The 57671-nt window shown below is 64.9% G+C and carries 48 protein-coding genes and 1 pseudogene (1 of these 49 running past the window's edge); 11 read left to right on the top strand and 38 right to left on the bottom strand.

Annotated features, from left to right (window positions below):
* A protein-coding gene (locus AB7G19_RS00245) for a DUF2336 domain-containing protein (protein WP_071908931.1) crosses the window boundary here: on the top strand, nt 1-709 show its 3' portion. The gene continues 374 nt to the left of window position 1, outside the view; 709 of the gene's 1083 nt are visible here — the last part of the coding sequence; the start codon falls outside the window, past its left edge; it ends in the stop codon at nt 707-709.
* Here the strand turns inward: AB7G19_RS00245 and trmB are convergent.
* From trmB to tsaB, 12 genes are all read right to left on the bottom strand, one after another.
* Nucleotides 706-1416 (bottom strand): tRNA (guanosine(46)-N7)-methyltransferase TrmB, encoded by a 711-nt coding sequence (gene trmB / locus AB7G19_RS00240; protein ID WP_354115260.1) that lies wholly within the window; start codon nt 1414-1416, stop codon nt 706-708. The genes AB7G19_RS00245 and trmB overlap by 4 nt on opposite strands.
* Nucleotides 1413-2570, bottom strand: coding sequence for a M20 family metallopeptidase (locus AB7G19_RS00235; protein ID WP_085405050.1), 1158 nt, complete (start codon nt 2568-2570; stop codon nt 1413-1415). Before AB7G19_RS00235 ends, trmB begins: the two co-directional genes overlap by 4 nt.
* 86 nt (nt 2571-2656) lie before the next feature.
* Nucleotides 2657-3070: a helix-turn-helix domain-containing protein gene (locus tag AB7G19_RS00230; RefSeq protein ID WP_008131807.1), complete on the bottom strand. Its 414-nt coding sequence runs from the start codon at nt 3068-3070 to the stop codon at nt 2657-2659.
* A 219-nt stretch (nt 3071-3289) separates the two neighbouring features.
* A complete protein-coding gene (gene lnt / locus AB7G19_RS00225; protein ID WP_085405051.1) occupies nt 3290-4903 on the bottom strand; it encodes an apolipoprotein N-acyltransferase in 1614 nt (537 codons plus the stop codon).
* A complete protein-coding gene (locus AB7G19_RS00220) occupies nt 4900-6018 on the bottom strand; it encodes a hemolysin family protein (RefSeq protein ID WP_085405052.1) in 1119 nt (372 codons plus the stop codon). The genes lnt and AB7G19_RS00220 overlap by 4 nt, the downstream gene beginning before the upstream one ends.
* 1 nt (nt 6019) lies before the next feature.
* The gene (gene ybeY, locus AB7G19_RS00215) at nt 6020-6508 is read right to left on the bottom strand and encodes an rRNA maturation RNase YbeY (RefSeq protein WP_223153827.1); all 489 of its coding nucleotides are present in this window, start codon (nt 6506-6508) and stop codon (nt 6020-6022) included.
* An 82-nt stretch (nt 6509-6590) separates the two neighbouring features.
* The gene (locus AB7G19_RS00210; RefSeq protein WP_071908935.1) at nt 6591-7586 is read right to left on the bottom strand and encodes a PhoH family protein; all 996 of its coding nucleotides are present in this window, start codon (nt 7584-7586) and stop codon (nt 6591-6593) included.
* 64 nt (nt 7587-7650) lie between these two features.
* Nucleotides 7651-9045: a tRNA (N6-isopentenyl adenosine(37)-C2)-methylthiotransferase MiaB gene (gene miaB, locus AB7G19_RS00205; RefSeq protein WP_028150587.1), complete on the bottom strand. Its 1395-nt coding sequence runs from the start codon at nt 9043-9045 to the stop codon at nt 7651-7653.
* A 189-nt stretch (nt 9046-9234) separates the two neighbouring features.
* Nucleotides 9235-9915 (bottom strand): HAD family hydrolase, encoded by a 681-nt coding sequence (locus tag AB7G19_RS00200; protein ID WP_085405053.1) that lies wholly within the window; start codon nt 9913-9915, stop codon nt 9235-9237.
* A 52-nt stretch (nt 9916-9967) separates the two neighbouring features.
* Nucleotides 9968-10423 carry a Fur family transcriptional regulator gene (locus AB7G19_RS00195; protein ID WP_028150589.1) on the bottom strand — a complete coding sequence of 152 codons (456 nt, stop codon included), beginning with the start codon at nt 10421-10423 and terminating at the stop codon, nt 9968-9970.
* A gap of 39 nt (nt 10424-10462) precedes the next feature.
* On the bottom strand, nt 10463-10948 hold the full coding sequence (gene rimI / locus AB7G19_RS00190) for a ribosomal protein S18-alanine N-acetyltransferase (RefSeq protein WP_063980127.1): 486 nt from the start codon (nt 10946-10948) through the stop codon (nt 10463-10465).
* A complete protein-coding gene (tsaB, locus tag AB7G19_RS00185) occupies nt 10945-11640 on the bottom strand; it encodes a tRNA (adenosine(37)-N6)-threonylcarbamoyltransferase complex dimerization subunit type 1 TsaB (RefSeq protein WP_135214076.1) in 696 nt (231 codons plus the stop codon). Before tsaB ends, rimI begins: the two co-directional genes overlap by 4 nt.
* Nucleotides 11641-11946: 306 nt before the next feature.
* On the opposite strand from tsaB, the gene AB7G19_RS00180 reads away from it, so the two are divergent.
* Nucleotides 11947-13632, top strand: coding sequence for a methyl-accepting chemotaxis protein (locus AB7G19_RS00180; protein ID WP_167767946.1), 1686 nt, complete (start codon nt 11947-11949; stop codon nt 13630-13632).
* Nucleotides 13633-13742: 110 nt separating this feature from the next.
* Here AB7G19_RS00180 and AB7G19_RS00175 read toward each other — a convergent pair whose 3' ends face one another.
* The 4 genes from AB7G19_RS00175 to murJ all read right to left on the bottom strand — a co-directional run bounded on the left by AB7G19_RS00175 (nt 13743) and on the right by murJ (nt 17857).
* A complete protein-coding gene (locus AB7G19_RS00175; protein ID WP_085405056.1) occupies nt 13743-14312 on the bottom strand; it encodes a NifU family protein in 570 nt (189 codons plus the stop codon).
* Between the two features lie 261 nt (nt 14313-14573).
* A complete protein-coding gene (locus tag AB7G19_RS00170; RefSeq protein WP_063980124.1) occupies nt 14574-15068 on the bottom strand; it encodes a universal stress protein in 495 nt (164 codons plus the stop codon).
* Between the two features lie 110 nt (nt 15069-15178).
* Nucleotides 15179-16231 (bottom strand): tryptophan--tRNA ligase, encoded by a 1053-nt coding sequence (trpS, locus tag AB7G19_RS00165; RefSeq protein WP_085405057.1) that lies wholly within the window; start codon nt 16229-16231, stop codon nt 15179-15181.
* Nucleotides 16232-16306: 75 nt separating this feature from the next.
* Entirely contained in the window at nt 16307-17857 is a 1551-nt protein-coding gene (gene murJ / locus AB7G19_RS00160; RefSeq protein WP_085405058.1) for a murein biosynthesis integral membrane protein MurJ, read from the bottom strand.
* Between the two features lie 125 nt (nt 17858-17982).
* Here murJ and AB7G19_RS00155 point away from each other — a divergent pair, with 125 nt between their 5' ends.
* Nucleotides 17983-18984 carry an adenosine kinase gene (locus AB7G19_RS00155; RefSeq protein WP_085405059.1) on the top strand — a complete coding sequence of 334 codons (1002 nt, stop codon included), beginning with the start codon at nt 17983-17985 and terminating at the stop codon, nt 18982-18984.
* A gap of 107 nt (nt 18985-19091) precedes the next feature.
* Here AB7G19_RS00155 and AB7G19_RS00150 read toward each other — a convergent pair whose 3' ends face one another.
* Together AB7G19_RS00150 and AB7G19_RS00145 are read right to left on the bottom strand one after the other, a co-directional pair.
* Complete coding sequence (locus AB7G19_RS00150) at nt 19092-20786, bottom strand: AMP-binding protein (RefSeq protein WP_085405112.1); 1695 nt, start codon at nt 20784-20786, stop codon at nt 19092-19094.
* 118 nt (nt 20787-20904) lie between these two features.
* Complete coding sequence (locus AB7G19_RS00145; RefSeq protein WP_441267658.1) at nt 20905-22098, bottom strand: serine hydrolase domain-containing protein; 1194 nt, start codon at nt 22096-22098, stop codon at nt 20905-20907.
* A 347-nt stretch (nt 22099-22445) separates the two neighbouring features.
* Between AB7G19_RS00145 and AB7G19_RS00140 the strand changes: the two genes are divergently transcribed.
* On the top strand, nt 22446-22766 hold the full coding sequence (locus tag AB7G19_RS00140) for a hypothetical protein (RefSeq protein ID WP_028150598.1): 321 nt from the start codon (nt 22446-22448) through the stop codon (nt 22764-22766).
* Nucleotides 22767-22878: 112 nt separating this feature from the next.
* The gene (locus AB7G19_RS00135) at nt 22879-24372 is read left to right on the top strand and encodes an NAD-dependent succinate-semialdehyde dehydrogenase (RefSeq protein ID WP_071908943.1); all 1494 of its coding nucleotides are present in this window, start codon (nt 22879-22881) and stop codon (nt 24370-24372) included.
* A gap of 13 nt (nt 24373-24385) precedes the next feature.
* Here AB7G19_RS00135 and AB7G19_RS00130 read toward each other — a convergent pair whose 3' ends face one another.
* Nucleotides 24386-25009: a helix-turn-helix domain-containing protein gene (locus tag AB7G19_RS00130; protein WP_161495935.1), complete on the bottom strand. Its 624-nt coding sequence runs from the start codon at nt 25007-25009 to the stop codon at nt 24386-24388.
* Nucleotides 25010-25315: 306 nt separating this feature from the next.
* Here AB7G19_RS00130 and AB7G19_RS00125 point away from each other — a divergent pair, with 306 nt between their 5' ends.
* Both AB7G19_RS00125 and AB7G19_RS00120 read left to right on the top strand, forming a co-directional pair.
* A complete protein-coding gene (locus AB7G19_RS00125; protein WP_085405061.1) occupies nt 25316-26236 on the top strand; it encodes an NAD(P)H-binding protein in 921 nt (306 codons plus the stop codon).
* Nucleotides 26233-26598, top strand: a complete 366-nt coding sequence (locus AB7G19_RS00120) for a nuclear transport factor 2 family protein (RefSeq protein ID WP_085405062.1) — start codon at nt 26233-26235, stop codon at nt 26596-26598. The genes AB7G19_RS00125 and AB7G19_RS00120 overlap by 4 nt, the downstream gene beginning before the upstream one ends.
* Nucleotides 26599-26643: 45 nt before the next feature.
* Here the strand turns inward: AB7G19_RS00120 and AB7G19_RS00115 are convergent, their stop codons facing one another.
* The 3 genes from AB7G19_RS00115 to AB7G19_RS00105 all read right to left on the bottom strand — a co-directional run bounded on the left by AB7G19_RS00115 (nt 26644) and on the right by AB7G19_RS00105 (nt 31150).
* Entirely contained in the window at nt 26644-28860 is a 2217-nt protein-coding gene (locus tag AB7G19_RS00115) for an SLC26A/SulP transporter family protein (protein ID WP_085405063.1), read from the bottom strand.
* Between the two features lie 379 nt (nt 28861-29239).
* Nucleotides 29240-30154 carry a phosphoribosylaminoimidazolesuccinocarboxamide synthase gene (locus tag AB7G19_RS00110; protein WP_085405113.1) on the bottom strand — a complete coding sequence of 305 codons (915 nt, stop codon included), beginning with the start codon at nt 30152-30154 and terminating at the stop codon, nt 29240-29242.
* 78 nt (nt 30155-30232) lie between these two features.
* Entirely contained in the window at nt 30233-31150 is a 918-nt protein-coding gene (locus AB7G19_RS00105; RefSeq protein ID WP_085405114.1) for a pirin family protein, read from the bottom strand.
* A gap of 64 nt (nt 31151-31214) precedes the next feature.
* Between AB7G19_RS00105 and AB7G19_RS00100 the strand changes: the two genes are divergently transcribed.
* The 3 genes from AB7G19_RS00100 (at nt 31215) to AB7G19_RS00090 (ending at nt 34555) form a co-directional block, all read left to right on the top strand.
* A complete protein-coding gene (locus tag AB7G19_RS00100) occupies nt 31215-31787 on the top strand; it encodes a GNAT family N-acetyltransferase (protein ID WP_135214078.1) in 573 nt (190 codons plus the stop codon).
* 62 nt (nt 31788-31849) lie between these two features.
* The gene (locus AB7G19_RS00095) at nt 31850-32914 is read left to right on the top strand and encodes a helix-turn-helix domain-containing protein (RefSeq protein WP_085405115.1); all 1065 of its coding nucleotides are present in this window, start codon (nt 31850-31852) and stop codon (nt 32912-32914) included.
* Between the two features lie 213 nt (nt 32915-33127).
* Complete coding sequence (locus AB7G19_RS00090) at nt 33128-34555, top strand: serine hydrolase domain-containing protein (RefSeq protein WP_085405065.1); 1428 nt, start codon at nt 33128-33130, stop codon at nt 34553-34555.
* 200 nt (nt 34556-34755) lie between these two features.
* On the opposite strand, the gene AB7G19_RS00085 is transcribed toward AB7G19_RS00090, so the two are convergent.
* Nucleotides 34756-36123 carry an MmgE/PrpD family protein gene (locus tag AB7G19_RS00085; RefSeq protein WP_085405066.1) on the bottom strand — a complete coding sequence of 456 codons (1368 nt, stop codon included), beginning with the start codon at nt 36121-36123 and terminating at the stop codon, nt 34756-34758.
* 120 nt (nt 36124-36243) lie between these two features.
* Here AB7G19_RS00085 and AB7G19_RS00080 point away from each other — a divergent pair, with 120 nt between their 5' ends.
* Nucleotides 36244-37359: an FUSC family protein gene (locus AB7G19_RS00080; protein ID WP_085405067.1), complete on the top strand. Its 1116-nt coding sequence runs from the start codon at nt 36244-36246 to the stop codon at nt 37357-37359.
* A gap of 6 nt (nt 37360-37365) precedes the next feature.
* On the opposite strand, the gene AB7G19_RS00075 is transcribed toward AB7G19_RS00080, so the two are convergent.
* The 15 genes and pseudogenes from AB7G19_RS00075 to dnaA form a co-directional block, all read right to left on the bottom strand.
* Nucleotides 37366-38679, bottom strand: coding sequence for an SMI1/KNR4 family protein (locus AB7G19_RS00075; RefSeq protein ID WP_135214080.1), 1314 nt, complete (start codon nt 38677-38679; stop codon nt 37366-37368).
* Nucleotides 38680-38822: 143 nt separating this feature from the next.
* Entirely contained in the window at nt 38823-39473 is a 651-nt protein-coding gene (locus AB7G19_RS00070; protein ID WP_441267657.1) for a 2-hydroxychromene-2-carboxylate isomerase, read from the bottom strand.
* 22 nt (nt 39474-39495) lie between these two features.
* The gene (locus AB7G19_RS00065; protein WP_085405070.1) at nt 39496-40890 is read right to left on the bottom strand and encodes an MATE family efflux transporter; all 1395 of its coding nucleotides are present in this window, start codon (nt 40888-40890) and stop codon (nt 39496-39498) included.
* A gap of 223 nt (nt 40891-41113) precedes the next feature.
* Nucleotides 41114-42409, bottom strand: coding sequence for a UDP-N-acetylglucosamine 1-carboxyvinyltransferase (gene murA, locus AB7G19_RS00060; protein WP_014491005.1), 1296 nt, complete (start codon nt 42407-42409; stop codon nt 41114-41116).
* A 248-nt stretch (nt 42410-42657) separates the two neighbouring features.
* Nucleotides 42658-43125 (bottom strand): hypothetical protein, encoded by a 468-nt coding sequence (locus tag AB7G19_RS00055; RefSeq protein ID WP_441267656.1) that lies wholly within the window; start codon nt 43123-43125, stop codon nt 42658-42660.
* 241 nt (nt 43126-43366) lie between these two features.
* A complete protein-coding gene (gene gyrB / locus AB7G19_RS00050; RefSeq protein ID WP_085405072.1) occupies nt 43367-45802 on the bottom strand; it encodes a DNA topoisomerase (ATP-hydrolyzing) subunit B in 2436 nt (811 codons plus the stop codon).
* 282 nt (nt 45803-46084) lie between these two features.
* A complete protein-coding gene (locus tag AB7G19_RS00045; protein WP_135214081.1) occupies nt 46085-46828 on the bottom strand; it encodes a hypothetical protein in 744 nt (247 codons plus the stop codon).
* 139 nt (nt 46829-46967) lie between these two features.
* Nucleotides 46968-47153 (bottom strand): annotated as a pseudogene (locus tag AB7G19_RS00040) (hypothetical protein); the annotation flags it as partial.
* Between the two features lie 164 nt (nt 47154-47317).
* Complete coding sequence (locus AB7G19_RS00035) at nt 47318-49858, bottom strand: arylsulfatase (protein WP_441267655.1); 2541 nt, start codon at nt 49856-49858, stop codon at nt 47318-47320.
* A gap of 143 nt (nt 49859-50001) precedes the next feature.
* On the bottom strand, nt 50002-52170 hold the full coding sequence (locus tag AB7G19_RS00030) for a hypothetical protein (RefSeq protein WP_135214082.1): 2169 nt from the start codon (nt 52168-52170) through the stop codon (nt 50002-50004).
* 106 nt (nt 52171-52276) lie between these two features.
* Nucleotides 52277-53020: a hypothetical protein gene (locus AB7G19_RS00025; protein WP_085405117.1), complete on the bottom strand. Its 744-nt coding sequence runs from the start codon at nt 53018-53020 to the stop codon at nt 52277-52279.
* Nucleotides 53021-53139: 119 nt separating this feature from the next.
* Nucleotides 53140-54276, bottom strand: coding sequence for a DNA replication/repair protein RecF (recF, locus tag AB7G19_RS00020; protein WP_085405075.1), 1137 nt, complete (start codon nt 54274-54276; stop codon nt 53140-53142).
* A 90-nt stretch (nt 54277-54366) separates the two neighbouring features.
* Nucleotides 54367-54732, bottom strand: coding sequence for an endonuclease domain-containing protein (locus AB7G19_RS00015; RefSeq protein WP_085405118.1), 366 nt, complete (start codon nt 54730-54732; stop codon nt 54367-54369).
* A gap of 127 nt (nt 54733-54859) precedes the next feature.
* Complete coding sequence (dnaN, locus tag AB7G19_RS00010; protein WP_014491013.1) at nt 54860-55978, bottom strand: DNA polymerase III subunit beta; 1119 nt, start codon at nt 55976-55978, stop codon at nt 54860-54862.
* Nucleotides 55979-56258: 280 nt separating this feature from the next.
* Nucleotides 56259-57671 (bottom strand): chromosomal replication initiator protein DnaA (gene dnaA / locus AB7G19_RS00005; protein ID WP_063980098.1); only part of this gene is annotated, 1413 nt, incomplete at its 5' end.

Raw genomic sequence — 57671 nt, 5'->3', positions numbered from 1 at the left:
GACCGAGCGCCCCGCACTGTCGGCGGTCATCACCGACGTACTGGTCGAGCGCGGCGATCGCGACGTGGTGCGTCGCGCCGCGGGCAATGCCGGTGCGGTGTTCTCGCAAGGCAGCTATTCCGAGCTGATCAAACGTGCGTCGCAGGACGGCGTGCTGACGCTCAAGATCGGCCAGCGCAACGATCTCTCGGGCGAGCACCTGAAACAGCTGCTCGACGGCACGCTCGACGTCATCCGCCGCCGCCTCTCGAGCGTGGTCAATCCCGTGCGTCAGGTCGAGATCAAGCGCGCCATGGCGGCGATCGAGGAGGCCGCGCTGCCGCCGGGGCCGCGCCGCGATTTTTCGGATGCACAGCGCACGGTGTTGACCTTGCATCGCGAGGGGCATCTCGGCGAGAGCGCGCTGCTCGGCTTCGCCAAGGCGCTCAAATATGAGGAATCGATCGCCTCGCTCGCGGCGATGTCCGGTGTCCGCCTCTCGATCCTCGATCGCCTGGTCGCGGGCGACCGCTACGATCCGATTCTGATTCTGGGGCGCGTGCTCAATCTCGGCTGGCCCACGGTGCGCGCGCTGATCCTGATGTGGTACGGCCCGCATCGCACGCCGGCCGATGCCGATCTCGAGCAGGCGCGCGTGAACTTCACGCGCCTGATGCCGTCGACGGCCGAGCGCGTCGTGAAATTCTGGCGCAACCGCCAGACGATCTAGCGCCGCCTGAACCGCAGATATGTGGTCTTGCGCCCTTCGCGCGTGGCCTTCCGGCCGTAGCGCGTCATGGTGTAGCCCGCCCATGGCTGCCGGAAATCATCGGCGCATTCGGCGAGCCACTGAAAATCCGTCGACCGCGACAGATGCATCAGCGTCCACGCGCAGTAATCGTCGATGTCGCAGACGAAACGGAATTCGCCGCCCGCCTTCAGCACGCGTGCCATCGCGGCGATGGTGCGGTCCTGGACGAAGCGCCGCTTCCAGTGCCGCCGCTTCGGCCAGGGATCGGGATGGATCAGGTCGATCCGCGACAGCGATGCCTGCGGCAGCCAGGCCAGCAGCTCGGCGGCATCGCCCGCGAACAGGCGGATGTTGCTGATGTTGGCGGCCTCGATCTGCGCGAGGATCTTTGCCATGCCGTTGACATAGGGCTCGCAGCCGATGAAGCCGGTCGTGGCGAAGGTCTGTGCCTCGGCCGCAAGATGCTCGCCGCCGCCGAAGCCGATCTCGAGCCGCACATCGTCGGCCGCGGGATCGAAGAGCTCGTTGGCATTCGCCGGCTTCTCGCCCTCGATGTCGAGTGAAAGATGCGGCAGCAGATGATCGATCAGCTCGGCCTGGTGCTGCCTGAGCTTGTGGCCCTTGCGGCGACCGAAGAAGGCGCGCTCGCTGTCATCGCGATCGGGATCTGATTTTCGTTCGCTCATCGCAGCGTCTGGTACAGGCGATGGAGCAGCCGCGCGCGGGGTTCGAGCGACGAGACGTAGATCTGCTCATAATGGGTGTGTGCGCCCTTGCCGTCGACGCCGAGTCCGTCGAGCGTTGCGGTGTGGGCGGCGGTGAAATTTCCATCCGAGCCGCCGCCGGTGTGGGTGTCGATCAGCTCGAAGCCGATCTCGGTGGCAAGCGACTTCGCATGCTCGTACAGCGAGGCGCCTGCATTGCTCTTCTCGTAGGGCGGACGGTTGAGCCCGCCCCTGACCTTGACGGTGACGCCATCCGTCTTCGATGTCAGCCCGAGGATCTTGCCGACGAACTCTTCCGCGTCGGCAAAGCTTGGCACGCGCAGGTCGACTTCGGCAAAGGCCTCTTCCGGCGTGACGTTGGGGCGCGTGCCGCCGCGCGCCACGCCGACATTCACCGTAACGCCGCGTGCCAGATCATTCATCGCTTCCAGCGCCAGGATGACGTTGGCAAGCTCGCGGATCGCGCTGCGGCCATCCTGGGGCCTCGTGCCGGCATGTGCGGGCACACCCTTGATGAATACTTCGAATCGTCCGACGCCCTTGCGTCCGGTGACGATCTTGCCGCCGTCGCGCGCGGGCTCCGTCACCAGCACGTATTTGGCCTTGCGCCCTTCCGCCTCGATCAGCGCGCGCGAGGTCGGGCTGCCGATCTCCTCGTCGGAGGTGAACAAATGGGTGATGCCGAGCGGCGAGCGATCGCCGGCGGCGCAGAGCGCGCGAAAGGCGTGATGGGCGATATAGGCGCCGCCCTTCATGTCGTAGATGCCGGGACCGAACGCGCTGTCGCCTTCGACCTTGAACGGCAGGCGCTCGATGAATCCCATCGGGTGAACGGTATCGAGGTGGCTCAGCACCAAAATGCCCGGCCGGTCCTGGCCCCAGGTCGAGCGTGCAGCGAGATGATCGCCGCAGCCATCGACGCCGGCGACGCGCTCGAGCGTAACCGGCAGATCGCGGTATTGCTCCGCGACCACGGAGATCAGCTTGTTGACCTGTTCAGGTGTGTCCGTCGGCGTCTCGATCTCCACCCAGCGGCGGATGCCATCGAGAATAGTTTGTGAATCGAACCAATTGGACTTGGTCATGAACGCATCTGTGCCTTTGAACCGCATCATCGAACAGGGCGCGCACCAAAAACGCGTCCGCAAATGACGACATAGGCCAGATTTGACGCAGTCTCAAATCGGATTGAGCCGTCGCGTCAGCGTTTGTCGGGACCTTCGCGGGCGGCGATCTGCTCGACGAGATCGACGATCGAGCGGCGCATCTTCGAATCAGTGATTCGGGTGAACGCCTTGGTCAGAGCGAGACCTTCGGAGGTCGCGAGGAAGTCCGAGACATAGGACGGCGAGGCGCCTTCGGCGAAGCCGTCCGGGCCGGCCACGCCGCTCGGTCCGCCCTCGAACAGGAACGACACCGGCACCTGCAAAATCTCGGCGATCTGCTGGATCCGGCTCGCGCCGACGCGATTCGTGCCCTTCTCGTACTTCTGGATCTGCTGGAAAGTCAGGCCCAAAGCTTCACCGAGCTTTTCCTGGCTCATGCCCAACATGATGCGGCGCATACGCACGCGGCTGCCGACATATTTGTCAACAGGGTTGGGCGCTTTCGACATTTCCTCAGCCTCCAAACATCACCTTCGGCGCAATCACAAGAATGCCTCCGGTGCCAGCAGCGTCAAAATCAAACCCTGTTATTGGGAAACATTGCGGAGAAATTTAGCAACGCCCACTGTCTTTTGCAGCCGGTGCAGAATGAGGAGGGCGCGTGCAGTCTGTCAACCGTGGGACTACGGTTGTCAAAGGATTCCGGTCGCGGCGGCCGCGAGGCGTGATCAGGGGTGCCGTTTGGCAACACGTCGGCGGACCGCCAGAAACACGGCCAGCGCAACGAGCATGGCTGCGGGCACGTCGCCCACCCGCGCATAGACGGTCGGCGGAATTGCGGCGGGCAGGTTTGCATCCAAAATGCCTTCGACGCCGAGGCCGAGGCTGGCAACGGTTCGTCCCACCGGATCGATCACCGCTGACACGCCGGTATTGGCGGACCGGACCAGCGGCAATCCGAGCTCGATTGCGCGCATCCGGGCCTGCTCGAGATGCTGATAGGGACCGGTCGATATGCCGAACCAGCCGTCATTGGTGAGATTCACGATCCAGCCCGGACGCTCATTGCGGCCGGCGACCTCGCCTGGAAAAATTGCTTCGTAACAGATCAGCGGCAGCGCGGGCGGCGCGCCGGGCACCGATAGCGCATGTCGCACGCTGCCCGGAATGAATCCGCCGCGCACGCGCGTGAGTTGCTCGAAGCCGAGCTTCTCCATCAAGTCCTGGTAGGGCAGGAATTCGCCGAACGGCACGAGGTGCAGCTTGTCGTAGACCGAGAGCACGCTGCCGTCGTGATCGATCACGTAGATCGAGTTATAGGCGCGCGTGATCGGCGTGCCCCGCGGCAGGTCGGGGGCGCGGACCGAGCCCGTGATCAGCACTGTGCCCTTCGGCAGCAATTCGGCGATCTGCGCCATCGCGTCGGCTTCGCGGGTCAGGAAGAACGGAAAGGCGGATTCCGGCCAGATCAGGATGGTGGCATCGCGCACGCCAGTGGATTGCGGCCCCGAGGCGCGGTCCGACAGCGCCAGGTATTTCTTCATCACCTCCGCCTTGGCGGCGTAGTTGAATTTCGCATCCTGCTGGAGGTCCGGCTGCATCAGGCGCAGCTTCGCGCCCGCGACCATCGTGGTCGGATGCAGCGACAGGCGGATCGCGCCGAAGACGCTCATGACAATCAGAAGTGCAATCGCAGCCGCCGGCGCGCGCCATGCCGGGCGGCGATCGGGCGTACGGTCGATCAGCGCCGCCGGGCTTGCGAAGATCGCGACGCTAAGGAACGTCATGCCCCACAGGCCGATCAGCGACGCCGTCTGCGCCAGCGGCAGCGGCTCCGACAGGGCATAGCCGAACGCGTTCCAGGGGAAACCGGTCAATGCGTGACCACGCAGCCATTCGGCGATGGTGAGACTTGCGGCGAGCGCGAGGATGCGCGTGGCATCCTTGGTCCAGAGCAGGCGGGCCAGCGCGAATCCGATCGCGGTGAAGATGGAGAGATAGGCCGGCAGGCCAAGCACGGCGAACGGCGTCAGCCACGCGAACACGTCGGCGTCGACGAAGAAGGCGTAGCCGATCCAGTAGAGGCCGGGGACGAAATAGCCGAGCCCGAACCAATAGCCCGTCAGTGCCGCGGCAGGGACGCCGCGATATCGTCCGGCGCCCGCGCCGTCGATCAGCCAGACCAGCACCGGGAAGGTGATGAACAGCACCGGAAAGACATTGAATGGCGCCAGCGCCAGCACCGACAGCGCACCGCATCCCATCGCGATGAGCGCACGCTTCCATCCCCAGGTGAGGATGATGGCAAGCGCAATCTGCCGAAACCGCTGGAACGGGCTCACTGCGAACCGGTCCCGTCGCTTGGCGGCGGGACGGGCGTGTCGCTGGAAGGCGGTTGACCGCTCTCCGGCGTGGCTTCGCGGCGGCGGCTCTCGCGCTGGGTACGCGGCGCGGGACGCTCCTTCCGTGTCGAGATGCGCAACCGCTTGACGCGGCGCGGATCGGCATCGAGCACCTCGATCTCGTAATTGCCGGGGCCGGAGATCACCTCGCCGCGCACCGGCAGGCGCCCGACGAAGCTGACGAGATAGCCGCCGAGCGTCTCGACTTCCTCACCCGCCTCGCCAGTGACAAAATCCTCGCCGATCACCGTGCGGACGTCGTCGAGGCTAGCGCGGGCGTCTGCAATGAAGGCGTTGTCGGGCAGGCGCACGATCGAGGGCGGCTCGTCGCTGTCATGCTCGTCGTCGATCTCGCCGACGATCTGCTCGACGATGTCCTCGAGCGAGACCAGTCCGTCGCTGCCGCCATATTCGTCGACCACCAGCGCCAGATGAATGCGCGTGGCCTGCATCTGCGCCAGCAAGTCGATCGCCCGCATCGACGGCGGCACGTAGAGCAGCTTGCGGATGATGCGCGCATCCTGCAGCGGTAACGCCAGGTCGACCGTACGCAGGTCGAGGCCGGCCGGCAGCGGCTTCTTGCGCTTGGTTTTCGTGGCCTCGGACACGCGTGCGCGCGCGGTCATGAAGGCGAGCAGATCGCGGATGTGGACGATGCCGATGGGGTCGTCCAGCGTCTCGTTGTAGACGACGAGGCGCGAATGGCCGGCGCTCTCGAAGCGGTCCATCAATTCGCCGAGCGGGATGTCGCGCTTCACCGCGATGATGTCGGCACGATGCACCATGACGTCGGCGATGCGGCGCTCGTGCAGGCCGAGGATGTTGCGCAACATGGTGCGCTCGACGGTCGAGAAGCCGGTGTCGTCCGGCGTCGTGGCATCGAGCACGACCTGGAGATCGTCGCGCACCGATCCCGCCTTCCAGCCGAACAGGGTGCGAATGGCACGCAGCAGCCAGCCTTCCGCGGTCGGCCGCATCACCTCGCCTGATGTCACCACGACCGGCAAATTGGCGGTATTGCGCGGATTGTCGTGAATAGGGTCGGAATCGGGCATCTCAATGCGTCCCCGGGCGGTCTGCATAGGGATCGGGTATGCCGAGATGAGACAGGATCTCTCGTTCGAGCGCTTCCATCTCCTCCGCGTCGCCATCGTTCTCGTGGTCGTAGCCGACCAGGTGCAGGAAACCATGCACGGCGAGATGGCTCAAATGATGATCGAACGGCTTCTGTTCCTCGTCCGCCTCGCGCCGCATGGTCTCGTAGGCGATCGCGATGTCGCCGAGCATACGCGGCGCATCGCCTTCCTTCCACTCACCCTCCGGCTGGAGCGCGGGGAACGACAGCACGTTGGTCGGCTTGTCGATGCCGCGCCAGTTGCTGTTGAGCGTGCGGATGCCGGCATCATCGGTCAGCATCACGGCCACTTCGGCGTCGGCAACGTCCTCGTCGACACTTTCGGCGGCGGCCGCCACCGCACGCTGGATCACCGCTTCGGAATCGGGCTCGCGCTGCCAGCAATCGGCAACGACGAGGACCTCGGTCATGGGAAGGTTTGGATGTGACATCTTGTCTGTTCGGAACCAAAGGACGCCCTGTCCGCGCCCGTATGGTCCGGTTGTTGTCTCGCTAGGATTTACCGGTGGCCGGCCGCTGCGGCTGCCCCTCATAGGCAGAGACGATTCGTGCCACGAGCTCGTGGCGGATCACGTCCTCGGCTTTGAAATGAACTTGTGCAATACCTTCGACGCCGCCCAGCAGGCGCGTCGCTTCCGCAAGGCCCGAAGTCTGGCCGTTCGGCAGGTCGATCTGCGAGGGATCGCCGGTCACGATCATGCGGCTGTTCTCGCCGAGACGGGTCAAGAACATCTTCATCTGCATCGACGTGGTGTTCTGCGCCTCGTCCAGGATGATCGCAGCGTTGGTCAGCGTGCGGCCGCGCATGAAGGCGAGCGGCGCGATCTCGATCTCGCCGGTCTGGAGCGCCCGCTCGACGATGCGCGCGTCCATGAGGTCGTAAAGCGCGTCGTAGATCGGACGGAGATACGGATCGACCTTCTCGCGGAGATCGCCGGGCAAAAAGCCGAGCCGCTCGCCGGCCTCGACCGCCGGACGCGACAGTATGATCTTGTCGACTTCCTTGCGCTCGAACAGCTGCGCGGCATGCGCGACCGCGAGCCAGGTCTTGCCGGTGCCGGCGGGGCCGATGCCGAAGACCAGCTCGTGGCGCTTCAGCGCGCGGATGTAGGAATCCTGCGCGGCAGTGCGCGCGCGCACCGGCCGCTTGCGCAAATTGATGCTGTCGAAGGTGGATTTGGCCGATTTGGCGTCGAATTCGAACAGCGAGCCCTGCGCGATCACGGCGCGGATCGCGCCTTCGACTTCGCCCTGGTCGAGATCCTGCCCCTTCACGGCCTGCGCGTAGAGTGTCTCCAGCACGCGGCGCGCGGCGTCGCAGCCGTCGCGCGTGCCGCCGATGGTGATGTGGTTGCCCTTGGAGTCGACCACGACGCCGAGCCGCCGCTCGATCTGGGCGAGATGCTGGCCGTAGGGGCCGACCAGCGCGGAAGCGGCGCGATTGTCGTCGAAGTCGATGACGACCTGCGTCTCGGGCGGAACTTGCATGTCGCGGTCAAATTTGCGGCTGGGAGCGAACGAAGACGAATCCGATGCGCTTTTTGGCAAGGGTTCAGGCTCCAATGGCTTGCGATAAAGCGGGCTCGCGCGCGTTACGCGGCGTCACGAGCTCACCGAGGAAACTATAGCGTTCGAGGCTGTCGATCCGGACCGGCAGGATCTGTCCGATGATGTCGGGCGAGGCCATCACATGCGCAGGTTGAAGGAAGGCAGTGCGGCCGACGATCTGGCCCTCCTTGCGGGCCGGACGCTCGAACAGCACATCGACCGTTGAGCCAATCGCGGCCTTGTTGAAGGCCGATTGCTGGCTGTCGATCAGTTCCTGGAGCCGCTCCAATCGCTGGTCCATCTCGGCGGGGGACACCGTCTCCTGCATATCCGCGGCCGGCGTTCCCGGCCGGGCGGAGTATTTGAACGAATATGCGGCAGCGTAGCCGATTTGCGTGACAAGCGCGAGGGTGGCGAGAAAATCTTGCTCGCTTTCGCCGGGGAAGCCCACGATAAAATCTGATGAAAAAGCAATGTCTTGGCGCGCGGACCGGAAACGGTCGATGACACGCCGATAATCATCGGCGGTATGTTTCCGGTTCATGGCGGCGAGAATCCGGTCCGAACCCGACTGCACCGGCAGGTGCACGAACGGCATCAGTTCACCGAGATCGCGATGGGCTGCAATCAAACTGTCATCGACATCGCGGGGATGGCTGGTCGAATAGCGCAGCCGCGCGATGCCGGGAATCTTCGCCAGGTGTTCGAGCAACCGGCCGAGCGGCCAGCTTGTCCCGTCCGGTCCCTCGCCGTGATAGCCGTTGACGTTCTGCCCGATCAGCGTGAGCTCGCGCACGCCGTTGTCGGCGAGCCGCTTCACGTCGTCGACGATCTTCGCCACGGGACGTGAGACTTCGGCGCCGCGCGTATAGGGCACGACGCAGAAGGTGCAGAACTTGTCGCAGCCTTCCTGCACCGTGACGAAAGCGGAAATGCCGCGCGCGCGAATCGCATCGGGTTTTGGCTGGGCCAGGAAGCCGAACTTGTCGGCTGCGGGAAACTCGGTCTCGATCGCACGGCCTTCGTCGCGCGCGCGCTTCAAAAGCTCCGGAAGGTGATGATAGCTCTGCGGGCCGACCACGACGTCAACCACCGGCGCGCGGCGCGTGATCTCCCCACCCTCGGCCTGCGCCACGCAGCCCGCCACCGCGATCTGCATCGCCCGGCCCCCGCGCGCGGCCTCGTCCTTGGCGACCCGCAGCCGGCCGAGCTCGGAATAGACCTTTTCGGAGGCCTTCTCGCGGATATGGCAGGTGTTGAGGATGACGAGGTCGGCATCCTCCGCGTTGGCCGTCTCCACGAATCCTTCCGGAGCCAGCGTGTCCACCATGCGCTGGGCATCGTAGACGTTCATCTGGCAGCCATATGATTTGATGTGCAGCTTGCGCGGCGGCGTCATGGAACCCGGAATTGAGGTGGAGGACGCCCCTCAGATATAGGCTGGAGGGGCGAAAATCCAGCGATTGACACCCAGCGGGGTGGTTCCTAGGCGCCCGCAAGGCGGGAGAACCCGGATTCCAGAGGTTTTGGCGCGAGATTCCGGGTTCATACGCGTTGCGTGTGCCTGGGAATGACGACGGGGCCGAAATCAGCCCGCCCGGGTGTTCCCCGCGACCCGCCGGACCAGGTCCGGCAAGTGCCGCATATCGTCGAACGTCAATCCGGCGCCGGCGGCACGCAGCCTCTCGGCGTGACCCGGCGGGCAATGGCTGCCGCCGTGAAAGCCCAGCACGCTCATCCCGGCGGCATGCGCGCCGGTCACTCCGGGGACGCTGTCCTCGATCACGACGCACCGTTCCGGCGCGGCTTTCATCCGTTCGGCGGCAAACAGGAACAGATCGGGTGCGGGCTTGCCGCGAGCGACCTGGCTCGCGGAAAAGATGTTCGGGGCGAGCAGGTCGTAGAGCCCGGCGCATGTCAGGCCGTGATGGATCTTCTCCGGCGTGCCGCTCGATGCGACGCATTTCGGCAAATCGATTGCGGCAATCGCTGCGGCCACGTGGGTGATCGGCTGCAAATCGCTGGCGTAAAATTGCAGCGTGGCCGCATTCACTTGGCTCTCAAGATCGTCGGGGAGGTTGTGGCCGATTTCCTGTTCGACCATCCGCCGCGCGTCTTTCTCGGATACGCCGAGGAAGCGGACCAGCACCTGCTCCGACGTGATCGGATAGCCGTGCCGTGTCAGCACGTCCGCATGTGCGCGACAGGAGATCACCTCGCTGTCCACGAGCACGCCGTCGCAATCGAAGATGATGAGATCTATAGGCACTACGGCATGATCCGGAAAAGTGTGAAGCGGTTTTCCGACAAGATCATGCCACTCAAGACGTCGGCTTGTCGTCGTCGAGCGGAACGCAATAGAGCTCGAGCCGGTGATCGACCAGCTTGTAGCCGAGCTTGCGGGCGATCTCGGCCTGCAGCTTCTCGATCTCCTCGGAGGTGAACTCGATCACCTTGCCGTCGCGCAGATTGATGAGGTGGTCGTGATGGCTGTCGCGCATCGTCTCGTAGCGCGCGCGGCCCTCGCGGAAATCATGGCGCTCGATGATGCCGGCATCCTCGAACAGCTTGACGGTGCGATACACGGTCGAGATCGAGATCTTGTCGTCGACGGCGACGCAGCGCCGGTAAAGTTCCTCGACGTCGGGATGGTCGACCGATTCCGCCAGCACGCGGGCGATGACGCGGCGCTGCTCGGTCATGCGCATGCCGGTGGCGGCGCAGCGAGCCTCGATGCCGGTCGCCTTGGAGGCGGAGGAAGGTTTAAGTCCAGTCATAGTGTGTCTGCCTGACGGGGGCGCTTTCTGCCATCAATGTTACGACAAGTCACGTCGCATCAGAAGTGCGTTCAATTGTTCCCCGTTGGGCTGCTTATAGTAGCGTTCGCGGCGCCCGACCACCATGAATCCGGCCCGATCGTAGAGCCGCCGCGCCGGCTGGTTATTTTCCTCGACTTCGAGAAATATTGTGCGCACGCCGCGCCCTGCGAGGTGGCCGAGATGCGTCATCAGCAGCGTGCCGGACAGCCCGCGGCCGCGGTGAGCCTGGTCGACCGCGATGGAGAGGATTTCTGCTTCGTCCGCGCCGATTCGCGAGACCGCGAATCCGATGGTCTTGCGGCCGAGCCGCAACCGGTGCACGAGCGTGTTGCGCTCGCCGATCATGCCTTCGAACTCGCCTTCGCCCCAGCCGCGGGCAAAGGATTGTCCGTGCAACTGCGCCAGCCGCGCGGCGTCGCGCGTGGAGGCCGGCTCGACGGCGGCCGTGCCGCCGCGCCACCATTCCGAAAGCCATCTCATCATGAGGTTGCGGCTTGTGCTGCGAACGGTGGCTGTGCGGCCGGCTTTGCGTCGGGCGCCTTCAGATAGAACGGCCGCGCCGGCGTGGTTTCGGGATTGGCCGCGGCGCCGAGCCAGGCGATCCAGCCGATGTCAGGCGCGGGCTGCGCGTCGACCGCAACGGGTTGCGGACCGTCCTTCGGCCAGCGATCGGCGAGGATCTTTGCGGCATTGCCGACCAGATGCGGCGCACCGAATTGCGAGGCCGCAATCGCCGCGTCAATTGGCACGACGCTCGGCCGCACCAGCGGGCTGCCGTCGCCGGCTACGATCTGGAAGTAGACGTGATCGTGCCGCGCATCGATCGCCGAGATCACCGGCGCCGTTCCGCTCTGGCCGACGACGGTGGCGGCATAGGCCGAAAGCGTCGTCAGCCCGACGGCGGGCCGCTTCGCCGCGAGCGCAAGGCCGCGCGCCGCCGAAATGCCCACCCGCAGGCCCGTGAAGCTGCCGGGACCGACGGTGACGGCGATGCGGTCGAGCGAGGTGAAGGCAAGATCGGCCGATTGCATCACGCGCGCGATCATCGGCATCAGCGCTTCGGCGTGGCCGCGCTTCATCAGAAGCGATTCCTCCGCAAGCAGCTGGCCGGCGTCGGTGTCGAGAACGGCGGCCGCGCACGCCTCCAGCGCAGTATCGATGGCAAGGATCAGCATCGAATCAGCTTAGTCGGTCGAGCCGCGGTCGAACCAGTCCAAGTTTGATTTCTCGACAGGCGCACGATCGGCCCCGTAATTCTACGTGGGCGCGAAGGCGACAAAATTTTCGCTCCCCATTTTCGATGCGGATGCATCAATTTGCAACCTTAGAGATAGCTAAGTGATTGAAATGTTGTCATTTTAAGTAATCATTAGCAAACCAATGACACCGTCAACGGGCGGGAGAGCGAGTCAACGACGACTCAGACGGGGCGCTTTGGCAGATCAAGCCGCGCCTGTTCGGTCATTTGGAAGGGTTCATTTATGTCTTTTTGGCGAAGCGGTTCTTCGGCTAGGGAGGCCTTGGCTCAGGTCATTGCACTCGGCAAGTCGCAGGCGGTCATCGAATTCAATCTCGACGGCACCATTATCACGGCCAACCAGAATTTCCTGGACGCGATGGGCTACCGGCTCGACGAGGTCGCCGGCAAGCACCACAGCATGTTCGTGATGCCGGAGGAGCGGGGCAGCGCGGCCTATCGCGAGTTCTGGGCGCAGCTCGGCCGCGGCGAATATCAATCAGCCGAATACAAGCGGCTCGGCAAGGGCGGTCGCGAGATCTGGATCCAGGCGTCCTATAATCCGATCATCGACGAGGCCGGCAAACCGGTGAAGGTCGTCAAGTTCGCGACCGACATCACCGCGCGCAAGATCCGCAGCCTCGAAGATGCCGGCAAGATTTCCGCGATCGGCCGCGCCCAGGCGGTGATCGAGTTTAATCTCGACGGCACCATCATCACCGCCAACGAGAATTTCCTGAGCACGGTGGGCTATCGGCTCGACGAGATCCAGGGGCAGCATCACAGCATATTCGTGGGGGCAGGTGAGCGCGATAGCGCAGCCTATCGCGAATTCTGGGCGAAGCTCGGCCGCGGCGAATTCCAGTCCGGCGAGTACAAGCGCTTCGGCAAGGGCGGCAAGGAGGTCTGGATTCTCGCTTCCTACAATCCGATCCTCGATGAGACCGGCAAGCCGTTCAAGGTGGTGAAGTTCGCCACCGACGTCAGCGCGCAGAAGCTGTCGAATGCGAATTTCGCCGGCCAGATCGAGGCGATCGGCAAGTCGCAGGCCGTGATCGAGTTCAGCATGGACGGCAAGGTTTTGACGGCCAATGAAAACTTCCTCGGCGCGCTCGGCTATACGCTGTCCGAGATCGTCGGCAAGCATCACAGCATGTTCGTGGGCGCCGACGAGCGCGACAGCGAAGCCTATCGCGCCTTCTGGGCCAGGCTGAACGCCGGTGAATTCCAGTCCGGTGAATATCAGCGCGTCGGCAAGGGCGGCCGGCAGGTCTGGATTCAGGCCTCCTACAATCCGATCCGCGATCTCAACGGCAATCCGTTCAAGGTCGTGAAATACGCCTCCGACACCACCGCCCAGGTGATCGCGCGCAAGCGCAGCGAAAAGGTGCGCGACATGATGGAATCGGTCGCCGCCGGTGCCGAGGAGCTCAACGCCTCGGTGCGCGAGATCGCGGAAGCCATGACGCGCTCGCGCGAGACCGCATCGACCGCGGTCGATCGGGTCGAGGCGGCGGACCATCAGGCGCAGCGGCTGACTCAGGCGGCGGAGTCGATGAGCATGATCGTGCAGCTGATCGGCAGCATCACCGGTCAGATCAATCTGCTGGCGCTGAACGCCACCATCGAATCCGCGCGCGCCGGCGAGGCCGGTCGCGGCTTTGCCGTGGTGGCATCTGAAGTGAAGAACCTCGCCAATCAGGCCAAGCAGGCGGCTGATCGGATCGAGCAGGAGATCGGCAATCTCAACGGCATCTCGGTCGACGTGGTCGCCGCGCTGGGGGCGATCCGGGGCGCGATCGAGGGCGTCAGCGAATATGTGTCGTCAACGGCCGCCGCCGTCGAGGAGCAGAGCACCGTCACCAGCGAAATGTCGGCGAGCATGCGCAAGGCCGCGGAAGAGGCGGCGAGCATCGGCCGGGCGGCGTAGGAGAGATCTCGTAGGGTGGGCAAAGCGAAGCGTGCCCACCTCTTCTTTTCGCGATGATTGCACGGTGGGCACGGCGCAAGCGCGCCTTTGCCCACCCTACGGCACTTCGCCTACATCGGCCGGACTTCGACCACGTCGGGCACGAAATGCTTGAGCAAATTCTGGATGCCGTGCTGGAGCGTCGCGGTCGACGACGGGCAGCCGGCGCAGGAGCCCTTCATGTTGAGATAGACGATACCGTCCTTGAAGCCGCGGAAGGTGATGTCGCCGCCGTCATTGGCGACCGCGGGCCGCACGCGGGTCTCGATCAGATCCTTGATCATGTCGACCGTCTCGGCATCGGACTCGTCGAAGAACTCATCCTCGTCGTCGAGGTCGACATCGCTTGGAGCCGCGCCATCGGCGAGCAACGGCGCGCCGGACATGTAGTGCTCCATGATGGCGCCGAGGATCGCGGGCTTGAGCTGCTGCCATTCACCGTTCGCCTTGGTCACGGTGATGAAATCCGATCCATAGAACACGCCGGTGACGCCGGGCACGTCGAACAGCTTTTCGGCCAGCGGCGAGCGCGTGGCCGCTTCGCGGCTCGAAAATTCCATCGGGCCGCCGTCGACGACGACACGGCCGGGAATGAACTTCAGCGTGGCGGGATTGGGGGTGGCTTCGGTTTGAATGAACATGGTTTTCTCCAGACGTCGCCGGTTCAAGGCCGGCGCGCAAGCTATCCAGTAGCAGATGGCGACGAGGAACGCACGGTCAAGGGGCGGGGAGGGCGTTTCGTTGCGATATCAGCGAGTTAGGACACTTTAATATTCCCGCGCCGTCATGGCCGGGCTTGTCCCGGCCATCCACGCCTTGCTTGGTGGCGCCAAGAACGTGGATGCCCGGGACAAGCCCGAGCATGACGGATATCTGGTTGGCCGCAGTCCAGATAGGGACGCCTACGACAGCGAATCCACGCTTCCGTCGCTCAGCGCGCCCGAGATGATCGTCACCGGCACCGGGAACGTGCCCAGTTCATGCGCCAGCAGCGAGACCAGCGGTCCCGGACCCTCCGCGCCGGGATTGGCGGCGAGCACCAGCATGGCGATGTCAGGGTCCTCGTCGATCACGGCGAGCAGTTGTTCCATTGCATCGCCTTCGCGGATCACCCGCTCCGGCGTGATCGCGGCGATGCCGTTGGCGCGGCCGGCGGCGCGGTCGAGCGCGGCTTCCGCCGCCTCCTGCGCCTCGGCGCGCATGATCTCGGCCACCCCAAGCCATTCCTGACTCTGCTGCTCGGGCTCGATGATGCGCAGCATGACCACGCCGCCGCCGGCGCGGATCGCCCAGCGGCTGGCATAGTAGACCGCGCGATCCCATTCGGCGGTGTCATCGACGATCACGAGGCATTTGGGCTTGTGACCCGGCTCGAAGCAAAGTCGCTTGCTGGTCATGCATGTCCCGGAATGTGCACGGCCGGCATGCTGCCACACTCCCTCACGCTTGGGGAGAGGAGAAGCGGCCGGCGCAGTGGGCGCCGGCCGGGTCTCGCAAATGCGGGGAATCAGCGCCGGCGGATGAAGCCGACGATGTCCTTCGAGAGCTTCATGGTCTCGTCGGCGATGGCGCGGGCCCGGTCGGCGCCATCGTTCAGGATCGCGTCGATATGGCCGGGGTCGGCGACGAGGCGCTTCATCTCGCCGGCGATCGGCGAGAGTTTTGTCACGCACAGATCCACCAGCGCATTCTTGAAGCTGGAGAACTGGCCGCCGCCGAATTCTCTGAGCACGTCGGCCTTGGAGCGGCCGGAGAGCGCGGCGAAGATACCGACGAGATTGTCGGCCTCGGGGCGCGCTTCCAGGCCCTTTTCCTCTGACGGCAGCGGCTCGGGGTCGGTCTTCGCCTTGCGCACCTTCTGCGCGATGGTGTCGGCGTCGTCGGTCAAATTGATGCGCGAATTGTCGGAGGCGTCCGACTTCGACATCTTCTTGGTGCCGTCGCGCAGGCTCATCACGCGCGTCGCCGGTCCCGTGATCAGCGGTTCCGGCAGCGGGAAGAACAGGCCGTCATTGGCGCCGAGGCTGCGGATCGAGTCACCAAAGTCGTTGTTGAACTTCTGCGCGATGTCGCGCGAGAGCTCGAGATGCTGCTTCTGGTCCTCGCCGACCGGAACGTGGGTGGCGCGGTACAGCAGAATGTCGGCGGCCATCAGCACGGGATAGTCGAAGAGGCCAACGGACGCGTTCTCGCGGTCCTTGCCGGCCTTCTCCTTGAACTGGGTCATGCGGCCCAGCCAACCCATGCGCGCGACGCAGTTGAAGATCCAGGCGAGCTCGGCATGGCCCGAGACCTGGCTCTGGTTGAACACGATGTGCTTTTTCGGATCGATGCCGCTCGCGATGAACGCCGCGGTCACCTCGCGGGTGTTGCGCGCGAGCTCGACCGGCCCGCCCCAGACGTCCACGCCTTGCGTGATCGCGTGCATGTCGACGACGCAATAGATGCAGTTGTGGGTTTCCTGCATCTTCACGAAGTTCACGATCGCGCCGAGGTAATTGCCGAGATGCAGATTGCCCGTCGGCTGGACGCCCGAAAAGACCCGTTCAACGAATGCCATGGTAAGTCTTCCTGGAAGGTATTCGGCCGTCGTTTCCAACAGCGGCGCTGCCCCGTCAAGGGTAATTCGATGGCGTCACGCCTCGGACTCGGTCCGGGCCGGGCGCTTCAGCACGTTAACCGCCTCGCGCCATGAGGCCGCGCCGAGGACCTGCAGGAGCACGCCATAGACGGCGATTCCGGCTGCGATCTGCACGCCCAGGACGATGAAGCGGATCAGCCCATGCGCCTCGGCGGGCGTCAGACCGGTCGTGAGCCAGAGCAGGGCGCCCATGGCAGCCGCGGCGAGCACGATCCGCGGCAGCCGGTTGCGGGCGGCCGCATCGACCGAGAAGCCGAACTCGCTGGTGCCTTTCCGCAGCAGCGAGATCGCACTGCTCCAGGCGCCGGCCGCGATGCTGGCAGCGATTCCGCTCGCGCCAAGGACGTGTCCGAGCACGACAGCGAGGGCGATCGCGACCACAAAGCCCTTGGCGGTCGCCAGCAGCGGCGTCATCGTGTCGCTGCGGGCATAGTAGGCCGGCGACAGCGCCTTGATCAGCACATGCGCCGGTAGGCCCAGCGCCAGCCACATCAGCGCATGCGCGGTGGCCGTACTGTCGTCCGCGCTGAATGCGCCATGCTCGAACAACAGCCGCACGATTGGTTCGGCCAGCACGACGAGGCCGAGCGTCGCCGGCAGCGCCAGCCCGGTTGCCAGTTCCAGCGCCCGCGATTCCGCATGCGCCACGGCGTCACGGTCGCCGCTACGCACCGCGCGCGTCAGCTCCGGCACCAGCACCGTGCCCATGGCGACGCCGACGATGCCGAGCGGCAGCTCGATCAGGCGGTTGGCGAAATAGAGCCAGGACACGGCGGAGGGCGTTGCCGAGGCGATGATCGCGCCCGCGACCATCAGCCATTGCGGGCCCGAGCTTGCGATCATGCCCGGGATGGCTTTGGCAAAGAAGGCGCGCATCTCCGCGTCGAAGCTGATCCGCAGCGGCGTCGCCAGTCGCGCGCTTCGCTGCGACAGCAGCATCAGCAATTGCAGCAGGCCGGCCACGCCGACGGTCGCCGCCAGCATCCATGCTGCGAAGCCGGCGTCGGCATGCCAGACGAGCAGCATCGCAATGGCCGCAATCAGCGCGATGTTGAACAGCAGCGGCGAGAATGCGGTGAGTGCAAAGCGCCCCTGCGCATTGAGCAGCCCCATCAGCACGGTGACAGGTCCGGCGAAGGCGAGATAGGGGAGCATCAGCCGCGCGTTCGCGACGGCAAGATCGAGCGTGCCGCTACCCAGAAATCCAGGCGCGATCACCGTGATGATCAGTGGCATCACAAGCGCGATGACGATCGAAATCGCGATCAGCGCCGCGCTGACCGTGCCGAGCACGCGTCCCGCGAAGGCGGAAGCGGCCGCTTCGCCATCACGGTCACGGACGCGTAGCCAGGCCGGGATCAGGGCAGCGTTCAGCGCCCCCTCACTGAGCAGCCGTCGCACCACATTGACGAGCTGGAACGCTGCCAGAAACGCGTCCGCCACCGCGCCCGTGCCCAACAGAGCGGCAATCATGGAATCGCGGGCAAAGCCGAGCAGCCGCGAGGCCAGTGTTCCCGTTGAAACTGTCAGGAAAGAGCGGATCATTGCGCCGACATAATACCGTTGCTTGCCCGCTTGGGGCCGGTCGTGATAGGCCGCGAGCCAGATTTCAGACCGACAGGAAGCGGATTTCCGCGGGTATCGCAATCCGCCAAACAGGATCAAGGTGAATGGCTGACGTGAAATATGACGTTCTCGGCATCGGCAACGCGCTGTTCGACGTGCTGGTCAAGACCGACGAGGCCTTTTTGGGCAAGCACGGTATGACCAAGGGCAGCATGTCCCTGATCGACGAGGCGCGGGCCGCCGCCATCTACAAGGACATGGGGCCGGCGACCGAAGTCTCGGGCGGATCTGCCGCCAACACCATCGTCGGCATCGGCAGCCTCGGCGCACGCGCGGCCTATGTCGGCAAGGTCAAGGACGACCAGATCGGCAAGCTCTATGTCCACGACATCCGCGCTGCCGGCGTCGCCTTCAACACGCCCGCTGCGAAGGATGGCCCTGCGACCGGCTGTTCCTACATCCTGGTCACCGATGACGGCGAGCGCACCATGAACACCTATCTCGGTGCCGCGCAGGATTTGTCGCCCGCCGACATCGATCCGGCCGAGATCGCTTCTGCCGGCATCGTCTATCTCGAAGGCTATCTCTGGGACCCCAAGAACGCCAAGGACGCCTTCGTCAAGGCGGCCCAGATCGCGCATGATGCCAAGCGCAAGGTGGCGCTGACGCTGTCGGATTCGTTCTGCGTCGATCGCTATCGCGACGAATTCCTCGGACTGATGCGCAACGGCACCGTCGACATCGTGTTCGCCAACGAATCCGAGCTGCATTCGCTCTACACGACCTCGGACTTCGACACCGCCCTGAAGCAGCTGCGCAACGACGTCAAGCTCGGCGTGGTCACCCGCAGCGAGAAGGGCTGCGTGGTGGTGACGCCGACCGAGGCCGTCGCAGCGCCGGCCTCACCGATCGCGAAGCTGGTGGACACCACCGGTGCCGGTGATCTCTTCGCCGCCGGTTTCCTGTACGGTCTCGCGCGCAACCTTGCGCACAAGCAGTGCGGCGAGCTCGGCGCGCTCGCGGCCGCCGAAGTGATCCAGCACATCGGCGCGCGTCCGCAGGTGTCGCTGAAGGAGCTGGCGCAGCAGCGCGGGTTGACGGTTTAACTCCGCTTTCTCCCCGTCATTGCGAGGAGCGTAGCGACGAAGCAATCCAGACTATCTCCGCAGAGGCAGACTGGATTGCTTCGCTGCGCTCGCAATGACGCCGTACCCTAAGCCGTCTTCGCCGCCTTCAATCCCAGCCGCTGCTCCACCGCATCGCGCATCACGAATTTCTGAATCTTGCCGGTCACGGTCATCGGAAACTCGTCGACGAACTCCACATAGCGCGGGATCTTGTTGTGCGCGATCTGGCCGTCGCAGAACGCGCGAACCTCTTCGGCCGTCAGCGTCTCGCCCGGCCTGACGCGGATCCAGGCGCAGAGCTCCTCGCCATAGCGAGTGTCTGCCACGCCAAAAATCTGCACGTCCTGAATCTTGGGGTGGCGATACAAAAACTCCTCGATCTCGCGCGGATAGAGGTTCTCGCCGCCGCGGATCACCAGATCCTTGATGCGGCCGACGATGTTGCAATAGCCCTCGTCGTCGATGGTGGCGAGATCGCCGGTGTGCATCCAGCCATTGGCATCGAGCACGTCCGCCGTCTTTTCCTTCTCCTCCCAATAGCCCAGCATGATGCTGTAGCCGCGGGTGCAGAGCTCGCCGCGTTCGCCGCGCTTGACGATCCTGCCCTCGAGATCGACGACCTTGACCTCGACATGCGGATGAATCCGCCCGACGGTCGAGACGCGCCGTTCGAGCGGGTCGTCCGTCGCGCTCTGGAAGCTGACCGGACTGGTCTCGGTCATGCCGTAGGCGATGGTGACCTCGCGCATGTTCATCTCGGTGTTGACGCGCTTCATCACCTCGATCGGGCAGGGCGCGCCCGCCATGATGCCGGTGCGCAGCGATGTCAGGTCGAACTTCGGGAAGTCGGGGTGATCGAGCTCCGCGATGAACATCGTCGGCACGCCGTACAGCGCCGTGCACTTTTCCTGCTCGACCGCGCGCAGCGTCGCGAGCGGATCGAAACCCTCGCCGGGATATACCATCGTCGTGCCGAGCGTGACGGAGGCGAGGTTGCCCATCACCATGCCGAAGCAGTGATAGAGCGGCACCGGAATGCAGATGCGATCCTGCTCGGTCAGGTGCATCGCACGTCCGGTGAAATAGCCGTTGTTGAGGATATTGTGGTGCGTCAGCGTCACGCCCTTGGGCGATCCCGTGGTGCCGCTGGTGAACTGGATGTTGACGGGATCGTCGAATTGCAAGGCAGCGCCGAGTGCAGTGAGCTGCTCGCGATGCTGCGCTCCGCCGATGCGCGCGATTTCTTCGAACGGGATCGTGCCCGATGCCGCGGGGCCACCGATCTGGATCACCATCCGCAACTCCGGCAGTCGCGCTGCGTTTAGTTGTCCGGGCTTGGCGCTGGCCAGTTCCGGCAGCAGCGTGTTGAGCATCTCCAAGTAATGACTGGTCTTGAACACGGTCGCCGTGACGATCGCCTTACAGCCGACCTTGCGCAGCGCGAACTCCAACTCGCTCAAGCGGTAGGCGGGATTGATCGTCACCAGGATCAGGCCGGCCTTGGCGGCGGCGAACTGGGTCAGCGTCCATTCCGGCCGGTTCAGCGACCAGATGCCGATCCGCTGCCCCCGCTCGAGGCCGAGCGCGATAAAGCCGGCGGCGAGCGCGTCGACCCGTTCGGCGAATTCGGTCCAGGTCCATCGCACGCCGTGGCTAGGCGAGACCAGCGCCTCGCGATGGCCCCAGCGCCGCACGGCGCGGTCAAGGCTGCGGCCGATGGTTTCGCCGAGCAGCGGCGTGTCCGAGATGCCGCAAACATAGCTGTCGGCTTTGTCAGCCAAATTGTCCACCAAGCTCGTCTCCTCAAAGCTCTTGCCTCGTGCCTGAAGCCGATGGCCTTGGCACGAGGTTATCCATTGCAGCGAAGGCGCGCGACGCCGCGCGCCTCATACTAAGGGGTTAGGCCGCCTTCTTCCCGCTGCCCGCATCGAGCCCGGCATAGACACCACGCTCGAAGCCCGTGAAGGCCTCGATGCACTTGGCGTCGACGAACGGCAACACCTGCATCAGGATCACGCCGGAAACATCGCGCGCCGGGTCGATCCAGAAATAGGTGTTGGCGAGACCGGCCCAGGCGAGGCTGCCGGCGCTGCGGCCCTCCGGCGTCTTGGCAGTATTGATCAGGAAGGACAGCCCCCACTTCTTCACGATGTCGGGGAAGAGATCGACATCGTTGGTGTACATGGGCGCAACCGTCGTCATCTTGCCAATGGTGAGATCGCCGATGTGGTTCTGGCCCATCAGCGCGACCGTCTCGGGCTTCAGCACCTGGTTGCCGTTGCCGCGGCCCTTGTTGAGGATCATCTGGGTGAACTTGATGTAGTCGCCGGCAGTGCCGTAAAGGCCGCCGCCGCCCATGCAAAATTCCGGATTCTGCTCGATCTCGAACGGAATCGGCGCCAGCGATCCATCCTCGCCGCGAGCATGGGTGGCGACCAGCCGCTGGCGCATGTTGTCGGTGATCTTGAAGCCGGTGTCGCTCATACCGAGCGGAGTGAAGAGATTGTCGCGCAGATAGGCATCGAGCCGCTTGCCGCTCACGGCTTCCACTGCCTTGCCGACGAAGTCGATGTTGATGCCGTATTCCCAGCGCGTACTGGGATCAGACATGATCGGCGTCTTCAGCGCGACGTCCTGGCAGGAGAAGATGTTCGGGGTTCCGGTCTTCTCCAGATAGACCGCGAGATCGCCGTTCCACACATTGTAAGCAAAACCGGCGGTGTGGGTCATGAGCTGGCGTAGCGTGATCGCGCCCTTCGCCGGCCGCAGTTTTGGCTCGCCCTTGGCATCAAAACCTTCGAGCACCTGCGGCTTGGCGAGGTCGGGCAGCACCGAACCGATCGGCGCATCCAGCGACAGCTTGCCCTGCTCGACGAGCTGCATCGCGCCCGCTGAAGTCACCGCCTTCGTCATCGAGGCGATCCAGAACACGCTGTCGTCAGTCATCGCATCGGGCTTGGACAGGTCGCGCTTGCCGAACGCGCCTTGATAGATCACGTCGTTGCCGCTGGCGGCGATCGCGACGACGCCGGGAATCTCCTTGGCGTCGCTCTTCTGGCGCAGGATCTCGTCGATCTGGGCTTTGCTTTGCATACGCGTTTCCTCCGGTTTGATTATTGTTGGAAGCGAATGATTGTCCTCCTGCACGGTCCGCGCGGCAAGCGCGTCCAGATGCCCGCGCCGGTCGCGATGTCGTGACTTGACGGTGCGTGGCGTGCGCAGGACGAGAGAGGGCTGAACTGCAACACTCCGTCACAATCTGCGGTGGATGGCCGCAACTCACCGTGACCGTGGATAGGCTCTGGCGATATGTTTCACGTGTTTGAAGCACTTGAAACATTTTGTGCGTTGCGGCGTTTCCGCACGCGGCCAATCGACGGCCAACGTTAAGACTTGATGCAAATATTGGCGGTCGTTCATGACCGCGAGGGGGACCTCAGATGATTTCGACTTGGAGCGAATGGAAGCGCTATCCCCGTCCCGGACGGGGCGACAATCTCGAGGCGCCGATTTCGCCCGGCATTTACGAGGTCCGGATCGCCGGCACCGGCGCGCTCTATTCGTTCGGCGCCGTCGACAATCTGGCGCAGGCGCTGGCGCTGCTTCCTGTGGGCTCGAAATCCTGGTTCGGCCGCCGCGACACCTCCGACGTTCCCGATCTCGAATATCGGACGTGCGCGACGTCCTCGAAGGCCGACGCCAAGGCAGCCGCTGAGCGCATGATCGGCCGGCGCGAGACCTATATGAGCGGCGCGGCATAACCGCGCCGTTGCCACTTTAACTCCCAGCAGATGTGCGTTGCGGGACGGTGCATTGCGCGCCGTCTGTCCCTATATTCGGGGCCGATCCGATCGCGCCCCGAGGAGTAACGCCATGACCCCGACTGCCGCCGCACGCGCCCCGCAAGCCACGTCCAATCTGCGCGACCGGTTGAAGGATCCGTCGTTGCTGAAGGAGGCCTGCTACATCGACGGCGCCTGGGTCGGCTCGCCGGTCTTCGCGGTGAACAATCCTGCGACCGGCATCGAGCTCGCGAAGGTTCCGCAGCTTGGTGCGGACGATACGACCAAGGCGGTCGAAGCCGCCGAGCGCGCCTTTCCGGCCTGGGCCAAGCACACCGCCAAGCAGCGCTCCAACATCCTGCGCAAATGGTTCGAGCTGATCATCGCCAACCGTGAGGATCTCGCGCTGATCCTCACCTCCGAGCAGGGCAAGCCGCTCTCCGAGGCGCTCGGCGAGGTCGATATCGGTGCCGCCTATATCGAATTCTTCGCCGAGGAAGCCCGTCGCGTCTATGGCGAGACCATCCCGACGCAGCGGCCCGATGCGCGCCTGCTCGCGATCAAGCAGCCGATCGGCGTCTGCGGCGCCATCACGCCGTGGAATTTCCCGAACTCGATGATTACCCGCAAGGTTTCGCCGGCGCTGGCGGCCGGCTGCACCGTGGTGCTGAAGCCCGCCAACGAGACGCCGCTCTCGGCGCTGGCGCTGGCCGTGCTCGCCGAGAAGGCCGGCGTGCCCAAGGGCGTGCTCAATATCATCACCGGTGACGCGCCGCCGATCGGCAAGGTGCTGTGCGAGCACCCGGCGGTGCGCTTCGTCGGCTTCACCGGCTCGACCGCGGTCGGCAAGATCCTCTACCAGCAGGCCGCCGTCGGCGTGAAGCGGCTCGGCCTCGAGCTCGGCGGCAATGCGCCGTTCGTGGTGTTCGACGATGCCGATATCGATGCCGCGGTCGAAGGCGCGATCGTCTCGAAATACCGCAACATGGGTCAGACCTGCGTCTGCGCCAACCGCATCTACGCCCAGGACAAGATCTACGACGAGTTCGTGCAGAAGCTCTCGAAGAAGGTCGCGGCGATGAAGATCGGCGATGGTACCGAGAGCGGCGTCACGCAGGGCCCGCTGATCAATTTGAAAGCGGTCGACAAGGTCGAGCGCCACATCGCGGACGCGGTCAAGCGCGGCGCCAAGGTCGTCACCGGCGGCAAGCGCAGTGAGCTCGGACGCTCCTTCTTCGAGCCGACGGTGCTTGCCGACGTCAAGCCGGACTCGCTGGTGGCGCAGGAAGAAACGTTTGGCCCGCTCGCGCCGGTGATCCGCTTCAAGGACGAGGCCGATGTGATCGCGATGTGCAACGCCTCACCGTTTGGCTTGGCTTCGTACTTCTACTCCCGCGATCTCGGCCGCGTCTGGCGCGTCGCCGAAGCGCTGGAATCCGGCATGGTCGGCGTCAACACCGGCCTGATCACGACCGAAGTCGCGCCCTTCGGCGGCGTCAAGGAAAGCGGCCTTGGCCGCGAAGGCTCGCGTCACGGCATGGAAGAATATGTCGAGATCAAATACGTGATGATGGCGGGGGTGTAGGGCCCGCCGCCGATCAGTCCTTGCTTCGACGTAGTTCGCTGGGACTGCGTCCGAGTTCGCGTCGCATCCATTTGGCCAGATGGGACTGATGGGCAAAGCCGGCTGCGAGGGCAACATCGCTTAGCTTGCGATCGCCTTGAAGGAGAAGCTGGCGCGCGTGCTCGACTCTCCTTCTCAGGATGTAGCGATGAATCGTGATATCCATGGCCGCTTTGAACCAGGTCCGCAGATGCGAGCTGCTGACGCCGGCCTCGCGGCTGAGAATGTCGATTGTGAGCGGCTGGTCGAGATTTGCATCGATATAGGCGAGGACTCTCTGGAGCTGCGCGTTCGAGAGGCGGATGGCCTCTCCCGGCGGATCATTCGCCAGGTTGATCAATTCGACCGCCAGGGCCATTCCCACGTTTTCGGCAAACAGCGGCCCGCTCGGCGAGCCCGCTTTCACGTCGCTTTCGAGTGCCTGTCCGAGCAGAACGATACGGTCATTCCGCAGCATATGATGATGCGCGAGCCGGGCGGATGCCAATTGCCGGCTCCTGGATGCTGCGTGGTCCAGCATGCTTGGTGCGAGCCGGATCTGAAGCGACTGGTAGGGCGTCTCCGCAACGAAGCCACCGATCGCGCCCGACGGAACCACATCGATATCGCCGGCCTGACGTAGAAACTGCTCCCCGGTCTCGAGACAGAATGAGCGCGTCGCCCGGCTGAGGTGGATGATGATGCGGTGATCGCCGATCGGCTCCAGCGCAACGGCGTCAGGCTCGGTTCGCCTGGCCGCAGCGGTGGCGCCGGCCGATGTTGACGCCGAACTCGATCTCGCACGCATGGGTCAGGCTCCAGATCTTGGCGGAACGTGTTCGATATTTGGCGGATCGTGCGCGATTTTCAACGGCGCCGGCGTCAAAGAACTCATCTGTCGTTTCCCGACAAATGAGGATGCCAAGTGAGTCACTACGTGATTGTGGGAGCCGGCCCGGTCGGGCGCGAAACCGCGCGCCTTCTGGCGGAAGAAGGGCACAGTGTCATCCTGACCAGCAGGAATGCCGGATCGCTCAATGCCGGCGATGTGCGTACGGTTTCGTCGGATGCCACCGATGCCGCACAGCTGGCGGTACTCAGCAAGGGCGCGGATGCGATCTTCATGTGCGCGATGGCGGCCTATCATCGTTGGCCGACCGACTTCTTTCCGATCATGGACGGAACGGTCAAGGCGGCCGAGCAGGTTGGTGCCAGGCTGCTCGTGGTCGGGAATGTCTATGGCTATGGCGCGGGGGCTGCGAGCCCGCTCACGCCAAACATGGAGCCGGACCCGACCACCCGAAAGGGCACGACCCGGCACATCATGTGGCAGCGTGCGTTGCGATCGAGCGTTCCCGCCCTTGAAGTGCGGGCGAGCGATTATCTCGGCGAGGGCGCAGTCGCCTATTTTTCCCTGCTGGCGTTGCCGTCGCTGCTTAGGAACGAGGCGGTTGCCTTCCTCGGCGATCCGGATGCCGCGCATGCCTGGTCTTTCACCAAGGACACGGCGAAGACGCTGGTTGCGGCGTCGCGCTTCACCGGAGAATGGGGCCGCGCCTTTCACGTGCCGTCGCAGTCGGCGTCGGTGCGCGAACTGGTACGGAGATTCGCAGCCGCACTGAAGATCGACGCTCCTGGCCTGTCGCGACTCGCCCCGGCTGAGCTGGAAGGCATCGGCTTCAGCGAAGGGATCGAGATGGCCTATTTGTTCGAAAAGCCGCTTTTGCTCGATGCCGGCGATACAGAGAAACTGCTGGGCGTCACCGCGAGCAGTCTGGACACGATGGTTCGCGACACACTTTCGCAAGTAGCAGACATGGATGCGACAGAGAAGGAAGCAAAATGAGTGAACAGGTGACCAATCTCGTCCAGAACTACATCGCGGTCTGGAACGAGAGAGATGCCGGGAAGCGCCGGTTGCTGATCGACAGAGTCTTCAGCGACGCGTGCGTCTATATCGATCCGAATGACTCGGTGGCTGGAAAGGACGCGATCGAGCGCCTGGTGCAAGCCTTGCAGGCGAGACTTCCGGATCTCCGCTTCACGCTCGCCGGTCACGTGAACGCGCATCACGATCAGGTCCTGTTCGGCTGGACGCTGGCTGCGCCCGGAGCCGCAACACCTGCCGCCACAGGCGTCGACATGGCGGTGTTGGACGGTGACCGCATTCGGCAGCTTCATGGATTTGTAAATCCGAGGGACCAATAGCGTGTAGCCCGGATTGCGCTCCGCTCGATCCGGGCTACAGGCCCGTCACCGCCGCAACACCGCAATCGTCCGGTTCGCGAACGTCAGCCGCTCGGCCATGACCGACACGAAAAAGGTCAGCAGCTTGTGGCTGAGCGCGGGGTCCTCGTCCCTGATCGCGTCGAACTGGAGCGTGTTGAGCACGTAGAGCACGCTGGCGACCTCGGCCTGGATCGTCGCGCTGCGCGGCGTGTTCGACACCAGTCCCATCTCGCCGATCGTGGTGTAGCGCCCCAGGCTGCGCACGCGCGTGGTGCGGTCGTCGTCGGCGGGGACCATGATGCCGACGCGGCCGTCGAGGATGAAATGCATGGAATCGGCGGGGTCGCCGGCCTGCACGATGATGTCGCCGGCCTCGACCTCGAGGCGCTGGCAGCGGTGGATCAGCGCGTCGGCGTCGGCCTCGCTGTCGAGTATCCCGGTGAACCAGTCGCGCAGGCTGGCTTCTTCCTGCACCCGCCCCTGATGCTGCGAGATGATCTCGTTCTCGCACCATTCCAGCGCATGATCGAGCTCGCCGATGATGGTGACGCCTTCACCGACGAAGTCGCTGGAGCGCAGCACCTTCTCGGCCGCCGCCGACAGATGCACCAGGATCAGCTCGACGCCGAGGTCATGCGCGCTGCGCTTGATCTGGGCGAAGCTGTAGGCAGCCGAGGAGTCGACGCCGGTGACGAGCTTGAAGTCGAACAGCAGATAACGGCACTCCGGGCGCTCCTGGAGCAGCTGCTTGACGTGCTGGTAGAGCCGGTTGGCGGAGCCGAAGAACAGATAGCTCTGCAAGTTCAGGCCCTGGATGTTGCCGCCATGGGCCAGCAGCACGTCCTGGTCGTCGCGCGAGCGGTCGAGCGAGGAGCGATATTCCGAGCCGTCGAAACTGTATTTGATCGACTCCACCCGTGCGGCGCTGAACGCAAACGTCGCGCAGCCAATGATCACGCCGATCAGGATGCCCGGGACGAAGCCCCAGGCGACGATGATCGCGATGATGGCGATCAGGGAGATATATTCGAGCTTCGAGAGCCGCTTGCGCGACTCGATGATCCATTTGTGGAGTTGGTCGGCGCCGAGATAGAGCAGAAGGCCACCGATGACGAATTTCGGGATGAAACCGAGCAGATCGGGCGCGACGGCAAGCATCAGCAGGGACAGCGCCGCGACCGTAAGGCCGGACAGGCGCCCGCGGCCGCCGCTGGAGAAATTGAGGATCGAACGGCTGATCGAGCTGCACCCGGCATAGCCACCCAGCATGCCGGTCAGGATATTGGCGGCGCCGGTGACGTTCAGCTCGCGCTCCAGATTGGCCTCGCGATGCACGGCAACCTCGATGCCGGTGGTGTTGAACAGCGTGCTTGAGGCCGTGACGAAGATGACGGCAACCACGTTGCCGAGCAGGTCCGGCACGGCAAACCAGGGATAGCGGGCGAGTTCGTCGGTGTGCCAGGGCAGCATGAAGACCGCCTGCGGCGGCGGCTGAAACGTCCAGCCCAGGGCGCGAGCGTGATCGAATGAAACACCGGTGATCCAGAACGCCAGATGCGCCGTGAGCACGCCGCCGACCAGGATGATCGGCAGTCCGAACGGGCTGCGCGAGCGATGCCAGGTCAAGTACAGCACCAGCGCCATCGCGCAGGCGGCGCCCAGCTCCAGCAATGTGGTGCCGTTGGCGAAGTGCGTCAGCGTCGTGAACTGGAGCGGGTGGTTGGTGATCACCCGCACCGCGCCCAGGGCGATGAGAAGCCCGGTGGCGCCGAGGAAGCCGCCGACGACGGGATAGGGCACGTAGCGGATGGCGCGGCCCAGCCGCGTCAGGCCCAATCCGCACAGCACCAATCCTGTCAGCACCGTCGACAGGCCGAGCGTGATCAGAACCGGCGAGAGCAGCGGTGCCGACAGGTTCGCCGTCTCGAGGCGTTCGACCACCGAGGCCGCCAGAATTCCCGTCACCGCCGCGGTCGAGCTGTCGGGAGCACCAACTGCGAAGGGCAGGGAGCTGCCGAGCCCGATGACGATCGCAAGCACCGCGGAACTGACGAACGTCGCCGTGATTCCGTAGGACAGGTAAGGCGAGAGCGGCCCGGCGAAGATCAGCAGCGAATAGGACAGCCCGAAGGTGACGGTCAGGACGCTGGCCGCCGTTCCGCCCAATATATCATTCAACGCACGCTTGAGGGCCGGATTGAATCGCGAAGCCGGGCTGAGAATAATTGCTGGATCGGTCACGCCGTTGCGCTCGCCCCTGAAAAGTCCCGTCCCGAGACGTAGACGAGTACGGGCCTAGCGCAACTGGATTCTTGTAACTGTGAAATATCCGACAGTTTTGCGGTGAGGATCTCCATTCACGACATGTGAATGGTCAACCATATGGTGGACGGAAAAACCGAAGCTTTGGCGCACATTTAGTGTCGTGGCAGAAAGCCGTTCCACGCCCACCGCTGTCATTCCCCGCGAAAGCGGGGAATCCAGTACGCCGCAGCCTCTCCGTATCCCATCGCCGTCTCTGGAATACTGGATCGCCCGGTCGAGCCGGGCGATGACAGTTGAGGGTGTAGCGGACAGCCTCCCCAATCACGTCATTGCAAGCGCAGCGGTGGCGCCGAAGCTAGATCTTCAGCTCTTTCCCCGTCACGCGCCTGTAAGCTTCGAGATAGCGCTTGCTGGTTGCGTCCACGACGCTGGCGGGCAGCGGGGGCGGTGGCGCGTCGCCGTTCCAGCGGCCGGCGTGGCGCTCGACGTCGAGATAATCGCGCAAAGGCTGCTTGTCGAAGCTCGCCTGCGGCTGGCCGGGCTTGTAGGCATCGACCGCCCAGAAGCGCGAAGAATCCGGCGTCATGACTTCGTCGATCAGGATGATACGGCCGTCCTTGTCGCGGCCGAACTCGAACTTGGTGTCGGCGATGATAATGCCCTGCTCGCGGGCGAGCTCCTCGCCGAGCGTATAGACCGCGCGCGTCATGCTCTCGAGCGTGTAGGCGACCTCGTCGCCGACGACTTCTCGCATCTTGGCGATGGTGATGTTCTCGTCATGGCCAGTCTCGGCCTTGGTCGCCGGGCTGAAGATCGAAGGCTCCAGCTTCTCGCTCTCGACGAGGCCCGCCTTCAGCTTCTCGCCGGCCAGCGTGCCGCTGGCGGCATATTCCTTCCAGGCGGAGCCCGAGAGATAGCCGCGGATCACGCATTCGATCGGGAAGACGGTGGTGCGGCGCGACAGCATGGCGCGGCCGAGGATCTCGGCGCGATGCGGCTTCAAGGCCGGCACGGCGGCAATGATCTCGTCGGCGTCGGCGCTGATCATGTGATGCGGCACCACGCCTTCGAGCTCGTTGAACCAGAATGCGCTGATCTGGGTCAGCACCGCGCCCTTCATCGGGATGGTCTCGCCCATCACGACGTCGAAGGCGCTGATGCGGTCGGTGGTGACGAGCAGCAGGCGGTCGTCGTCGACGGCGTAGATATCGCGCACCTTGCCGCGTCCGATCTTGGGCAGGGGCAGGTCGCTGGAGAGCATGGCGGTCATCGGCAGGGCCTTCGCAGACAAGTCCATCGGACAGGAGATTCAGGCCGCACTGGATGGTACGGCCTAAATCGGGATAGCCTATTCCGGCAGCGGAATGAACTCATGTTCCTGCGGAACCGCGGCGAAGCGGCCGGTTTTCCAGTCCTCCTTGGCCTGCTCGATCCGCTCCTTGCTGGAGGAGACGAAATTCCACCAGATGTGGCGCGGGCCTTCCAATGCATCGCCACCGAGAAACATCATGCGCGTCGCTTTCAACGCCTTCACGGTGATGTGGTCGCCGGGCCGGAAGATCAGGAGCCGCGGCCCCTCGTACCGCTCGTTCGCGATCTCGACCTCGCCGTCGACGACGTAGATGGCGCGCTCCTCGTGGTCGGGGTCGAGCGGCACGCTGGCGCCCGCGACCGCCGTGACCTCGGTGTAGAACCAGGGCGACACCATCGTAACCGGCGAGGTGATGCCGAACGCGGAGCCCGCGATCACCCGCGCGGTAAAATCGCGCTCGGAAATCATCGGCAGATCGCCCGCTCCGTAATGCTGGAACGACGGCGCGATCTCCTCGGATCCGGCCGGCAGCGCGATCCAGCTTTGCAGGCCCAGCATCTGCTGGCCCGAGGCGCGCTGCGCGTCCGGGGTGCGCTCGGAATGGGCGATGCCGCGGCCGGCGGTCATCAGATTCATCGCGCCGGGCGCGATCTCCTGGACGTTGCCCTCGCTGTCGCGATGCATGATCGAGCCGTCGAACAGATAGGTGACGGTGGCAAGCCCGATATGCGGATGCGGCCGCACGTCCATGCCCTTGCCGGAGACGAACTGCACCGGGCCGAAATGATCGAAGAAGATGAAGGGCCCGACCATTTGCCGCCTGCCATGCGGGAGCGCGCGCCGCACCACGAACCCGTCGCCGAGGTCGCGGGTGCGTGGCACGATGACGAGATCGAGTGCGTCGCAGGACATGGGATCGCCGAGCACGGGATCGTTCGAGGGTTGCCAGCTCATCTTGGTCTCCTGTTTCTTGCTGGTATGATCGTAACAGAACAATGTCGGGAACGGGAGAAGACCGATGATCCCACCGCTCAAGCCAGGCGCCAGGCTGCTCGAGGTCACGGGCCCCAGAATCGAGACGGAACATTTGATCCTGCGGCCATGGCGAGCGAGCGATATTGCACCGAACGCCGCGATGCTGTCCGATCCCGGCACCGCCCGCTTCATCGCCGCCGACGGCAAGCCGGTCACGACCGAGATTGCCGGCTGGCGTAACGCGGCCGTGATCTCCGGGCACTGGGCGCTCCACGGCTTCGGCATGTTTGCTGTCGAGGAGAAATCGAGCGGCAGCTACATCGGGCGGGTTGGTCCGTGGTGCCCGCCGGGCTGGCCCGGCTTCGAGGTCGGTTGGGGCATCGCCAGGGAATTCCGCGGCAAAGGTTATGCGGTGGAAGCGGCCAGCGCATCGATCGACTGGGTGTTCGACAGCTTTGAGATCGACGAGATCATGCACTGTATCGAGAGCACGAATATGCCGTCGCAGGGCGTGGCGCGCAGCCTGGGAGCCCGGAAGGAGCGCGAGATCGATCTGTTCGGCAAGCCGGCCGACGCCTGGATCACGTCGCGCGCCGCGTGGACCCGGCGAAATTGAATCGGTCTCTGATCTGAACTAGGTTCGCGTCACGCGCGTGCGTGCGCGATCGGGTCGACCGGATGCTGCTTGCCCATCTCGAACTTGCCTTTCGCGCCGGCGCCGTGGCGCTGCTGTTGGTGTTGGCGGCATCGTTGTTCTCGGACTTCCGCAACGTGCTGGCGGCTCGCCTCGGCGCAGCCTTCGCGCTCGGCTCGGCCGCACATGCGGTGAGCTATTCGGTGGGCGTGACGTCGCTGGTGCCGGCCTGGCATGCGCCGCTGATCGCACTGTCGACCGGCAATATCGTGGTGTTCTGGCTGTTCACGCGCGCGCTGTTCGACGACGATTTTCGCTTGCGCTGGTGGCATGGGTTGATTTGGGCTCTGGTGACAGCGTTCAGCTTCGCCGGGTGCGTCTGGATCGCGCCGGGCGGCCATGTGCGGTTCTCCGTCACCGTGGTGAACCTGATCGTGCTCGGCTTCATCGCGCTCGCGGTGGGGCAGACGATCGCCTCGTGGCCGGCCGACCTGGTCGAGCGCCGGCGGCGTGCCCGCGTCTTCATCGTCTGCGCTGCCGCGCTCTATGGCGGGCTGAACGCGCTGCTCCAGATTGCCGTCGCCGGCAGCGACGTCGGCGATGCCGCCAACACCATCAATGCCGGCGTGCTGGCCTGCGTCGTCGCGGCCATCGCCACCGCGATGATGCGTGTCGATGGCGCGGACCTGTTTCCGTCGACGGCGGGCATCACGCCAGCGGTCATTCTGAGCCATCCCACAGCCACCGATGAAGCCGCCGACCAGAAGCTGATCGATGCCCTGATGCGGCTGATGGCGGACGAGCGGATCTATCGCCAGGAGAACATCACCATTGGCGTGCTGGCGGGCCGGCTGAAAATTCCCGAATACCGGCTGCGCCGGCTGATCAACCAGCGGCTCGGCTACCGCAATTTCAATGTGTTCCTGAACAACCACCGGATCGAGGAAGCCAAGGCCGCGCTCGCCGATCCCGCGCAGGCCGAGGTCCCCGTCATCACCATCGCGATGGACGCCGGCTTCCAGTCGCTCGGTCCCTTCAACCGGGCCTTCAAGGCGGTCACGGGCGTGACGCCGACGGAATACCGGCGGCTGAAGGTGAGTGCGGCGTAACGGGCTCTTCGCCTCTCCCCGCTTGCGGGGCGAGGGAGCACGCCGCCGACAGGGTGGCAGTTTCCTCGAAAGTAAGAATTTGAAATAACTGGCTATTTTCATAATCGACCAGCCCGGTTCAGTTTCAGCCAGTCCATTTTCCAAATCCGGCGAGCACTCCTCCGCTCACTCCGGCTTCCTGCCCGGCACGTTCCCCGAAGCCGGAGAAAGCCCGTGACCCGCCGCCGCAAGATCATCCTCTTCACCACCACCGTCGCCTGTATCGGCCTCGCATTCGGCGCGGCTCGCGCGCGCAACGCGCCGCAGGTCGCCACCGGCTTCCTCGCCGACATCCTCTGCGCCGAGACATTTGTCTCCGGCCTCGATCCGCAGCGCACCTTCATCGAGACCACCGACGCGATGCCCGGCTCGGGACTGATCACCTGGGCGATGGACTACCGGATCGACCGGGCGCGCAAGGACGTCACCGTGACGCTGTTCGGCCTCGGCCGCAGCCATGCCGTCTATCGCGAGGGGCTGGGCTGTACGCTGGAGCACGGCGCTGATATCGCCGACGTCGCGCCGCCGGCGGAGGACAAGCAGCCCGCATTGCTCCCCGAGATCGCGGGACCTTCGATCGTGCCGCCGCAAAGCGAGGGGCTATCGGCCGCACTCGATCGCGCCTTCACCGAACCGGCGCAGCCGCCCGCCCGCCGCACCCGCGCCATCGTCGTCATGAAGTCGGGCCGCGTCATCGCCGAGCGCTATGCGGATGGTGTCGGGCCGGAGACGCCGCTGCTCGGCTTCTCCATGACGAAGTCGGTGATCTCGGCGCTAACAGGCATTCTCGTGCGCCAGGGCAAGCTCAAGCTCGACGAGCCCGCGCCGGTTGCCGCGTGGACAAATCCGGACGATCCCCGCCACGCCATCACCGTCGACCAGCTGCTTCGGCACACCGCGGGCCTCGCGCTCGGCAGCTCGCTGCAGGCTTCGCTCGGCTCCGCCTTCGAACCGGTCAATCGCATGAAATTCATCGAGGACGACATGGCCGCCTATGCTGCGAGCATGCCGCTTGCGACCGCGCCGGGCACGGTGTGGAATTATCACGACGGCAACACCATCATGCTCGCGCACCTGATCCGCAACGCCGCCGGCGGCACCCCCGCGGACGCGCTGCGCTTCGCGCGCCGTGAATTGTTCGCGCCGCTCGGCATGCGCCATGTCACGCTCCAGCTCGACGGCGCCGGCACGATCGAGGGATCGAGCGAGATGCTGGCCTCCGCGCGCGACTGGACGCGCTTCGGTCAGCTCTATCTCAATGACGGCGTCGCCGGCGGCAAGCGTATCCTCCCCGAGGGCTGGGTGAATTACGCGGCGTCAGCCACGCCGAATGCCTGGGTCGGCATCGGCGCCGGCTTCTGGACCAACCAGGGCGACAGTTTCGGCGCGAATTTCCGCGTGGAGCACGGCTGGCCGCGCGATGCCTTCTTCGCCAAGGGCACGATCGGGCAGTACACGATCGTGATCCCGTCGGAGCGTCTGGTGATCGTGCGGCTGGGACGCTCGCCGAACTGGCCGCCGGAAGCGGACGGCGTGTTCGATCTGGTGCGGGATGTCGTGGCAGCCACGCGCGAGAAGGGGAAAATGGCGGGGGTGGATTGATGACAGCAGCGGAGCGCGGTCTCTTCTTCCTTCTCCCCTTGTGGGAGAAGGTGGCGCGAAGCGCCGGATGAGGGGTCTCTATCCGCGAATTAGACCGCTAGAGAGTCGCGCGCGGAGAGAACCCCTCACCCGGCTGCGCTTCGCGCATCCACCCTCTCCCACAAGGGGCGAGGGTGCACCGTCTGCGCGGAGGGAATCTCCTACCTCCCGAGCTCCGTGGCCTTCGCCACGCGGTCGAACCGCTCCAGCGTCATGATCGCGTCGGCAAACTTCTCCGCGCGCGCGTTCAGCACCGGGCGTGCCAGCGTCAGAAACTTCTGCTGCATCGCCTGCGCATCGGGGAACGAATTCGGCTCGCCCGAGGGATCAGCATAGAGCCGCTCATGCACGCCATCGTCCGTGGTGATGCTGACGCGCGCACCGAACGGATGGGTGCGGCCGACCTCGAGCCGGTCGTCCTGCACCACGTCGAACTTGTCGGCGAGCGCGTCGATGGCGGCGTCGCCCAGGCGGTTGTAATCATCCCAGCCGAACGAGCCCTGGTCGAGCGCGAGCGCGCCGGTGAAGAACATCGAGAACTGGCCGCCGACGATCGAGGTGGGATGCCGCTTGGTCGCGGCATCGCCGGTCAAGGTGATGCCGTTCCGATGCAAACCGATCTCGACGCGCTTGACCTGATCGGGCGTCAGATTGTGCTCGCGCCGCATCGCGATCAGCGCGTCGATCGCCGCATGGGTGTAGCGACAGCTCGGATATGGTTTGACGCCGATCTTCATGGTCTCATAGGTCTTGCCGAGCTCGGCCACCGCCTTGTCGGGATGCGCATCATCGGTGTAGCCGGCGAGCAGGCCGTGCTTGCCCTCGACCGATTCCGTCGCGCCGACGAAATCGTTGCGCGCCAGCGTCGCGGCGATCACGCCATTCATCGCGGCGGCGCCGACCTGGTAGCGCTTGTTCCAGGCGCCGTTGACCAGGAATTGCAGCGAGCCCGCGGCCTGGCTGCCGGAGACGCCGAACGCGGCGACGATCTGCGCCTCGGACAGGCCGAACAATTTGCCGGCGGCGGCCGCCGCGCCATAGGTGCCGGCGGTCGCGGTCGGATGGAAGCCGCGCGCATAATGCGAGGTCGGGTCGAGCGCGTTGCCGAGCCGGCAGCAGACCTCATAGCCCGCCACGATCGCGGTCAGCACGTCGCGGCCCGAGGCGCCGACCATCTCGCCGACGGCGAAGGCGGCCGGAACCACCGGCGCGCTCGGATGCAGCGAGGAATCGGCGTGGGTGTCGTCGAAGTCGAGGGAATGGCCGAGCGCGCCGTTGAGGAGGGCGGCGACCGCCGGCGTCCAGGTCTTGCTGTCGCCGAACACGGTGGACTCACCCTTGGTGTCGAGCGCGAGCGCTTCCAGCATCTTCAGGATCGAGGGGGTGGATTCCGCCTCGCTGCGGGCCCGGATGGCGCTGCCGAGGAAGTCCAGCGTCAGCACCTTGGCGCGATCGAGCACCTCCGCCGGAATATCCTGGTATTTCAGATTGACGACGTAGGCGGCGAGCGTTGCGGTTTCGTGAGCCATCGTGTTTCCTCGTTTTGGCGCGCAAGTTAGGCGGGCTGATTTGGCCTTTCAAGCGGCCTTGGGGCCGCGAGCACCAGCTATGCTTTTGGCAGGCTCCAAAAAGGATCGGGACTTCTGACGATGGCATTTGCAAAACAGCTGTTCGACCGGATCAGGTCGCGGCGGACGCAACTCGGATTGGCGATCCGGGTCACGGTGGCCGCGGTGGCGGCCTATGCGATCGCCACCGCGCTGCATCTGCTATTGCCGCTCTGGGCCGTGCTGACCTCGCTGATCGTGACCCAGATGAGCGTCGGCCGCTCGTTGAAGGCGACGCGCGACTACGTGCTCGGCACCATCGGCGGCGCCATCTATGGCGGCGCCATCGCGATCCTGATCCCTTATTCGACCGAGGCGGGCCTGTTGGGGCTGCTGGTGCTGGCGGTCGCGCCGCTCGCCTTCGTGGCTGCGATCAACCCAAGCCTCAACGCCGCCACGGTGACGGCGATCATCGTGCTGCTGGTTCCGACCATGCATCATTCCGATCCCATGGCGTCGGCGATCGACCGCGTCAGCGAGGTCGGGGTCGGCGCCATCACGGGCCTGCTGGTCTCATTCCTGGTGCTACCGTCGCGCGCCGTGCGGCAGATCCGCGCCAGCGCGGCCACGCTGCTTGAGCTGATCGCGGATGCCTTCACCGAACTGCTCGCGGGGCTCACGCGCGGCCGCGACAACGACGCGCTGCACCGGATCCAGGACGGCATCGGCACGGCAATGGTGGGCATGAATGCCATCGGAGCCGAAGCCGAGCGTGAGCGCTCCGCGCGACTGTCGAGCGGGCCCGACACCGGCCCGCTGCTGCGTACCGTGCTGCGGCTGCGCCATGACGTCGTGATGATCGGCCGTGCCACGGTGGTGCCGCTGCCGGCCGAGGTGCAGATGCGGCTTGCAGCCCCGCTGACGGAAGTCTCGACCGTGATCGCGCGATTCCTTCGCTCCGCCGCTGCTGCCTTGCGCGAGGGTGTCGGCGCGCCGGCGATCCATCCCGTCCACGTCGCGCTCCAGCATTATGCCGAGGCCGTTGCCGCCGTCCGTCATGACGGCCTGATCCGAGGCCAGCCCGGCGACACCGCCGAGCGCTTCTTCGCGATCGGCTTCTCGCTGGAGCAGATGCACCAGAACCTCTGCGACCTCGATCGCGTCGTCGGCGAATGGTCGGAAGCCTCGACCGACAAGTCCGCGCGCGTGGCGGAATGAGTCGCGTTACAGATCGAAGAACGCGAGTTGCGTTGCGTCGCGCCGCTCGATGCCATCGGTCAGCGTCTTCAGCGCGACGTCAAAACCCGGCTGCTGCTGCTCCAGCTCCCACGCGCCGTCATGGTCCCACTGAAAGCACTGGCCATAGCGTTCGCCGGGCTCGACATGGAGCAGCAGGCAGCGGCTGAGCTGCGACGGCTCGGCAACCGGCACCAGATGTTTCAGCGAGACGCCGTATTCCTGACGGAAATAGGCGCAGGCCTCTTCGAGCTCGTCCTCGGAATGGGCAATGAAGTCCAGGACATTGCGAAGCTGCGTGGCGAGTTCATCAGGCGCATAGAAGCGAAGCTCGGACGATGATTCAGGCAGCCGCACCATCAATTCGGTCTCACCGCGCGTCAGCAGGAACTTGCGATAGTCATCGGGGAGCCGGACGCCGAGCGCCTGCTCCGCTTTGCTCACGTCCGCTTCGCTCGCCGGCGTACCGGGTTTCCAGCGCCAGCCTTTGCTTGATGTTCCCGCCTTGCGCTGGGCCTCGTAGTCCTCATAGCCCGGAAACGCCATGATGTCCTCATAGCCGCCGAACCGCGACCATTGAAAGGCGTCGTCGAAGGCCTCTTCGCGCCGCTCGGGAAAATAGCCGCAGAGCAGCTCGGCGCGCTTGAGGATGCGCGTGTGGTTCGGGGCGGTCTTGCAAAGATGCTCGATCGTCTTCAGTGATGCCTCGGGATTGTCGGCCTGAAGATAGGTATCGCTCAGTAATTCCAGGATGCGTCCTTCGAGATCGTTCTCGTTGAGCGACCACGCATAATGCGGCTGCCCGGCAGCGCGCCGCGCAACGAGCGTATCGCGCGCCTGTTCGGCAAAGCGCACCGCCTGTGCGAGATCTTCACCGGCGACCTTGCCGCGGCGAGCGGCGTGCCAGAGATACAACGGCTCATGTTCGGCCGGCGTGCCCTTGAGCGCGTCGAGCTGCGCGGCCTGCTCGGCCATCGGCGCGCTGAGCGCCAGGATCATCAGCTCATCGAGCCCCTTCTGCCAGTCCGGCTTGGCTTGCGGATCGGACCCGAGGTCGCGCAGCGTGTAGTTGGTATGATCCGTCTCGACATAGCCGGCCGCGACCAGCTTGGCGACATGACGGCGGAAAGCCGCGGCCGTGTCGGCGATGCCGGGAAATTCCTTGCGCAGAAATTCGTTCGCGTCGGGATCACCCTTCCAGTTCATGTGAACGCCGATCACCATGGGATCGCTGCCCGGGACCAGCATCAATTCGCGATCGTCATCGCCGGGCGCGCGGTGGAAGAACTTTGCCAGATACATGCGACCCTCCGAACGCGCCGCCGGGATCGGGGCGCCACGTCTCAGTCGCAGATTCAGGGAAACCGGTTCATGCCGGCCGGCAAGAGCGTTTTCGAGCGAAGTGGATAGCGGTTCGCGTGAAGAAAACGCGTCCAAAACAACGATCAGCGCCTTTTCAGGCCCTTATCCACCATGCGCCAGACCAGCAGATCGATGCGGTCCTGGCCGAAGAACGGCTCGTTCTCGAACACGAAGGTCGGCACGCCCCAATGGCCGGAGGCGGCATGGTCCTTCTCGTTCTCGGCGATCACCCGCTCGTAGCGATCGGGGTCTGCGCTGATCGCTTCATCCATCGCGGCGAGATCGAAGCCGGCCGCCTCAGCGGCGCGCGCGAGGTGATCGCCTTCGTTCCAGCCCGCCACCGAGCCGTCCCACAGCACGCGCGCGATCGCATCGGTGAATGCGAGCGAGCGGCCTTCGAGCTGCGCCATCGCGCCCAGCCGGGTCAGGCGGTGGATGTAGGGCTGCTCGGCCGCAACATCGAATGTCGTCTTGTCCTGCACGATCGGATCGGGTCTCGGAAAGCGGAACGGGATGCCCTCGTGCTGCGCCACGCGCGTGCTGTCGAGCACCACATAGCGAATGAAGTTCGGGCTGGCCTTCTTGAAGAAGCCGGGCACGCGGACGGCGAGCGGATAGACCGGCCGCAAATTCACCGTGAGATCGTACTGTTCGACGAGCTTGAGCGTCTTCGGCAGTGCCAGATAGCTGAAGGGACTGCGGTAGGAGTAGAAGAGGTCCACGGACAGGGTCATCGCACCGGCTCCATGATCCCGATCATCCCGCCAGTCTGCGCGTCAGCATGCGGAAGCGCAAGATCAGGAGGCCGGCATAGACGAACGTGCCGGTCGAGAACCCGATCCAGACGCCGACCGCGCCGAGCCCGACATTGAAGGCCAGCACCCAGGCGATGGGAAAGGCGACGCACCAATAGCCGATCGCCGCGAACAGCAACGTCATCCTTGTATCGTTGATGCCGCGCAGCGCGCCGGCCATGATGGTCTGGAGGCCGTCGGCGATGAAGAAGGTCGCGCCGACCAGCAGCAGGGTCGCCGTCAGCTCGACGGTGGCCGCGCTGGCCTCGCTGCTCCCGAAGAACAGCCGTCCGAGCTCGTAGCGGCCGAGGATGATGGCAACGGTCAGGGCCGAGACCAACGCTACGCCAAGCACCGCCGCGACGAGGCCCGCGCGCCTCACCGCGGCCGGGTCGTCGCGGCCGAAAGCATGGCCGACACGGACCGTCGCCGCCATGCCGATGCCAAGCGGGACCATGAACAGCACGGCCGTGACCTGGAGCGCGATCTGGTGCGCGGCAAGCGCCGTGGTCGAGATCAATCCCATCAGCAGCGCGGCGGACGAGAACAGGCCGTATTCCAGCAGCAGGGAAAACGAGATCGGCGCGCCGACCGCGATGAGCTGTCGCATCAGGGGCCAGTCGATCCGCCACAGATGAGCGAGCGGGCGGTAGTCCGCGAACGGCTTTCGCCATGCGGCGATGGCAAGCACGGCGAGGAAGGTGCCGAGATTGACGAGCGTGGTCGCAAGCCCCGCGCCGAACAGGCCGAGCTCCGGCAGGCCGAACAGGCCGTGGATCAGGCAATAGACCAGCGCCGCGTTGGCGGGGATCGCTGCAACGGTGATCCACAGCGGCGGCTGCGGCCGGTTCACCGCGCTCATCATGCTGCGCAACGCGATGAAGCCGAGCGCCGGCGCGATGCCCCAGGCCAGCCCGTTCAGATAGCGCTGCGCGAGCGCGGCCGATTGCGGCGCCTGTCCGAGCGCCAGCAGGATGCGCTCGCCATAGAGCGGCGAGGCCATCATCGGCAGCGAGATCAGGAGTGCGATCCACAGGCCGGCGCGCAGCGAGCGGCGGATGCGCTTGACGTCGCCGGCACCGAACGCCTGCGCGGCCAGCGGCGACACCGCGGCCATCAATCCGAGCCCGAAGGTGAAGCTGACGAAATAGACCGTGTGCGCCAGCGCGGCGGCTGCGACCGCATCCTCGCCAAGCCGCCCGATCAGCGCGAGATCGGTCGTGATCATCGCGATCTGCCCGAGCTGCGTCAGCATCATCGGCACGGCCAGCCGCAGCGTCTCGACGAACTCTTCGGCGAGATGGTTTTGCGGCACGCCGGCTTGCGGCTGCGGACGAGGCTGGACGGTGTCGAGCATGGCGGTTGCAATAGCACAGCCGCACGTCGAAAACATGGCCCCCGAGTGCGAGATGCTTCTTCACCCTCTCCCCTTGTGGGAGAGGGTGGCTCGCCGCGCAGCGGCGAGACGGGTGAGGGGTATGTCTCCGCGAATTCAAATCAGAGTGGATTCGCGGAGACATACCCCTCATCCGGCGCTTCGCGCCACCTTCTCCCACAAGGGGAGAAGGGAAGAGGAGCCCTCAGCCCTTCCTTTCAGGCACGCGCCTGATCTTCGCGCCGAGCGCGTTCAGGCGTTCGTCGATGCGCTCGTAGCCGCGCTCGATCTGGTCGGCGTTGTTGATCGTGGAGGTGCCCTCGGCGCAGACCGCGGCGAGCAGCATCGCCATGCCGGCGCGGATGTCGGGCGAGATCATCGATGCGCCGCGCAGGCGGCTGGGGCCGGCGATGATGGCACGATGAGGGTCACAAAGAACAATTCGCGCGCCCATGGCGATCAGCTTGTCGACGAAGAACATCCGTGATTCGAACATCTTCTCGAACATCAGGATCACGCCGTCGCATTGCGTGGCGGTGACGATCGCGATCGACATCAGATCAGCCGGGAAGGCCGGCCAGGGCTGGTCTTCCAGCTTCGGCACGTGGCCGCCGAAATCGTCCTGGATCTTCAGCGTCTGGTTCGAGGGCACGATGAGATCGTCGCCCTCGATGCGGCAGACGATGCCGAGCCGCTCGAACCCCATGCGGATCGAACGCAGATGCTCGACGCCGGCGCGCACGATGCGAAGCGGGGAGCGCGTGACGGCCGCAAGCCCGATCAGCGAGCCGACCTCGATATGATCGGGCTGGATCCGGTAGGTCGTGGCGCCCAGCGTCGCCGGTCCATGCACGATCATGGTGTTGGTGCCGATGCCCTCGATTCGCGCGCCGAGCGCGACCAGGAAATTGGCGAGGTCCTGCACATGCGGCTCGGAGGCTGCGTTGCGCAAATGGGTGACGCCGTCGGCGGCGACCGCCGCGACCAGCGCGTTCTCGGTTGCGGTGACGCTCGGCTCGTCCAGAAACACGTCGGCACCGGCGAGCTTTGCCGCGCGGAATTCGAGCCGGTCGGTGGCGGTGACCTTGGCGCCCAGTTGTTCGAGCGCGAGCACATGGGTGTCCAGACGGCGGCGGCCGATGACGTCGCCGCCGGGCGGCGGCAGCATCACTTCGCCGCAGCGGGCGAGCAGGGGGCCCGCGAGCAGGATCGAGGCGCGGATGCGCACGCACAGCTCGGGGTCGAGGTCGGCGGCACGGATGCTCTTGGCGTGGATATGCAGCGTGTTGCGGGCGGTCCATTCCGCCGCCGCGCCGACCGAGCGGATCAGCTCGACCAGCGTCTCGGTGTCACGGATCCGCGGCACGTTCTCCAGCGTCACCGGATGCTCGGTGAGCAGGGCGGCTGCGATGATCGGCAGCGCCGAATTCTTGTTGCCGGACGGCTCGATCGAGCCCGAGAGCCGGTGACCGCCCTCGACAATGTACTGGATGGGCGCCACGGGGTTCTCGCTGTCCTGTTGGGTGGGGCTGTTTCGGGCGGAAACTACAGAGATTTGAGCGCGGGAGCAATTGCGGCGGCCGCAGTTGGTGGCCCCGAGGAAGGTCTGAGACCCTCATGGTGAGGAGCGCGGAACGCGCGTCTCGAACCATAGAGGCCCGGCTCGCGCCCGCAGCCATCCTTCGAGACGCCCGCTATCGCGGGCTCCTCAGGATGAGGTCCGGAGCTTGTGGCGCGGCAGGCCGCTCATCAAAACAGCCCGATGATATTCGCGACCACATAGAGGATCGCGATCAGGATCAGCGCGCCGATCATGACGAAGGAAATCTCGATCTCGATGGCGCCGGTGCCGAGGATGGCGGCCACGGCGGCAAGGAGCCGCTCCTCCCGAAAGATCAGCGCGAGGACCGAGAGCAGGATGGCGAGCAGGCCGAGCGAGATCGCGGTGGCCGAAGCGGTTTCGCTCCAGCTCCGTCCAGCCGATTTCTCGACCTTCGGCGCCTGATACTCCACGCCCTTCACGCGCGCGATCACGCGGTCCTTGATGCGATGGCCGGTGTCGACGATGACCTGGTCCGCCGGGGGCGGCGGGAAGATCATCGGCACCACCCAGTGCGGCAGCACCGCCGCCATCAGCGCCAGCACACCGACAATGCTGCCGATGATGCCGAGACGGCGGGAGGGGAGGGCGGAACTGGTCGACGCGGAGGCGGTCATGGCATGGCGTTTTCCCGGCCGGAATTGGCCTTACGGGTTCATGCCGTTTCGTCGCGATGGTGGGGGGTGAGGTTCAGCGATGCTGGGATCGGCCTAACCGTCATGCCCGGGCTTGTCCCGCCTGCGCGGCCGAAGCCGCTTCGGCGAGGCGAAGGCCCGGGCATCCACGTTCCTTGTTCCGCGGAGCAAGGCGTGGATGGCCGGGACAAGCCCGGCCATGACGCTGCGGAAGCCACGCGCCTCAGATATCGATCGTCGCGCTCAGCGAGTGTTCCTGGATGAAGTCGCGGCGCGGCTCGACCACGTCGCCCATCAGCTTGGTGAAGATGTCGTCGGCCTCGTCGACCTCCTTGACCTTCACCTGCAGCAGCGAGCGCGCATCGATGTCCAGCGTCGTTTCCCAGAGCTGCTCCGGGTTCATCTCGCCCAGACCTTTGTAGCGCTGCAGCGTGATGCCCTTGCGGCCGGCGTCGGTGACCGCTTCGAACAGGTCGACCGGGCCGTAGACCATGTGCTCGATGTCCTTGCGCCGCAGCTTGCCAGGGCGGGCATAAACGTCCTGGAGCTTCACGGTGTATTCGTCGAGCTTGCGGGCTTCGACCGAGCCCAGGAAGGCGGCGTCGATGACGGCGGCTTCCTTGACGCCGCGCACGGTGCGCTCGAACTGGAAGCCCTGGCCTTCCACGTACTGGCCGACCCAGCCGCGCTCGACCTCCTCGGCCTGGTTGTCCAGCCGTCCCGCGATGTATTGTGCCGCTGCGGCGGCTTTCTCGGGATCGCCGTAGATCGCCTTGTTGAGCACGCCGGTGATGGCGGCCTGCTCGATCACCTTGCGATTGTAGCGGCTGTGCAGATTGCGCAGGACGCTGCGGACGGTGCGGGCGTCGTCGACCAGCGAACGCAAGTCGCGGCCGGTGCGATCACCGCCGACGCCGGGAATGAAGACGCAGTCGTCGAGGCCTGTGTCGATCAGATAATCCTCGAGCGCCCGCTCGTCCTTCAGATATTGCTCGGACTTGCCGCGGCTGACCTTATAGAGCGGCGGCTGGGCGATATAGAGGTAACCGCCGTCGATGATGTCGCGCATCTGACGGTAGAAGAAGGTCAGCAGCAGCGTGCGGATGTGGGCGCCGTCGACGTCGGCGTCCGTCATCACGATGATCTTGTGATAGCGCAGCTTATCGATCGAGAACTCGTCGCTGATGCCGGTGCCGAGCGCGGTGATCAGCGTGCCGATCTGCTCGCTTCCCAGCATCTTGTCGGGGCGGACGCGCTCGACGTTGAGGATCTTGCCGCGCAGCGGCAGCACCGCCTGGAATTCGCGGTTGCGGCCCTGCTTGGCGCTGCCGCCTGCCGAGTCGCCCTCGACGATGAAGAGTTCGGACTTCGCCGGGTCCTTTTCCTGGCAGTCGGCGAGCTTGCCGGGCAGCGAGGAGACCGAGAGCGGGCTCTTGCGCGTCAGCTCGCGCGCCTTTCGTGCGGCTTCACGCGCCGCGGCGGCCTGGATCACCTTGCCGACGATCATCTTGGCCTCGGACGGGTGCTCCTCGAACCAGGCCTGGAGCGCCTCGTTGAGGACGTTCTCGACCACGGGACGCACTTCCGAGGACACCAGCTTGTCCTTGGTCTGCGACGAGAATTTCGGATCGGGCACCTTCACCGAGAGAACGGCGGTGAGGCCTTCACGGCAGTCGTCGCCGGTCAGCGCGATCTTTTCCTTTTTGGCGTTGGCCTCGGCATAGCCGTTGACCTGGCGCGTCAGCGCGCCGCGGAAACCGGCCAGATGGGTGCCGCCGTCACGCTGCGGGATGTTGTTGGTGAAGCACAGCACGTTCTCGTGGTAGCTGTCGTTCCACCACAGTGCGGCCTCGACGCCGATGCCGTTGGCTTCCGCGCGCACCATGATCGGCGCCGGCACGATCGCCTTCTTGTTGCGGTCGAGATATTTGACGAACTCCTCGACGCCGCCGGAATAGTGCATCTCCTCGCGCTTCTCGACCGCATGGCGCATGTCGGAGAGGGCGATGTTGACGCCGGAATTGAGGAAGGCGAGCTCGCGCAGCCGGTGCTCCAGCGTCGCAAAATCATATTCGATGTTCTTGAAGGTTTCCGTTGAGGCCTGGAACGTCACCTCGGTGCCGCGCTTGCCCGGCGCGTCGCCGACCACCACCAGCGGTGCGACTGCATCGCCATGGGCGAACTCGATGTAGTGCTCCTTGTTGTCGCGCCAGATGCGCAAGCCGAGCTTGCTCGACAGCGCGTTGACGACGGAGACGCCGACGCCGTGCAGGCCGCCGGAGACCTTGTAGGAATTCTGGTCGAACTTTCCGCCGGCATGGAGCTGGGTCATGATGACCTCGGCCGCGGAGATGCCTTCACCCTTGTGGATGTCGACGGGAATGCCGCGGCCGTCGTCGCGCACCGTGACGGAATTGTCGGCATTGAGCACGACGTCGACGCGCGTGGCATGGCCCGCCAGCGCCTCGTCGATCGCGTTGTCGACGACCTCGTAGACCATGTGGTGCAGGCCCGAGCCGTCGTCGGTGTCGCCGATATACATGCCCGGGCGCTTGCGGACGGCGTCGAGACCCTTGAGCACGCGGATCGATTCCGCCCCGTAATCGCTCGGATTTGAGGGCTCGTTTTCGGCAGGCGTCTGCCGAGCAGGTTCTGTCATGAGAGGCCTTCGAGATGTCGCCCGAATCAGCCGCGCAAAAGGCGCTGATTTGCAGGCTATTTGTGCCATGAAAGACCGCTTGCGCCTAGCGCAAAGTATCTTCCGGCAACCCTTTGACGAAATAGGGATTTTTTGCCGGTTTTCAAGGCTCCTGGAGGCCGATTCTGGGGCTTGCGAAAAGGGCGATTCGAGGTCCTTTTTTTAGCTATTGAAGGCGTGGATTTTGCGGGGCGGAGAAGCGCGTTCCCAGGCGCCTTGGCGCCTCTGAACAGGTCACTGGGTTCAGTAGATCTGATCCGGCTTCTTGTCGTCGTCGCCCAAGCTGAGGGACCAGGCCTCGCCTGAGGCCACGGTGATGGTATCGGTGCGCACCGGATAGCCCGACACGACCAGCTTGTAGGAATATTTGCCGGGCGGCAGATCCAGCGTTTGTGGGTGATTGACGCCGCCCGCGATCTTGATGGTCTGATCGTTGATCGTGAGCGAAGCCGTGTCCGGCGCGAGATAGCCGAATATCAGCCGCGCTTGTCCTGCTATCGGCAGGAAATTGGCCTTCGCCGCGGCCTCCGTATTCCGCTGCACCAGGCTGACAATGGTCTCGTCCTGCGCGCGGCCAAGCTTCAGGGTGGCTGGCCCCTTGGGGGAGGCGAAGGCGAGCTGCACATGATCGGTGGCAACCACAGCTCCATCCGGCTTTTCCTCCCAGCCGCGCTTTGCGAGCTCCGCGCGGTAGAAGGCGAGCACATCGCCGAGCTCGGCCTGCACATGGGCTTCGAGTCCGACCCGCAGCGGGATTTCGATGCCGGTCATATGGGTGGTGTTGGAGCTGGAGAAGTTGTGTTGCTTCGGCACCGGCATCTCGGCGTCTGGATCCGCCGGTGTGAGTGCGGCCGAAGTTTGCGGTGACGGGTGCGGCAGCCATCCGCCGGCGCCTGCGGCGACCAGGCCGCCCGCGAGAAGAGCGAGGCCGCACGCGAACAGCCGCCATCGTGCCGGGACCTTCGTTCTGCGCCTCACCGTCGTCATGCCACTCTCCAGGGATGTCGCGCGTTGTAGTCTTCGCGCGATGCAGCGGCTGCGACACAGTCGCCGCCGCCTCCGGACGACTAGTCGCCCCACCAACTGGACAGGTTCAACCTAGCCGTTACAGGCACAGGCGGCGGGATCAATACATCTGAAGCGGCAGCACGTCGTCGCTTGGCCCCACGAGGAGGCCCCAGGCGTCGCCGGCGGCTACGGTCAGGGTCTCGTTGCGAGTGGGCTGCCCGGGCAGGCGCAGCGCGTACTGGTACTTGCCGGGCGGCAGGCCGAGCATCGGGCCTTTCGGCGATTGCGGGCCGCCGGCGCCGGCAACGCATCCAGCGCGCCAAAGGAAGAATCCACTGCCGGCACTCCCTTCTATACGCGATGATATTTCGCGCAGGCTTTCGAAGCGGATCCCGCCGAACGATTTCTTAGCGAAGAAGGATGAGTCGTGGCGTTGGGGCCGACATGAATCGCCACGACTTGTCGCGCTCAGTCCCTCGCTCTTTCGAGCGCGTGTCGAATGACCTTTTGCTCATCCTCCGTCATCTGCGTCGCGCCAAGCTTGAAGGTCAGCTTGTCGATCTTGCCGGTGAAGCGGAAGGGCAGCTTATAGCTGTCGTCCACCGTCGTGCGGGTGTCGCTGCCGATGTCAAACGTTTCGTCGATGGCCATAAGAAACGGAATCGTGTGCGGGATCGTCTTTGCGGCCACCAGCTTGCCATCGGCCGTCAGTACACCGGTGCCACCCTTGCCCGGACCGGGTCCGTTGTACTTGAAGTCGAATACAATGGTGTGCTTGCCCGGCTTGAGCGCATCGGTAAACAAGTCGCGACCGCCAATGCCACCTTCCCAGCGGTACCGTTCTAGATCGAGCAGGTTATAGACGAAGACCGGCTTGCCTTTGAGCAGGTAGAGGGCGTATCCGCCAAAGCGACCGCCTAGAGTGGCGATCATTCCTTCCGCGCCGCCCTTAGGAACGGTAACCTCGGCCGTGATCGTGTAATCCTTATTGAGAAGGCTCGGAGCGTTAGCGTCAGGGATGCCAGCGTTCTCACCAGAATATGTGAAAACGGTTCGTCCGGCGGTCGCGCTTGGGCGCGGTGTCACAATGCGGGGCAGGACCGAGTTGTCCAGCGGAAAGACCTGGTATTTCCCCGCCTCCGACAGGAACAACGCTTGCAACTCCTTGAGCTTGTCGGGATTCTTGGCTGCGAGGTCATTGGCCTGCGAGTAATCCTCGGCGATGTTGTAAAGCTCCCACTTGTATTCATTGATCCCCGGCAGCTTGGCGGTGCCCAGAAGCCAGGGAGGGGCAGGCGGCGTCGTACATGCATACCAACCATCGTGATAGATGCCGCGGTTGGCGAACATCTCGAAATATTGCGTGTCGCGCTTTGACGGTGCATTGGCGTTGGCCTGGTCGAACGTATAGGCCATGCTGACGCCCTCGATGGGCCTTTGCTTGATGCCATTGACGGTGTCGGGAGCCTGAATGCCGGTGGCTTCAAGAATCGTCGGCACGATGTCGATCATGTGATGGAATTGGCTGCGGATGCCGCCGACGTCCTTGATGTGGCCGGGCCATGAGATGGCCATGCCTTGCCGGGTGCCGCCGAAGTGCGATGCCACCTGCTTGGTCCATTTGAACGGGGTATCGAAGGCCCACGACCACGCCACCGACATATGCGGGTAGGTCTTGTCGGAGCCCCAATCCTCGTAATGGAGCATCAGCTCGGTTTCGGGCAGTTTCAGAATGCCGTTGTAGGCGGTCATCTGGTTCGGCGTGCCCTCGAGGGTTCCTTCGGCGCTGGTGCCATTGTCGCCGCTGATGTAGATGATCAGCGTGTTGTCGAGTTTGCCCATGTCCTCGACCGCCTGGATGACGCGGCCGATTTCGTAGTCGGTATACGCCGCATAGCCGGCAAACACCTCGGCTTCGCGCGCGTACAATTTCTTCTGGATGAACGAGAGCGAGTCCCATTTCGGCAGCGTATCCGGCCAGGGAGTGAGCTGGGTGTTCGCCGGGATCACCCCGAGCCGCTTCTGGTTGGCGAAGATCTGCTCGCGCAGCTTCTCCCAACCCATGTCGAACTTGCCCTTGAACTTCTCGCTCCATTCCTTCTTCGGCTGATGTGGCGAATGGGTGCCGCCGGGCACGTAGTAGACGAAGAACGGCTTCTCGGGCGCCGCCGCGTTCAGTCCGTTCATGTAGTTGATGGCGTCATCCGCCATGTCGGTGATGAGGTTGTAGCCGGTCTTGCCGACCCATGGAAAAACCTGGCTCGTGTTGCGGAAAAGGTAAGGCGTCCACTGGTCGGTCTCGCCGCCCATGAACCCATAAAAATACTGAAATCCCATGCCGATTGGCCATTGGTCGAACGGCCCGGCCGAGCTGTACAGATAGGTCGGGGTGTTGTGGTTCTTGCCGAACCATGAGGTGGCAAATCCATTGTCCCGAAGGATAGTCCCGACCGTTGCACTGTCGGGGCCGATGACGGAATCGTAGCCGGGAAAGCCGGTGGACATTTCACCGATCACGCCAAACCCCACCGAGTGGTGGTTGCGGCCGGTGATCAGCGCTGCCCGCGTCGGCGAGCAGAGCGCTGTCGAGTGAAACTGCGTGTAACGCAGGCCCGCCTTGGCGATGCGATCCATGTTCGGGGTCGGGACCACCCCACCGAAGGTGCCGGTCACGCCATAACCCTGGTCGTCGGTCATGATCAGCAGCACGTTCGGCGCGCCTTTGGGCGGCACAACGGACGGTGGCCAGTATGGCTTGGAGTCCGTGGCATCTTCCTTGATCACGCCTTCGAACTTCGGAGGTTCAGGCGGAAGCTGCTTGCCATCGATGGTTGTCGTGGCGCTCGGCGAACCCGGCGTGCCGGTGGTTTGCTGCGCGAGGCAGGTCGTCTCCAGAGCACACAGCCAAAAAGCGACGGTCAGTGCGGTGCCGCAAAGCAGCAAGTTGCGGTGGTTTAGTAAGCGGCTTTCTGGCTTTGAGCTATCGTCAACGTGACGGGTACGCGTCATTGGAAGCTCCCTCTTGGAGACGTCAGAACCCTGTTGACGCCTATTCGGGACGCGATGCCGCAACGCTCTGTTGATCTAGATCAACTTTCCGCCCACGGGTCCGAAACGCCGGCTGTGCGTGGGCGCACCTGCTTCGTCGCACCTCAATACATTTGCAGCGGAAGCACGTCGCCGCTTGGTCCCACCAGGAGGCCCCAGGCATCGCCGGCGGCAACGGTGAGGGTGTCGGTGCGGGCGGGCTGACCGGGCATACGCAGCGCGTACTGGTACTTGCCGGGCGGGAGGTCGAGCATCGGGCCTTTCGGCGATTGCGGGCCGCCGGCGCCGGCCGCGATCTTGATGGTCTGCTTGTTGATCGTCAGCGACGCCTCCTTCGGCCCGATATTGCCGAGCATCAGCCTGGCCTGGCCCGCCTTGGGCATGATGTCGGCCTTGGCCGCGGCCTGCGGATTCCGCTGCACCAGGCTGACCGTTGTCTCCTCCCTGGCGCGGCCGAGCTTCAGCATGGCCGGACCCTCCGGCGAGGCGAACGCCAGCTCCGCCCGCTCGGCGGTAACAGTCGCGCCGTCAGTCTTTTCCTGCCAGCCGCGCTTGGTGAGCTCTGCGCGATAGAAGGCGAGGACATCTGAGAGCTCAGCCGGAATGCTGGCTTCGAGCTCCTTGCGGAAAGACTGGTCGCTGCCGGGGAATTTCGTCGAGCTGATCCCGCTCGAGCTGCGCTGCGTCGGCACCGGCAGGGCGGAATCGGGATCGGGCTTCAGCGGCTCGGTCGATTTGGCTTGGATCGGCTTTGCTTCTGCCGATTTGGCCTCAACCGGCTTCGCCGCAGCCACCATGAGGCCGGATCCGGTGGCGCTGACATTCACCTTCGGGCCCATCTGCATCACGGTCATCGAGATCGATTTGCCGGCCTTGGAGAATTCCATCACCGCCATGTTGGGCTGGTTGATGACGGAGGGCTGCTCTTTCCAGCCCGCGTTCTTCAGCGATGCGCGGTAGAAGCTGCCGAGCGCCTTCACGCTCGACGTGGAAGAGAATTCGAGCCGGCCGTCGCCGCCTTCGAACGTCACGCCTTCGGCGGTCTCGGGCAGCGGCACCGGTGTCTTGCTGTTGGCGAGCGCATTGAGCGGCGCATCGGAGAGTCCGGCGGCCTGCACCTTGCGCCGCGCCTCGTCGGCGGCGATGAGTTGCTTGGCCGCACCGAGCGCGTCACCAAGAAATTTCTCATCGGCTTCTTTCTTCGCCTTGGCGCGGGCGGCCAGCGCGGATTCTTTCACCTGCACGTTCAGGCTGATCATGGTGAAATCATATTTGCGGCCAAGCCGCAGCACGCCGGTCTCCTCGGCGTTGGAGACTTTGATTGCGACTTCGTCGCCGGGCGCGAGCGGCGCGCTGCCATCTTCCTGCCAGCCGCGCGCGGCGAGCTCGCGATGATAGAAGGCGAGCACGGCGGGCAGCTCGGCCATCGCGGCGGCCGACATCTCGCGCTTGTTGGAGCTTGCGCTGCCGAGGCCCCTGGCCGTCTTGGTCGGATTCGGCCGCGGCAGCCCGGCCAGATCGCTATCGGCCTTGAGCTCGCTGGGCAGGGCGAAGGGCGCGACGCGGATATCGACATTGGTGCGGCCGTCGTCGCGGCGCGTCAGTGTCAGCATGACCGGCTTCTGCTGGTAGAAGCCGGTGTCCTTGCTGTCGGGGTGCGCGTAGAAGGCGCGCAGGCCGTTGGGAACGGTTTCATCGAGGCTGGTCGTCCAGCGCGCGGCGGTTTCCGGCGTGAGCTTCTGCCAGCCGATCGCAGCCATCTGGCTGGCGTAGAAATCCGACGTCGCATCGAGCGCGCTCGGCGCGATGCAGCCGAGATAGGGCCGGGTCCCATCGAACATGATGTCGCTCGCGCCGTCCGGAAACGGCACGTTCCCGTAGATCCGGTCGGTCGTGTAGTAGACCACGGATTGATCGGGCCGGCCGAGGGCCTGCGTGAAGTGAACCGAAAGGCCCTGCCGTCCCTTCTTGAAGTTCAGCGTGGTGCTCTTCTCCTCCAGCGGCCTCACATAGGGCACCCAGCCGTCGGCGCTCAGGAGTTTCTTCACCGCCGGCGACGTCACGGCTTCCGGCGTCGGCATGCGGTATTCGACGCGGTAGGGATCGGGGCGCGAGGTGTCTTCCACGGCGCCCTCGAGCTGCGGCAGCGCATGGACGTCGACAATGCCTCCGTCGGCAGCGGCCGCGATCGAGCAGCTCGCCATCAGGACAAGGCCGCAGGCAAGCAGCTGCCATCGTGCCGGGACTTGCGTCCCGCGCGGGATCATCGACATCGTCACGTCTCCTGGATATCGCGCAAGGCTCAGGCGCGCGCATTTGCAGGCTGCGACACCGTCGACGCGGCCTCAGACGAGAAGTCGCGGCAGAAACCCGGGAGGTTCAATACAGCAGGAGCGGCGACCATGCCTCTCCGTCGCGCCCGACCGTAAGCTCCCAGGTATCGCCGGCGGCGAAGTTGAGGATGTTCGTCGTGGCTGGATGGCCCGGCACGCTCACCTCGTAGGAATATTGGCCGGGCTGCAGATCCAGCGAAACCGCGTAGGCGCCGGCAGCGTGCTTGATGGTCCGGTCGTTGATCGTGAGCGTGGCTTCCGTTTCGCTGATATTGGAGAACACCAGCTTCGCCTGGCCGGGCTCGGGCATCACGTTCGCATTGGCCGCGACAGATGCGTTCTTCTGCACGAGATTGACGGCGGTGCTGGCGTCTTTGCGGTCGAGCGCCAGCATGCCAGGTCCGAGCGGGGAGGCGAAGGCGAGCTTGACGTGATCGGCGGAGACCACCGCGCCATCGCGCTGCTCCTGCCAGCCGAGCTTGCTGAGCTCGGTGCGGTAGAAGGCGAGGACGTCGCCGAGCTCGGCGGGCACGGTGGCCTCCAGCCTTGTGCGGAGCGGCGTTTCAACGCCCTTGACGACGGTGGTGTGCGTTCCTCGGTAGCTGTAACGGGTCGGAGCGGGCAGCTTGGCAGCGGGGTCCGGCGTGAGCGCCGATGCGAACAGCGGCGACAGATGCGGCACCCAGGCGCTGGCGCTTGCTGCGAGCATGCAGACCGCGAGCAAGAGGAGGCCGCACGCAAACGCCAGCCATTGAGCCGGGACCCGCGCCCCGGTCCTTACCGTCCGCATCTCATTCTCCAGGGTTTTCGCGCGTGATGTCATTTGCGCGCTGGCGAAGGCCGTGACAGGCATCGCCGCGGCCTCAAAGGCTAGTCGCGATTGCAAACGGCCGGGTTCAACGGCGCGGTCTAGCGCCGGGCGGAGACACGTCCGCTCTCGACGTCAAAGACATCGCCGCCTGCGCCAATGTCGGCGAAGGCGGCGGGGTCGGCACCGGTCAGCCACACCTGCGCGCCGAGCTTGCGCAGCTCCTCGAACAGCGCCGCGCGCCGGTTCGGATCGAGATGCGCGACGACCTCGTCGAGCAGCAGCAGCGGCACGATGCCGGTCATCTCGGCGACCAGGCTCGCATGCGCCAGCACGAGGCCAATCAGCAGCGCCTTCTGCTCGCCGGTCGAGGCATCGCGCGCCGGCATGCTCTTCGGCGCATAGATCACCTGGAGATCGGTGAGGTGCGGACCGTCGGTGGTGCGGCCGGCGATGGCGTCGCGCGGGCGGTTGTCGCGCAGGATTTGGCGGTAGCGGTCCTCGACCGACGTCGCGGTCTCGTTGAGCAGCGCGTTCTCCATCCAGCCGTCCAGCGCGATTTGCGCGGACGGAAAGGCGGATTCCTGCGCGCGGGCGTTGAGCATGCCCGTCAAACGCGCCGCAGTCTGGCCGCGCGTTGCGGCGACCGCGACCGCAAGCTCCGCGGTCTCGCGCTCGATTGCGTCACACCAATGGTCGTCGTAATTGCGCGTCTCGAGCAGGCGGTTGCGCGACCGCAGGGAGCGTTCGAGCGCGGAGATGCGGCTGGAATGCTCGCTGTCGATCGCCAGCACCAGGCGGTCGAAGAAGCGCCGCCGCTCGGAGGCCGCGCCCATGAACAGCCCGTCCATCGCCGGCGTCAGCCACACCATGCGGATATGGTCGCCGAAGGCGGTGGCCGAATTGACCGGCTCGCGGTCGATGCGGCAGCGCCGGCTGACTGTGGCGTCCGCGCGCGGCGCGTCGATGCCGGTGCCGAGCGTGGCGAGCCCCAGCGCGCCCTCGACCTGCGCCGACACCGCCCAGGAGCCGTCGCCCTGGTTGTCGGCGACATCTTCCAGCGTGGCGCGCCGCAAGCCGCGGCCCGGCGACAGGAACGAGATCGCCTCGATACAATTGGTCTTGCCGGCCCCGTTCGGCCCGACCAGCGCCACCATGTCAGCCGCCGTCTCGAGCCCCGCCGCCCGGTAATTGCGAAAATGCGTCAGCGTCAGGCGTTGAATGCGGGAGGGGGTCATATCACTCTGTCATTGCCGGGCAGTGCCTTCCCTCCCCCCTTGTGGGGGAGGGTGGCGCCTCACGAAGTGAGGCGACGGGTGAGGGGTATCTTACCGCCCGGCAAGCTTTGCAAGGATGTCTTCCAACACAGAAGCGGGTTGCTGTAGCACGTCATTGTTCCAGTAGCGCGCTATGGCGAAACCTTTGGCGGACAAGGCCGCGTCACGAGCTGCGTCGCTTTCCGATTCTGCATGTTGGCTTCCGTCAATCTCGATCACGAGTCTTTTCTCGAAACAGACAAAGTCGAGAATGTAGTTCTTGAACGGCTCCTGTCGGCGAAACTTGAATGTGGAGAGCCGACGATCCCTCAGCAAGCGCCACATTGCCATTTCGGCGTCAGTCGGCTCGTGCCGCATCTTCCGTGCAAATTGGCGGAGAGGCGGGGAGGTCGGTCGATGGGACGGGTCTCGTGGCACCAACCCCTCACCCAAGTGAGTTTGCGTCAAACACCGGTGCAGCCCTCTCCCACAAGGGGAGAGGGCGCAGTAACGTGCATCGCGCTTGGTTCTAAAGGCAGTGTGCGCTGGCGAGGGAACACGTCCCTCACACCCGCATCGGCATCAGCACATACAGCGCGCTCTTGTCGTCCTTGTCCTGCACCAGCGTCGGCGAGCCGGGGTCGGCGAGCTTCAGCGTGGCGACGTCGCCTTCGATCTGGGCGGCGATGTCGAGGAGGTAGCGGGAGTTGAAGCCGATATCGAGGGCGTCGGAGGCGTATTCGACTTCGAGCTCTTCGGTCGCGCTGCCGGAATCCGGGTTGGTGACCGATAGCACCAGCTTGCCCGGCGACAGCGAGAGCTTCACGGCCCGGCCGCGCTCGCTGGAGATGGTGGAGACGCGGTCGACCGCGTTCTCGAAATCCTTCTTGTCGACGACGAGTTCCTTGTCGTTGCCCTGCGGGATCACGCGGCCATAGTCGGGGAAGGTGCCGTCGATCAGCTTCGAGGTCAGCACCACATTGCCGATGGTGAAGCGGATCTTGGCCTGCGACAGCTCGATCGTGACTTCGGCCTCGTTGTCCTCGATCAGGCGCTGCACCTCGCCGACGGTTTTCCGAGGCACGATCACGCCGGGCATGCCGTCGGCGCCCTTGGGCTGGACCAGGTCGAGCTGGGCGAGCCGGTGGCCGTCGGTGGCAACGCCGCGCAGGGTGGCGGCCGTGGCCGTGCCCGCGGCGTGCAGATAGATGCCGTTGAGGTAATAGCGCGTCTCTTCGGTCGAGATCGCGAACTGGGTGCGGTCGATCAGCCGCTTGACGTCCTTGGCGGCGAGCGAGAACGAATGCGACATGTCGCCGGCGGCCAGATCCGGGAAATCATTCTCCGGCAGGGTCTGCAGCGTGAAGCGCGAGCGGCCGGCGCGGATCGCCAGCACGGCGCGGTCGCCGTCGGCCTCCAGCACGATCTGCGAGCCATCGGGCAGCTTGCGCACGATGTCGTAGAACATGTGCGCCGGCACGGTGGTGGAGCCCGCGGTCGCGGTTTCGGCCGGGAGCGTCTCGGTCACCTCGAGGTCGAGGTCGGTCGCCTTCAGCGACAATTTCGCGTTCTCGGCGCGGACCAGCACGTTGCCGAGGATCGGAATGGTGTTGCGGCGCTCGACCACGCGGTGGACATGACCCAGCGATTTCAGGAGTTGCGCGCGTTCGACCGTAACCTTCATTGCACTACTCGCCCGATCCCCAAGGAAACACAACGTTGGAAAAGCCGGGCGGCGGGACGCGCGCCACGGCATCGAAGACCCCGAAAAGCCGGATCATCCAGCCGATATGACCAAAGCCGTCAGGGTCGCGCAAGGTGGCGCGGAAAGCCATCCGTTTCAAGGGATTGGGGGGTGGTTCCCCACGATTTACAGCCCAAAAGGAGGGCGGCCGTCCCGGCAAACGAACACCGCCGCCCAGGCATGGCCGGGGCGGCGGGAGAATGGCAGGAGCCTTAGGCGTTTATTCCTGAAGCTGGCGCTTCAGCGACTCGACTTCCTCGGACAGCGCCGTGTCCTTGTTGACCAGCGCCTCGATCTTGCGCACAGCGTGCAGCACCGTGGTGTGGTCGCGCCCGCCGAAGCGGCGGCCGATCTCGGGCAGCGAGCGCAGGGTCAGCGTCTTGGCGAGATACATCGCCACCTGGCGCGGACGGACCACGTTGGCGGTGCGGCGCGAGGACAGGAGGTCGGAACGGCTGACATTATACTGCCGCGCCACCACGCGCTGGATGTCCTCGATCTTGATCCGCTTCGGCTCCTGCGGCCGGACCAGATCGCGCACCTCGCGCTCGGCCATCTCCAGCGTCACCGGCTGGTTGTTCAGCTTCGAGTGCGCGAGAAGCCGGTTGATCGCGCCTTCGAGGTCGCGGCCGTTATGGGTGATGGTGCGCGCCAGATAGAGCAGCACCTCCTCCGGCACGTCGAAGGTGGCGTGATGGGCGCGGGCCGCCGCGACGCGCGACTTCAGGATGCCATGCCGCAGTTCTTCGCCGAGCGAGCCCATCTCGACCACGAGACCGCCGGCGAGACGCGAACGCACGCGATCGTCGAGGCTTTCGAGGTCGGACGGCGGACGGTCGGCCGCGATCACGACCTGGCGGCCGGCATCGATCAGCGCGTTCAGCGTGTGACAGAACTCGGCCTGGGTCGACTTGCCCTGCAGGAACTGGAGATCGTCGATCACGAGCACGTCGATGCCGCGCAGCGCTTCCTTGAAGGCGAGCGCCGTCTGCGTCTTCAGCGCGGCGACGAAGCCGTACATGAATTTTTCCGCGGTGAGATAGAGCACCTTGCGCTCGTTGCCGGAATTGCCGGCCCAGGTCACGGCCTGGAGCAGATGCGTCTTGCCCAGCCCAACGCCCGCATGGATGTAGAGCGGGTTGAACATGACGGGATCGCCGCGACGCCCTTCGGCGACCTGACGTGCCGCCGCATGCGCCAGCGTGTTGGAGCGGCCGACGACGAAGCTCGCAAAGGTCAGGCGCGGATCGAGCGGCGAGCCGCCGAGCGCGTCATGATTTGCGGAGACCGGCGCAGTCGCCGTCGAGCGCAGTTCCGGCGCGGGCGCGCGGCGTGTTTCGACCGGCGCAGGCGTCTCCTTCTGCTGCACGACCGGGCGCACCGCGGAGCGAACGGTGAGATCGATGCGATGAACTTCCGGCGCCTCGGCCTGCCAGCACGACAGTACGCGCTCGGCATAATGCGCCTGAATCCAGCTCTTCAGGAAGCGCGTCGGCACCGAGAGCCGCACGCTCTCCTCCTGCACGCCTTCCAGATCCATACGGGCGAACCAGCTCGTATAGACGTCTTCGCCTACGTTCGAGCGCAGCCGGCTCTTCACGCGTGACCAGCGATCCTGTTCCGATGTGTTCAT

It is taken from the genome of Bradyrhizobium sp. 215_C5_N1_1 (genome assembly GCF_052075935.1).
Taxonomy (GTDB): Bacteria; Pseudomonadota; Alphaproteobacteria; order Rhizobiales; family Xanthobacteraceae; genus Bradyrhizobium; species Bradyrhizobium barranii.
This window is presented reverse-complemented; position numbering and strand designations above follow the sequence as displayed.

Excerpts from the sequence above, each read along its gene's own strand:
- trmB (WP_354115260.1), bottom strand. The coding sequence starts at position 1,416 with ATGAGCGAACGAAAATCAGATCCCGATCGCGATGACAGCGAGCGCGCC.
- AB7G19_RS00235 (WP_085405050.1), bottom strand. The coding sequence starts at position 2,570 with ATGATGCGGTTCAAAGGCACAGATGCGTTCATGACCAAGTCCAATTGG.
- AB7G19_RS00230 (WP_008131807.1), bottom strand. The coding sequence starts at position 3,070 with ATGTCGAAAGCGCCCAACCCTGTTGACAAATATGTCGGCAGCCGCGTG.
- AB7G19_RS00220 (WP_085405052.1), bottom strand. The coding sequence starts at position 6,018 with ATGCCCGATTCCGACCCTATTCACGACAATCCGCGCAATACCGCCAAT.
- ybeY (WP_223153827.1), bottom strand. The coding sequence starts at position 6,508 with ATGACCGAGGTCCTCGTCGTTGCCGATTGCTGGCAGCGCGAGCCCGAT.
- AB7G19_RS00210 (WP_071908935.1), bottom strand. The coding sequence starts at position 7,586 with ATGCAAGTTCCGCCCGAGACGCAGGTCGTCATCGACTTCGACGACAAT.
- miaB (WP_028150587.1), bottom strand. The coding sequence starts at position 9,045 with ATGACGCCGCCGCGCAAGCTGCACATCAAATCATATGGCTGCCAGATG.
- AB7G19_RS00195 (WP_028150589.1), bottom strand. The coding sequence starts at position 10,423 with ATGACTGGACTTAAACCTTCCTCCGCCTCCAAGGCGACCGGCATCGAG.
- rimI (WP_063980127.1), bottom strand. The coding sequence starts at position 10,948 with ATGATGAGATGGCTTTCGGAATGGTGGCGCGGCGGCACGGCCGCCGTC.
- tsaB (WP_135214076.1), bottom strand. The coding sequence starts at position 11,640 with ATGCTGATCCTTGCCATCGATACTGCGCTGGAGGCGTGCGCGGCCGCC.
- AB7G19_RS00180 (WP_167767946.1), top strand. The coding sequence starts at position 11,947 with ATGTCTTTTTGGCGAAGCGGTTCTTCGGCTAGGGAGGCCTTGGCTCAG.
- AB7G19_RS00175 (WP_085405056.1), bottom strand. The coding sequence starts at position 14,312 with ATGTTCATTCAAACCGAAGCCACCCCCAATCCCGCCACGCTGAAGTTC.
- AB7G19_RS00170 (WP_063980124.1), bottom strand. The coding sequence starts at position 15,068 with ATGACCAGCAAGCGACTTTGCTTCGAGCCGGGTCACAAGCCCAAATGC.
- trpS (WP_085405057.1), bottom strand. The coding sequence starts at position 16,231 with ATGGCATTCGTTGAACGGGTCTTTTCGGGCGTCCAGCCGACGGGCAAT.
- murJ (WP_085405058.1), bottom strand. The coding sequence starts at position 17,857 with ATGATCCGCTCTTTCCTGACAGTTTCAACGGGAACACTGGCCTCGCGG.
- AB7G19_RS00155 (WP_085405059.1), top strand. The coding sequence starts at position 17,983 with ATGGCTGACGTGAAATATGACGTTCTCGGCATCGGCAACGCGCTGTTC.
- AB7G19_RS00145 (WP_441267658.1), bottom strand. The coding sequence starts at position 22,098 with ATGCAAAGCAAAGCCCAGATCGACGAGATCCTGCGCCAGAAGAGCGAC.
- AB7G19_RS00140 (WP_028150598.1), top strand. The coding sequence starts at position 22,446 with ATGATTTCGACTTGGAGCGAATGGAAGCGCTATCCCCGTCCCGGACGG.
- AB7G19_RS00135 (WP_071908943.1), top strand. The coding sequence starts at position 22,879 with ATGACCCCGACTGCCGCCGCACGCGCCCCGCAAGCCACGTCCAATCTG.
- AB7G19_RS00120 (WP_085405062.1), top strand. The coding sequence starts at position 26,233 with ATGAGTGAACAGGTGACCAATCTCGTCCAGAACTACATCGCGGTCTGG.
- AB7G19_RS00110 (WP_085405113.1), bottom strand. The coding sequence starts at position 30,154 with ATGACCGCCATGCTCTCCAGCGACCTGCCCCTGCCCAAGATCGGACGC.
- AB7G19_RS00105 (WP_085405114.1), bottom strand. The coding sequence starts at position 31,150 with ATGAGCTGGCAACCCTCGAACGATCCCGTGCTCGGCGATCCCATGTCC.
- AB7G19_RS00100 (WP_135214078.1), top strand. The coding sequence starts at position 31,215 with ATGATCCCACCGCTCAAGCCAGGCGCCAGGCTGCTCGAGGTCACGGGC.
- AB7G19_RS00095 (WP_085405115.1), top strand. The coding sequence starts at position 31,850 with ATGCTGCTTGCCCATCTCGAACTTGCCTTTCGCGCCGGCGCCGTGGCG.
- AB7G19_RS00085 (WP_085405066.1), bottom strand. The coding sequence starts at position 36,123 with ATGGCTCACGAAACCGCAACGCTCGCCGCCTACGTCGTCAATCTGAAA.
- AB7G19_RS00080 (WP_085405067.1), top strand. The coding sequence starts at position 36,244 with ATGGCATTTGCAAAACAGCTGTTCGACCGGATCAGGTCGCGGCGGACG.
- AB7G19_RS00075 (WP_135214080.1), bottom strand. The coding sequence starts at position 38,679 with ATGTATCTGGCAAAGTTCTTCCACCGCGCGCCCGGCGATGACGATCGC.
- AB7G19_RS00070 (WP_441267657.1), bottom strand. The coding sequence starts at position 39,473 with ATGACCCTGTCCGTGGACCTCTTCTACTCCTACCGCAGTCCCTTCAGC.
- AB7G19_RS00065 (WP_085405070.1), bottom strand. The coding sequence starts at position 40,890 with ATGCTCGACACCGTCCAGCCTCGTCCGCAGCCGCAAGCCGGCGTGCCG.
- AB7G19_RS00055 (WP_441267656.1), bottom strand. The coding sequence starts at position 43,125 with ATGACCGCCTCCGCGTCGACCAGTTCCGCCCTCCCCTCCCGCCGTCTC.
- gyrB (WP_085405072.1), bottom strand. The coding sequence starts at position 45,802 with ATGACAGAACCTGCTCGGCAGACGCCTGCCGAAAACGAGCCCTCAAAT.
- AB7G19_RS00045 (WP_135214081.1), bottom strand. The coding sequence starts at position 46,828 with ATGACGACGGTGAGGCGCAGAACGAAGGTCCCGGCACGATGGCGGCTG.
- AB7G19_RS00035 (WP_441267655.1), bottom strand. The coding sequence starts at position 49,858 with ATGACGCGTACCCGTCACGTTGACGATAGCTCAAAGCCAGAAAGCCGC.
- AB7G19_RS00030 (WP_135214082.1), bottom strand. The coding sequence starts at position 52,170 with ATGTCGATGATCCCGCGCGGGACGCAAGTCCCGGCACGATGGCAGCTG.
- AB7G19_RS00025 (WP_085405117.1), bottom strand. The coding sequence starts at position 53,020 with ATGCGGACGGTAAGGACCGGGGCGCGGGTCCCGGCTCAATGGCTGGCG.
- recF (WP_085405075.1), bottom strand. The coding sequence starts at position 54,276 with ATGACCCCCTCCCGCATTCAACGCCTGACGCTGACGCATTTTCGCAAT.
- dnaN (WP_014491013.1), bottom strand. The coding sequence starts at position 55,978 with ATGAAGGTTACGGTCGAACGCGCGCAACTCCTGAAATCGCTGGGTCAT.